This window comes from Aliirhizobium cellulosilyticum, assembly GCF_014198105.1.
In the GTDB taxonomy this organism is placed as follows: Bacteria; Pseudomonadota; Alphaproteobacteria; order Rhizobiales; family Rhizobiaceae; genus Neorhizobium; species Neorhizobium cellulosilyticum.
The window spans coordinates 1,084,445-1,142,115 of record NZ_JACIGW010000001.1 but is presented as its reverse complement, the minus strand read 5'-3'; the positions used below and the strand labels follow the sequence as shown (position 1 = coordinate 1,142,115).

Annotated in this window: 52 protein-coding genes and 1 other RNA gene (2 of these 53 running past the window's edge); 18 read left to right on the top strand and 35 right to left on the bottom strand. The window is 58.3% G+C overall.

Going from position 1 to position 57,671, the window contains the following annotated elements:
- Positions 1 to 315: the 3' portion of an ATP-dependent helicase gene (locus GGE33_RS05340; protein WP_183685877.1), read on the top strand. The gene continues 2,196 nt to the left of window position 1, outside the view; the window shows 315 of its 2,511 coding nt (coding positions 2,197-2,511); its start codon lies off the left edge, out of view; its stop codon occupies positions 313 to 315.
- Positions 316 to 377: 62 nt separating this feature from the next.
- Here GGE33_RS05340 and GGE33_RS05335 read toward each other — a convergent pair whose 3' ends face one another.
- Positions 378 to 1,124, bottom strand: a complete 747-nt coding sequence (locus GGE33_RS05335) for an alpha/beta hydrolase fold domain-containing protein (RefSeq protein WP_183821497.1) — start codon at positions 1,122 to 1,124, stop codon at positions 378 to 380.
- A gap of 291 nt (positions 1,125 to 1,415) precedes the next feature.
- On the opposite strand from GGE33_RS05335, the gene GGE33_RS05330 reads away from it, so the two are divergent.
- Entirely contained in the window at positions 1,416 to 2,561 is a 1,146-nt protein-coding gene (locus GGE33_RS05330) for an amidohydrolase (RefSeq protein WP_183821496.1), read from the top strand.
- Between the two features lie 31 nt (positions 2,562 to 2,592).
- On the opposite strand, the gene GGE33_RS05325 is transcribed toward GGE33_RS05330, so the two are convergent.
- From GGE33_RS05325 to GGE33_RS05315, 3 genes are all read right to left on the bottom strand, one after another.
- A complete protein-coding gene (locus GGE33_RS05325) occupies positions 2,593 to 3,999 on the bottom strand; it encodes a DUF2778 domain-containing protein (RefSeq protein ID WP_246435741.1) in 1,407 nt (468 codons plus the stop codon).
- Positions 4,000 to 4,423: 424 nt separating this feature from the next.
- Complete coding sequence (locus GGE33_RS05320; RefSeq protein ID WP_183821495.1) at positions 4,424 to 5,647, bottom strand: YeeE/YedE family protein; 1,224 nt, start codon at positions 5,645 to 5,647, stop codon at positions 4,424 to 4,426.
- A 224-nt stretch (positions 5,648 to 5,871) separates the two neighbouring features.
- On the bottom strand, positions 5,872 to 7,359 hold the full coding sequence (locus tag GGE33_RS05315; RefSeq protein ID WP_183821494.1) for a hypothetical protein: 1,488 nt from the start codon (positions 7,357 to 7,359) through the stop codon (positions 5,872 to 5,874).
- A gap of 171 nt (positions 7,360 to 7,530) precedes the next feature.
- Between GGE33_RS05315 and pncA the strand changes: the two genes are divergently transcribed.
- From pncA to GGE33_RS05300, 3 genes are all read left to right on the top strand, one after another.
- Positions 7,531 to 8,157 (top strand): bifunctional nicotinamidase/pyrazinamidase, encoded by a 627-nt coding sequence (pncA, locus tag GGE33_RS05310; RefSeq protein ID WP_183821493.1) that lies wholly within the window; start codon positions 7,531 to 7,533, stop codon positions 8,155 to 8,157.
- Positions 8,158 to 8,355: 198 nt separating this feature from the next.
- Complete coding sequence (locus GGE33_RS05305) at positions 8,356 to 9,084, top strand: AzlC family ABC transporter permease (protein ID WP_148147632.1); 729 nt, start codon at positions 8,356 to 8,358, stop codon at positions 9,082 to 9,084.
- A 13-nt stretch (positions 9,085 to 9,097) separates the two neighbouring features.
- On the top strand, positions 9,098 to 9,421 hold the full coding sequence (locus GGE33_RS05300; RefSeq protein WP_183821492.1) for an AzlD family protein: 324 nt from the start codon (positions 9,098 to 9,100) through the stop codon (positions 9,419 to 9,421).
- Here GGE33_RS05300 and GGE33_RS05295 read toward each other — a convergent pair whose 3' ends face one another.
- Positions 9,422 to 11,257, bottom strand: coding sequence for an aminopeptidase P family protein (locus GGE33_RS05295; RefSeq protein WP_183821491.1), 1,836 nt, complete (start codon positions 11,255 to 11,257; stop codon positions 9,422 to 9,424).
- Between the two features lie 291 nt (positions 11,258 to 11,548).
- Between GGE33_RS05295 and GGE33_RS05290 the strand changes: the two genes are divergently transcribed.
- Positions 11,549 to 11,722, top strand: a complete 174-nt coding sequence (locus tag GGE33_RS05290; protein WP_183821490.1) for a hypothetical protein — start codon at positions 11,549 to 11,551, stop codon at positions 11,720 to 11,722.
- A 184-nt stretch (positions 11,723 to 11,906) separates the two neighbouring features.
- Here GGE33_RS05290 and GGE33_RS05285 read toward each other — a convergent pair whose 3' ends face one another.
- The 3 genes from GGE33_RS05285 to GGE33_RS05275 all read right to left on the bottom strand — a co-directional run bounded on the left by GGE33_RS05285 (position 11,907) and on the right by GGE33_RS05275 (position 13,731).
- Complete coding sequence (locus GGE33_RS05285; protein WP_183821489.1) at positions 11,907 to 12,785, bottom strand: 50S ribosomal protein L11 methyltransferase; 879 nt, start codon at positions 12,783 to 12,785, stop codon at positions 11,907 to 11,909.
- A gap of 87 nt (positions 12,786 to 12,872) precedes the next feature.
- Positions 12,873 to 13,472, bottom strand: a complete 600-nt coding sequence (locus GGE33_RS05280) for an SCO family protein (RefSeq protein ID WP_148147628.1) — start codon at positions 13,470 to 13,472, stop codon at positions 12,873 to 12,875.
- Positions 13,473 to 13,572: 100 nt separating this feature from the next.
- The gene (locus tag GGE33_RS05275; RefSeq protein ID WP_183685872.1) at positions 13,573 to 13,731 is read right to left on the bottom strand and encodes a hypothetical protein; all 159 of its coding nucleotides are present in this window, start codon (positions 13,729 to 13,731) and stop codon (positions 13,573 to 13,575) included.
- A 187-nt stretch (positions 13,732 to 13,918) separates the two neighbouring features.
- Between GGE33_RS05275 and GGE33_RS05270 the strand changes: the two genes are divergently transcribed.
- A complete protein-coding gene (locus GGE33_RS05270; protein ID WP_112503741.1) occupies positions 13,919 to 14,386 on the top strand; it encodes a chemotaxis protein CheW in 468 nt (155 codons plus the stop codon).
- 251 nt (positions 14,387 to 14,637) lie between these two features.
- A complete protein-coding gene (locus GGE33_RS05265; RefSeq protein WP_183821488.1) occupies positions 14,638 to 14,967 on the top strand; it encodes a hypothetical protein in 330 nt (109 codons plus the stop codon).
- A 74-nt stretch (positions 14,968 to 15,041) separates the two neighbouring features.
- Here the strand turns inward: GGE33_RS05265 and GGE33_RS05260 are convergent, their stop codons facing one another.
- Both GGE33_RS05260 and GGE33_RS05255 read right to left on the bottom strand, forming a co-directional pair.
- On the bottom strand, positions 15,042 to 15,551 hold the full coding sequence (locus GGE33_RS05260; protein WP_183821487.1) for a CreA family protein: 510 nt from the start codon (positions 15,549 to 15,551) through the stop codon (positions 15,042 to 15,044).
- A gap of 76 nt (positions 15,552 to 15,627) precedes the next feature.
- Complete coding sequence (locus GGE33_RS05255; RefSeq protein WP_246435740.1) at positions 15,628 to 16,239, bottom strand: 3'-5' exonuclease; 612 nt, start codon at positions 16,237 to 16,239, stop codon at positions 15,628 to 15,630.
- Between the two features lie 273 nt (positions 16,240 to 16,512).
- Between GGE33_RS05255 and GGE33_RS05250 the strand changes: the two genes are divergently transcribed.
- Entirely contained in the window at positions 16,513 to 17,052 is a 540-nt protein-coding gene (locus GGE33_RS05250; protein WP_183821485.1) for a GNAT family N-acetyltransferase, read from the top strand.
- A 3-nt stretch (positions 17,053 to 17,055) separates the two neighbouring features.
- Here GGE33_RS05250 and ligA read toward each other — a convergent pair whose 3' ends face one another.
- The 8 genes from ligA to GGE33_RS05210 all read right to left on the bottom strand — a co-directional run bounded on the left by ligA (position 17,056) and on the right by GGE33_RS05210 (position 28,388).
- The gene (gene ligA, locus GGE33_RS05245) at positions 17,056 to 19,221 is read right to left on the bottom strand and encodes an NAD-dependent DNA ligase LigA (RefSeq protein WP_183821484.1); all 2,166 of its coding nucleotides are present in this window, start codon (positions 19,219 to 19,221) and stop codon (positions 17,056 to 17,058) included.
- A 121-nt stretch (positions 19,222 to 19,342) separates the two neighbouring features.
- Entirely contained in the window at positions 19,343 to 21,016 is a 1,674-nt protein-coding gene (gene recN / locus GGE33_RS05240; protein WP_183821483.1) for a DNA repair protein RecN, read from the bottom strand.
- 27 nt (positions 21,017 to 21,043) lie between these two features.
- The gene (locus tag GGE33_RS05235) at positions 21,044 to 21,886 is read right to left on the bottom strand and encodes an outer membrane protein assembly factor BamD (RefSeq protein WP_148147621.1); all 843 of its coding nucleotides are present in this window, start codon (positions 21,884 to 21,886) and stop codon (positions 21,044 to 21,046) included.
- A 216-nt stretch (positions 21,887 to 22,102) separates the two neighbouring features.
- Positions 22,103 to 23,062, bottom strand: a complete 960-nt coding sequence (lpxC, locus tag GGE33_RS05230; RefSeq protein ID WP_183821482.1) for a UDP-3-O-acyl-N-acetylglucosamine deacetylase — start codon at positions 23,060 to 23,062, stop codon at positions 22,103 to 22,105.
- A 307-nt stretch (positions 23,063 to 23,369) separates the two neighbouring features.
- The gene (gene ftsZ, locus GGE33_RS05225; protein ID WP_183821481.1) at positions 23,370 to 25,124 is read right to left on the bottom strand and encodes a cell division protein FtsZ; all 1,755 of its coding nucleotides are present in this window, start codon (positions 25,122 to 25,124) and stop codon (positions 23,370 to 23,372) included.
- A gap of 89 nt (positions 25,125 to 25,213) precedes the next feature.
- Positions 25,214 to 26,545: a cell division protein FtsA gene (ftsA, locus tag GGE33_RS05220; RefSeq protein WP_148147618.1), complete on the bottom strand. Its 1,332-nt coding sequence runs from the start codon at positions 26,543 to 26,545 to the stop codon at positions 25,214 to 25,216.
- The gene (locus GGE33_RS05215) at positions 26,542 to 27,453 is read right to left on the bottom strand and encodes a cell division protein FtsQ/DivIB (protein ID WP_148147680.1); all 912 of its coding nucleotides are present in this window, start codon (positions 27,451 to 27,453) and stop codon (positions 26,542 to 26,544) included. Before GGE33_RS05215 ends, ftsA begins: the two co-directional genes overlap by 4 nt.
- Before the next feature lie 8 nt (positions 27,454 to 27,461).
- Positions 27,462 to 28,388, bottom strand: a complete 927-nt coding sequence (locus GGE33_RS05210; RefSeq protein ID WP_183821480.1) for a D-alanine--D-alanine ligase — start codon at positions 28,386 to 28,388, stop codon at positions 27,462 to 27,464.
- A gap of 385 nt (positions 28,389 to 28,773) precedes the next feature.
- On the opposite strand from GGE33_RS05210, the gene GGE33_RS05205 reads away from it, so the two are divergent.
- Positions 28,774 to 30,078, top strand: a complete 1,305-nt coding sequence (locus GGE33_RS05205) for an MFS transporter (RefSeq protein WP_183821479.1) — start codon at positions 28,774 to 28,776, stop codon at positions 30,076 to 30,078.
- Between the two features lie 364 nt (positions 30,079 to 30,442).
- On the opposite strand, the gene murB is transcribed toward GGE33_RS05205, so the two are convergent.
- The 15 genes from murB to GGE33_RS05130 all read right to left on the bottom strand — a co-directional run bounded on the left by murB (position 30,443) and on the right by GGE33_RS05130 (position 47,168).
- Positions 30,443 to 31,417 (bottom strand): UDP-N-acetylmuramate dehydrogenase, encoded by a 975-nt coding sequence (murB, locus tag GGE33_RS05200; RefSeq protein WP_148147615.1) that lies wholly within the window; start codon positions 31,415 to 31,417, stop codon positions 30,443 to 30,445.
- Between the two features lie 2 nt (positions 31,418 to 31,419).
- Entirely contained in the window at positions 31,420 to 32,829 is a 1,410-nt protein-coding gene (gene murC / locus GGE33_RS05195) for a UDP-N-acetylmuramate--L-alanine ligase (protein ID WP_148147614.1), read from the bottom strand.
- On the bottom strand, positions 32,826 to 33,965 hold the full coding sequence (gene murG, locus GGE33_RS05190; protein ID WP_183821478.1) for an undecaprenyldiphospho-muramoylpentapeptide beta-N-acetylglucosaminyltransferase: 1,140 nt from the start codon (positions 33,963 to 33,965) through the stop codon (positions 32,826 to 32,828). Before murG ends, murC begins: the two co-directional genes overlap by 4 nt.
- A 4-nt stretch (positions 33,966 to 33,969) precedes the next feature.
- Entirely contained in the window at positions 33,970 to 35,124 is a 1,155-nt protein-coding gene (gene ftsW, locus GGE33_RS05185) for a putative lipid II flippase FtsW (RefSeq protein WP_148147612.1), read from the bottom strand.
- Positions 35,125 to 35,128: 4 nt separating this feature from the next.
- Entirely contained in the window at positions 35,129 to 36,535 is a 1,407-nt protein-coding gene (murD, locus tag GGE33_RS05180; RefSeq protein ID WP_183821477.1) for a UDP-N-acetylmuramoyl-L-alanine--D-glutamate ligase, read from the bottom strand.
- 16 nt (positions 36,536 to 36,551) lie between these two features.
- Entirely contained in the window at positions 36,552 to 37,652 is a 1,101-nt protein-coding gene (gene mraY, locus GGE33_RS05175) for a phospho-N-acetylmuramoyl-pentapeptide-transferase (protein ID WP_148147610.1), read from the bottom strand.
- Between the two features lie 28 nt (positions 37,653 to 37,680).
- The gene (locus tag GGE33_RS05170; protein ID WP_183821476.1) at positions 37,681 to 39,114 is read right to left on the bottom strand and encodes a UDP-N-acetylmuramoylalanyl-D-glutamyl-2,6-diaminopimelate--D-alanyl-D-alanine ligase; all 1,434 of its coding nucleotides are present in this window, start codon (positions 39,112 to 39,114) and stop codon (positions 37,681 to 37,683) included.
- Positions 39,111 to 40,571, bottom strand: coding sequence for a UDP-N-acetylmuramoyl-L-alanyl-D-glutamate--2,6-diaminopimelate ligase (locus tag GGE33_RS05165; protein ID WP_183821475.1), 1,461 nt, complete (start codon positions 40,569 to 40,571; stop codon positions 39,111 to 39,113). The genes GGE33_RS05170 and GGE33_RS05165 overlap by 4 nt, the downstream gene beginning before the upstream one ends.
- 56 nt (positions 40,572 to 40,627) lie before the next feature.
- Complete coding sequence (locus GGE33_RS05160; RefSeq protein WP_183821474.1) at positions 40,628 to 42,373, bottom strand: peptidoglycan D,D-transpeptidase FtsI family protein; 1,746 nt, start codon at positions 42,371 to 42,373, stop codon at positions 40,628 to 40,630.
- Complete coding sequence (gene ftsL, locus GGE33_RS05155) at positions 42,373 to 42,837, bottom strand: cell division protein FtsL (protein ID WP_148147606.1); 465 nt, start codon at positions 42,835 to 42,837, stop codon at positions 42,373 to 42,375. Before ftsL ends, GGE33_RS05160 begins: the two co-directional genes overlap by 1 nt.
- 2 nt (positions 42,838 to 42,839) lie before the next feature.
- A complete protein-coding gene (rsmH, locus tag GGE33_RS05150) occupies positions 42,840 to 43,865 on the bottom strand; it encodes a 16S rRNA (cytosine(1402)-N(4))-methyltransferase RsmH (protein WP_183821473.1) in 1,026 nt (341 codons plus the stop codon).
- A 403-nt stretch (positions 43,866 to 44,268) separates the two neighbouring features.
- Positions 44,269 to 44,671, bottom strand: an RNA gene (gene rnpB, locus GGE33_RS05145) — RNase P RNA component class A.
- A gap of 100 nt (positions 44,672 to 44,771) precedes the next feature.
- Positions 44,772 to 45,407, bottom strand: a complete 636-nt coding sequence (locus tag GGE33_RS05140) for a lytic transglycosylase domain-containing protein (protein WP_183821472.1) — start codon at positions 45,405 to 45,407, stop codon at positions 44,772 to 44,774.
- Between the two features lie 247 nt (positions 45,408 to 45,654).
- Positions 45,655 to 46,428: an N-acetylmuramoyl-L-alanine amidase gene (locus GGE33_RS05135; protein WP_183685868.1), complete on the bottom strand. Its 774-nt coding sequence runs from the start codon at positions 46,426 to 46,428 to the stop codon at positions 45,655 to 45,657.
- The gene (locus GGE33_RS05130; protein ID WP_183821471.1) at positions 46,425 to 47,168 is read right to left on the bottom strand and encodes a J domain-containing protein; all 744 of its coding nucleotides are present in this window, start codon (positions 47,166 to 47,168) and stop codon (positions 46,425 to 46,427) included. Before GGE33_RS05130 ends, GGE33_RS05135 begins: the two co-directional genes overlap by 4 nt.
- Positions 47,169 to 47,522: 354 nt before the next feature.
- Here GGE33_RS05130 and GGE33_RS05125 point away from each other — a divergent pair, with 354 nt between their 5' ends.
- The 3 genes from GGE33_RS05125 (at position 47,523) to GGE33_RS05115 (ending at position 50,521) form a co-directional block, all read left to right on the top strand.
- The gene (locus GGE33_RS05125) at positions 47,523 to 48,734 is read left to right on the top strand and encodes a pyrophosphate--fructose-6-phosphate 1-phosphotransferase (protein WP_183821470.1); all 1,212 of its coding nucleotides are present in this window, start codon (positions 47,523 to 47,525) and stop codon (positions 48,732 to 48,734) included.
- A 40-nt stretch (positions 48,735 to 48,774) separates the two neighbouring features.
- A complete protein-coding gene (locus GGE33_RS05120) occupies positions 48,775 to 49,410 on the top strand; it encodes a hypothetical protein (RefSeq protein WP_183821469.1) in 636 nt (211 codons plus the stop codon).
- Positions 49,411 to 49,570: 160 nt separating this feature from the next.
- Entirely contained in the window at positions 49,571 to 50,521 is a 951-nt protein-coding gene (locus tag GGE33_RS05115) for a lytic transglycosylase domain-containing protein (RefSeq protein ID WP_246435739.1), read from the top strand.
- Between the two features lie 3 nt (positions 50,522 to 50,524).
- On the opposite strand, the gene GGE33_RS05110 is transcribed toward GGE33_RS05115, so the two are convergent.
- Entirely contained in the window at positions 50,525 to 51,865 is a 1,341-nt protein-coding gene (locus GGE33_RS05110; protein ID WP_343062217.1) for a serine hydrolase domain-containing protein, read from the bottom strand.
- Positions 51,866 to 52,030: 165 nt separating this feature from the next.
- Here GGE33_RS05110 and GGE33_RS05105 point away from each other — a divergent pair, with 165 nt between their 5' ends.
- From GGE33_RS05105 to GGE33_RS05085, 5 genes are all read left to right on the top strand, one after another.
- A complete protein-coding gene (locus GGE33_RS05105) occupies positions 52,031 to 53,281 on the top strand; it encodes a BtaA family protein (RefSeq protein ID WP_183821468.1) in 1,251 nt (416 codons plus the stop codon).
- A gap of 35 nt (positions 53,282 to 53,316) precedes the next feature.
- Positions 53,317 to 53,934 (top strand): class I SAM-dependent methyltransferase, encoded by a 618-nt coding sequence (locus tag GGE33_RS05100; RefSeq protein ID WP_246435824.1) that lies wholly within the window; start codon positions 53,317 to 53,319, stop codon positions 53,932 to 53,934.
- Between the two features lie 131 nt (positions 53,935 to 54,065).
- Positions 54,066 to 54,848: a glycoside hydrolase family 25 protein gene (locus tag GGE33_RS05095; protein ID WP_148147676.1), complete on the top strand. Its 783-nt coding sequence runs from the start codon at positions 54,066 to 54,068 to the stop codon at positions 54,846 to 54,848.
- 163 nt (positions 54,849 to 55,011) lie between these two features.
- Positions 55,012 to 56,226, top strand: coding sequence for a lytic murein transglycosylase (locus GGE33_RS05090; protein WP_183821467.1), 1,215 nt, complete (start codon positions 55,012 to 55,014; stop codon positions 56,224 to 56,226).
- Positions 56,227 to 56,321: 95 nt separating this feature from the next.
- Positions 56,322 to 57,236, top strand: a complete 915-nt coding sequence (locus GGE33_RS05085; RefSeq protein ID WP_183821466.1) for a DMT family transporter — start codon at positions 56,322 to 56,324, stop codon at positions 57,234 to 57,236.
- Between the two features lie 424 nt (positions 57,237 to 57,660).
- On the opposite strand, the gene metF is transcribed toward GGE33_RS05085, so the two are convergent.
- On the bottom strand, positions 57,661 to 57,671 hold the 3' portion of the coding sequence (gene metF, locus GGE33_RS05080) for a methylenetetrahydrofolate reductase [NAD(P)H] (protein WP_183821465.1). Its footprint extends 880 nt past the window's final position; the window shows 11 of its 891 coding nt (coding positions 881-891); its start codon lies off the right edge, out of view; it ends in the stop codon at positions 57,661 to 57,663.

Here is a 57,671-nt window from a genome sequence, read left to right as displayed (position 1 = left end):
TACTCGACGCCAGGCTGGAAACGCGCCCAGGCCAACAAGACGGACGCCACTCGCGACAATTGGGGCAACCGCTCCGGCCATGCGGTGGAACGCATCGGTTACGGAGAAAGCGGCCCGCGCGGCCGCACGATCGACGGCGAGCTTGTGGCCAAGTCGGTGGCCGACACGCCATCGAAATTCACTATCGGCGATCGGGTTTTCCACATCAAGTTCGGCAATGGCAATGTCATGGCGATCGAAGGCAACAAGCTGACGATCGAATTTGACCGAGCTGGTCAAAAGCGCGTTCTGGATGGTTTTGTGGAAAAAGCGTGACGGCAGTCGCCACGCCTCTTACCGCTTGTACTCTTGCTGCCAGCGTGAAGCAGTGGCGAGGCTTATCTCGCGACGATTGAATTTATGAACGCATCGACTTGGCGCGTGTAATCACTTTCAAGCCCGAGCGTACGGTTGATCGCCATGTGGCGCAGGGAAACCGGAAGAACCCTCGCCTGTCCGCCGGATTTTCTGGCAAAAGCATTTGCCTGAGGACAAGAATCGCTCCGAAGACTGGAGCATACCAGCAACATGCGCGGCATGTTTGAGCCAGCATAAAACGTCGGAGAAGCTATTTTCCAGAAACGGGGATCGCTTCCGAATGCCTGATCATAAAATCGGGGATGGTTCGGCCGCTCCATGATGGACGAAACGTCGTAGGCTGCACTATCGATCGCTATGGTTCCTGCCCATGGCTTCACGCTCGCCTTCTGGGCGATAGAACGATCGACAGAGACGAGTGCGACAAGATGAGCACCGGCCGAATGTCCCATCAGAACCATCTTCGAAGGATCGCCACCCCATGACGCAGCGCGGCGCTGGACCATCGCCATTGCAGCCGCGACGTCAGTCGCCTGCTCAACCGGATCAGCGGCAGGGGCCAACCTTGTCTCCACAGAAACGAAGATAAATCCCTTCGGCAACCAGTGTGCGACTTTATTGTCGACTACGCCCGGAGCGGATTTCGAGCCGAACGCCCAGGCACCGCCATGCACCATCACTATGATCGGTGATCTCTGCGCGTTCTGTGGCAAATAGACATCCATGCGTTGCTCGGCCATGGAGCCATAGGCAACATCGCGCTCCACACCTCCTCCGTTCGCTAGCATCCCGACCTGCCGCCCAAATTGCTGTGCGTGAGCGGAAGCCGCCATTGCAGCCGTAAACAAGGCCACCCCCGACAGCACACGGGCGGTGGACAGATACCTTGAAAAACCGAAGCCAGTCACATGTCATTCCTTCAGAAACAGATAGAGCAGATACGAGTTGAGGCTCCAATCATTGCTGTAAGATTTCAGGCGCGAAGTTTTCTCGCCGCATTGCTCCTTTCAAAACTGTTCGCTAGGTCTCTTTCCCAGCCGAGAATACGGAGCACGTTCATGTCTCTCACCAATCACGACATAATCGAAACCACGGCCTGGCGCCGCCATCTTCACACCATGCCGGAAGTCTCCGGAGAAGAGGTGGAGACTGCGAGAGAAGTCGTCCGCTTCATGCGCCAGACCGAGCCAGACGCGATTGTGGAAGGACTTGGCGGAACCGGCGTGGCGGTAATCTATGACAGCGGCAAACCTGGAAAGACCATGATGATCCGCGCCGAACTCGACGCCCTGCCGATCGAGGAACTCGGCGATCCGGATTACAGATCGAGAATTCCCGGCAAGAGCCACATGTGCGGCCATGACGGCCATATGGCGACGCTTGCCGCCATTGGCCGCGTGCTCGGCCGTGAACGCCCCAAAAGCGGCCGCGCCATCCTGCTGTTTCAGCCGGCAGAAGAAAACGGCGCCGGTGCTGCAGCCGTCATCGCCGACGAGAAATTCGCCGCATTGACGCCTGATTTCAGCCTCTCCCAGCATAATATGCCTGGTGTTCCTTTCGGCCATGTCTGGCTGAAGGACGGCCCGGCCAATTGCGCTTCGCGCGGCATGAAAATCATTCTGTCTGGCAAGACCGCCCATGCCGCCTATCCCGAAACAGGCACTTCGCCTGTCACTGCCGTTGCAACCCTGATGCCGGCACTCAATGCCCTATCGACGGGCACGGTATCGGAAGGCAATCTCGTCCGCGCCACCGTCACCCATGCGGCGATCGGAGAGCCGACAGTCGGCGTCGCTCCGGGCTATGGCGAGATCTGGGTAACGTTGCGCACATCGACGGACGACCAGATGGCGGCGCTTGTCGGAAAAGCTGAAACCATGGCGCGTGAGGCTTCCGAGACGGCAGGACTGAAGCTTGAAATCGAATACCAGGAAGTGTTCGGCCATTGTGTCAACGATGCCAATGCTGCCGATATACTGCGTGCGGCAATGGATGCCGAAGGCGTCACCCATGAGCCCGGCGAAGGTTTTCGTGCTTCGGAAGATTTTGGCCGTTTCGGCGGCGTATCCAAGTCGGCCATGCTGTTTCTCGGCGCTGGTGAAGATCACCCCGCGCCGCATAATCCGAACTATGATTTTCCGGATGACCTTATCCCGATCGGCGCGAAAATCTTCCTCCGTGCCGTGCGCGATACACTTGGCTAAATACGAAAACGGAGCCAAAAGGCTCCGTTTTTTATGCGTCGTTGTTGCCGAACAGCTTGGCCATGAAGCCGCCGCCAGAACCCGAGCCGGGGCGCTTGCCATCCCATTTGGGCACGATGATCATGTGAGTGATCTCACCGCGCTGGAATGCCTTGAGGAAGCGATCGTAGTCGGCAAATGCGACGCAGCCGTGCGAATCGCCCCGAACACGAAGCAGGAAGCTATGTGCCAAAAGCCCGGTGCGGCCCTGTGGCGGCTTTCCGTCCGTCGGCGTAAGGCGAATTGCGGCGACGCCATGGAAGAGAGATTCGCGCATCGAAAGCTTGTAGGTACCCGGAGGGGTTGGGCCGCGCATCTTCACATGGGTGAATTTCGGGTTGTCGCGCATGCTACCGATGCCGGAATGCGCCTCAAGCTTGGTTCCGTTCGGCATGTGCACGACACCATTGGTGATGTCGTAGATCGCAACCTTGGTGCCGAGACCTGGCCATTTGGGCGAAGGCGCGGCTGGGCTTTCCGGCTCCTCGCGCATCGGGTTGTCGGGCTTGGCGAATGCAAGCACCGTCGGCTTGTCATCCCCCGCAGGCTTGCTGGGTTTTTGAGGTGCAACGGATGCGATGGCAGCCAGAGCATTAGCCCGAACGGCAGGCTTGGCGTCATCGCCGCGCATGCCAGCCGCAGGCCGGATTACCGGCAACGGACCTGCCTTGGGAAGTGCGTAAATGTCGGCTGCAGGTGGAACAGCGAGCGCCACGACGTCCTGTGTGATTTCGACCGATGGCGAACTGACGGTGGCGTCATCGCTGTCCGAAGTATCGAGCGAAGCCATTTCGACGGGCTTCATGTCTTTCAGCGCGGCAACATTGGTAACGTTTTCCGCATCCTGAATCATGTCGGGCATCGCGCTATCGCCGCGCGGTGCGACCAGTACAGTATCTTCCATTGCCTGGGCGAGCGCGGACCTGATCGCGGTGGCAGCCGGACGCCTGGTCGTCAGAGCCGCAAATTGCTGCTCGTTCTCAACCTTGCGGGCCGCTTTCGCCATGGCATGATGGAGCGCCTGGCTGACGGTCGAACCTTCAGGACGCAGCGCTTCCAAGGCAGCAGCCTCTGCCCCGGCCAGACGGCTCCCCTTGGCTTCAGCCAGTGACTGGCCGGGCAATCTGGAGAATTTCGCAACGTCAAGCGTTCTGTCGGCACGATCACGCGTCAAATGCTCACCCGCGACAGCAGGCGAAAGAAGAGCGGTTTGAAAATGCATATCCCGGGCAGGCTTTACCGCAGTTGCCACGGTAATCGCCGAAGCACCGATCAACGCCGAAGCGGTGAGCCCGATGCCAATAGCCATATTCATAAAGATCGAACGGCCGTGCTTGCGCTTCGCCGGACGCTTCGAGACCTTGTTCCGCTTCGTGGAGGCTTCGACCCTACGCACCATCACTCGTTACCCGAACCGTTACTCATCACTGCAAAGGCCGCAAAAAGCGCCTCGCCTGCCAGACTGGAGTGGCCTTCCGAAGAGGAATGATTCCGCGCAAAGCCACTCTGCGAATGGGTGAGAGAATGAACGATTATGGTAACCAATGTCTTTACGCCGCCCCGATCAGTTTCGATGGCGCTCATAAAAGCGCATGCCGTCGGAAGTTTAGCCAAAATGCGGCAAGGCTGTGTTTCTGGCCTCGGCGATTAAGGCGGTCAAGCTGACGACTGTTGCTGTTTAGCGACAAAAACCCGGTTATACAAGGCAACGGGAATAAATCGCTGGGGATGCGACGCTGTGCAGCGGCACAATAAAAAAGACCCGTGATGAAAAACGGCCACGATATACGTGGCCGTCACTTGTCAGAAACAGCGATATTTTATCAGCCGTCGATCCGACGGATCGCTCGACCTTTGTTAAAGAACCAGGGCCTGAGCTTTACGCCGGCAACATTGCCCGCGAACGCAGCGACAGCCCAAAGGTAGCCATGCAGGCTCCCAGAGGCGATCCCGGAAAAATAGGCACCGATATTGCAGCCATAGGCAATCCGGGCACCGTAGCCCAGCAGCAGACCACCGATGACCGCCGCCAGCACCGAGCGCAACGGAATATCGAGATTGGGTGCAAACTTGCCTGCAAGAGCTGCAGCCAGCATGGCGCCTGCAATGATGCCGAAATCCATGACCGAGGTGACATCAGCAAAAACACTCGATGCCAGAGCCTTGGCATTACCCGGCTGCTGCCAATAGGGCCAGGAAGCCGGATCTATACCGATCAACTGTGCCCCCTTGGCACCCCACAGAGCGAAGGCCGAGGTAACACCCCAGGGCCGCCCTGCGATCGCAAGCGTCGCGAAATTGAGGGTGACCAGCGCGACCGCACCGAACACAAGCGGCCAGGGTCCGCGCAGATATCGTGCAAAGCCCTGCCGCGGTGATGGCGGCGCCTGTTCCAGCGCGCCGTTCCACTTCTTCTCCACCACCACGGTAATCGCGGCGATTGCGCCGAAAATGATGAGAGACACGGCGATACCGCCGGCGGCACCGAATGTCTGAAATAACGCTGTCGGCGGCAACGAAGGCAGCGCCGCCCACCATGCGGTATGCAGCGTCGCGATCAGCGAACCGACGATAAAGAAAAACAACGTGACCAGCATGCGCGCATTGCCGCCACCGGCGGTGAACAAAGTGCCGGAAGCGCAACCGCCGCCAAGCTGCATACCCACGCCGAACATAAAGGCGCCGACAATAACACCGATGCCGGCCGGGGAAATATTGCCGCGCACTTCATTGCCGAACAGTGTTCCGCTCGCCAGAAACGGAAAGAACAGAATGACGGCAAGTGCAAGCAGGATCATCTGGACGCGCAGGCCGCGCCCCCTGCCCTCGGCGATGAAGACCCGCCAGGCCGAGGTAAAACCGAAAGCGGCATGGTAAAGAGAAATTCCCAGAGCGCCACCGACGAGAAACAGCGCGCCCTGAGCCGGCCCATAAACTGCGCCGAGCGCCAGCGTACCCGCAACGAGCACGACGAGGGAAATGAGACCTGGCGCTCCAAGAGGCGACGCCGTCGGCGCTCCCGAGCCCATCGAAGAGGAAATCGTCATAAAATTAAGCTCCTGATTTTGCGCTGTAGGTAGCGGCATCGCCAGGATGTTACGAGGTAGACATTTTTACCGCGGCTTCGCACTGAAGAATATATTTCCACACCAGACGAAGTGTGCAGTCGAAATCAGACTACCAAGCATTCCACCCCGCGAGGGGATCGCGGGGTGGAACGAGCCGAATGGCGGGGGGAATACCAGTTCGGCAGGGGTTCTGAGAACTGCTGTCAAAACTCGCCGGAAAGACCGACGCGGACGCCGGGTGCTCCACCGCCGGGCGAATAACCAACCGAGGCATCAAAGATGACCGGGTAGTTGCTGTCGAACATATGGGCGACAGCAAAGCTGGTGGCCATCTCGCCGTGATATCCGGCAATATTCGTCGACCAGGATGTCTTACCCGGTGCGGAGGGCTTCGGTGCAGCCGTCATCGACATCGCAGCCGCGATGCCCTTGCGGGTTTCCCGGCGTAAGCTGGACACATCGCCGCGCAGATTGGAAATGTCAGAACTGATCCGGTTAACGTCGATATTGGCCGACGCGATATTGCCCGCTGCATCGGTCGTCAGAACCTGCGTCGGCCCACTTTGTGCCGCCCGGCTCGCGACCGAGGTCACGCCCGGCATCGTATAGGTATTTGTCGAGGTTCCGATCATAACCTGACCTGCGCGGGTGGTGGTCGCCCCACGTCCGATCGCAGTGCTGTTGGCATGAGCTGCGCTGGATCCGTAGCCTACGGCCGTTGCGTCGGCACCGGTTGCAACTGCATTCGGCAGACCACTCGTGTTGTTGGCAGCCAGAGCCCCGTTGGTGCCCGCGCCGCCGATAAAGGAGTTGATCGCCTGGAGCGCCGAATTGACATCGGTATAGGTGTTGCCGCGCAACGTATAGCTCGGCCCGGTAAAGACATTGGTGCTGCTGTTGTAGGTAGATCCGCCACCAAGAGCGATGGCAACATCCCCAAGGCCGGTGGTGACGGTATCGCTCACGGCGCGCAACTGCCGAACGTTGACAGCATCGGTGTCGGCCGTACCACCCGCGAGATTGGTGATCTGACGCTCTCCACCCGCTGTACCGACAGAAACGGCACCGGCGGTGGACGAGACTGCGGTCCCCGAGAAGAGTTCGGTGGCGCCTCCCATGCCTGCACGTGATGCCACCGAACCGGAACCAAGTGCGACACCACCGGCGGCGCTTACATTCGCATCCGCACCAAGTGCCATGCCGTTTGCGGCAGTCACCGTGCCCCGCAGGCCGAGTGCGATAGCATTCGCCGCAGCCGCACTAGTTGTTGCACCGTTACCGATGGCGACCGAATTCACCTCTCCCGCAACAGATGCCGCATTTCCAGCTCCACCAAGCCCACTGAGGCTGCCGCCGCCCATCGAGATGCCCCGCGCGTCATCGATATCGATCGAGTCGGCAGCCAGACCGCAGTCCGCGCTGCTGACAGCTTGGCCGTTGGTATCCAGAACACTGAGACCGATATTCTGGCCACTCAGTGCCCCGGCAATATTGAGATCGATCAGAGATGCCAACGGATTGAGCAACGGGTCCAGTATGCCCGTGGTCACTGGCTGAAGCACCGGAAGATCGACGCTGAGGCCCGAGCACACATTGACGAGGGGTGCCGACTGGGAATGCGCCGCAGTACTGTAGAGGCTTGAGACAAGCGTTATAGGCAAGGCAATTGCGGGAAAGACAAGGCGTTTCATGGCGACCCCTCCAGTTCGGATAACCAATCATTTCGCAACATGCTTAATAAGCTATTTCTAATTTAGCTTCCTTATAGACACTTATTCGATCACCATGAATTTCTTGAACAATTTTCTTGATCATGGAATTGTGGCTTGGCATTCTGCTATCGGAAAACGCGGGAGAGCGTCATGAAAGCACTGCTGTTGATAGACATGCAGAACGGGTTTTGCCCGGGCGGAAACCTGGCCGTACCAGACGGCGATTCGGTGATCCCCATTGCCAATCGCCTGATTCGCGATGGCGGATATGACGTAGTCGTGGCCTCCCAGGATTGGCATCCCGCCAATCATGGCAGCTTTGCCTCACAGCACCTCGGTAAAAAACCTTTCGAGATGGGTGAACTCTCCGGCCAGCCTCAAGTGATGTGGCCGGATCATTGCGTGCAGGGCACCCCAGATGCGGAGTTCCATCCTGATCTTGAAGTAAGCGAGATCGACTACATACAGCAGAAGGGTGAAAACCCGGCCGTTGATAGCTATTCTGCCTTTCGTGACAATGACCATGCCGCCTTGACCGGGCTCGCCGGTTATCTCAAAGCCCAGCAGATAACCGAATTAGACATCTGCGGCCTTGCGACCGACTACTGCGTCAAGTTCTCGGCTCTCGACGCCCGTGATATGCTGCCGAACGTCAACGTCCGGTTCATATCTGACGCAAGTCGCGGTATCGATCCGCAGGCAATAAAAGACGCAATCTCCGAAATGCGTGAGTGCGGCGTCGATATCGTCACCAGTAAAGTTATCCTCGCCGACTAAGGCGTAACTTTTTCGCCTCTAAGCATGGCGAATGGCCCTGCCCGGACATTATCAACAAAATCGATGAATTGAATAAACGCAATTCAATTGCGTGTAACTGCGGCTGCTTCTACACGCACATGATCTAGGGAGTAGACTGGAGAGTGCTCATTCTGCTCGGTCAGCTATGCGGGAGCCGTCATGCAGCCGGAACAGAGTATGGACAAACGAGAGCAACTGACTAACGGGCTGAAGAAAGGCGCCGTCGTGGCGATTTCATCAGCCCCTTTCGGCATCCTTTTTGGCGCCATTGCGGTCGACAACGGTTTTAGCATTGCAGAAGCGGCCCTTATGAGCGGTCTTGTCTATGGTGGTGCCAGCCAGTTGGTCGGCATCGAGTTGTTTGGCCATCACGTCGCCGCATGGGTCATCGTATTGTCCATTCTGGCAGTAAACTTTCGCCATATCCTCTATTCCGCGGCACTCGCTTCTGTCATCGGCCGTTATCCGCACATCCAGCGCTGGCTTGCTTTTTTCCTGCTCGTCGATCCGCAATTCGCAGAGACGGTAAAACGCGAAGATGCTGGAAAACCGGCGACGTTTCGCTGGTATTTCGCAATGGGCGCGGTCGTATGGGTGTCCTGGATACTGACAACGATAATCGGCGCATTTTTCGGCCGCATGATCGGTGATCCGAAAGCACTTGGCATCGATGTTCTCCTGCCGATCTATTTCCTCGGACTGACCATGGGGTTCCGCGGCCGTCACAACTTCTTTCCCGTCATGTTGGCCGGCGCTCTCGGTTCGGTCGTCGCCTTCCACGTCGTCGGTTCGCCCTGGCATATCAGCGTCGGCGCAGCACTCGGCATCCTGATTGCCGCCATCCTGCCACCACCAAAAGTGCACGAGGAGCCGGACGTCTCGGAAATAGAAAGGGAGGCGATGTGACATGGAAAGCGAAATGAACGCCTTTTCCATAAATTCGGGCACGGCCATGCTGATCGTGGTCGCGGCAATCGCCACCTATTTAACGCGTGTCGGCGGTTATGTGCTGATGAGTAGCATGAAGCGCATCCCGCCACGGGTGGAATCGGCACTCAACGCCGTGCCGGCCGCGGTACTGACGACGCTGGTCGCGCCGCCATTCGTTTATGGCGGCTGGGACATCAAGATTGCCATGGCTGTTGCCCTGGTCGTAGGGCTGCGTTTCCCCGGCCTCACAATCCTGGTCATTGGCTGGGCGGCCGTGATGGCCGCCCGTTACGGGTTCGATCTCGGTATCTGATCAGGCACCAACCGGTGCGGTAGCGGCTTCAAGCCATGCCCGCACCGCCGCATCGGTGATCAGCGGCAGCAGCTTTTCGCGCACAGTGACGTGATACGCGTTCAGCCATTCCAGCTCCTCCTCCGTCAGCAACGAAGCGACAACCAGGCGACGATCGATCGGGCACCAGGTCAGCGTCTCGAAAGAGCGCATCGGCATGTCGCCGCCAACGATCTCCTCTGCTTCACGAACGAAGATCAGGTTCTCGATACGAATGCCGTAATGACCGGGACGGTAATAACCCGGCTCGTTCGATAGGATCATACCGGGCAACAACTCCTGCGTGGCAAGCCGCGAAATACGCTGCGGCCCCTCATGCACGGAGAGATAGGATCCAACTCCATGGCCCGTGCCATGGGCGAAATCGCCACCCGCCTTCCACAACGCGATGCGCGCCAAAGGATCAAGGTCACAACCACGCGTGCCCTTGGGAAAACGTGCCGTGCTGATACCGATCATGCCTTTCAGCACCAGCGTGAAGAAACGCTTGCGGTCCTCGGGCACATTGCCGATCGCCACCGTGCGCGTGATATCGGTGGTGCCGTTGATATACTGCGCACCTGAATCAATCAGGAAAAGTTCGCCTTCTTCAATCTCGCGGTCGCTCTGGCGGGTGACGCGATAGTGCATGATCGCCGCATGTTCACCGGCTCCTGCAATGCTGTCGAAAGAGACGTCACGCAGAGGGTTCTGCAGGTTCTGGCCAACGCGCGCACGCGCCGCTTCAAGAGCCTCGACCGCCTGGATTTCGGTGAGTGATCCGGGTTTGGCCTGATCCAGCCAATAAAGAAACTCCACCATGGCAACGCCATCCTGCACATGCGCGTCGGCCGAGCCTTTCAGCTCCACCGCATTCTTGATGGCGCGCGGCAGGCGTGCGGGGTCAGTCCCCTCGACCACGACGCCACCCGCGCTCTCTATGGCGGTGATCAAAGCGAGTGCCGTCAGCTCAGGATCGACAAGGATACGACCGCCATCGGCGGCGTAAGCGCCAATCCGTTCGATCAGCGCTGCAGGCTGCTTGATGCTTGTGAGCGGCTGCAGGTGGGTGCGGGCCTCATCGCCAAGCTTGCGTTCATCGATGAAGAGTTCTGCCTTGCCATCCGCGGCAATTAGCGCGCGCGACAGCGGATGCGGCGTATGCGCAACATCGCCACCGCGAATATTGAAGATCCAGGCGACCGAAGACGGATCGGCGATCAGGGCGGCAGCGATATTCTTCGCCTTCAGACCGGCTGCAATCTCCGCGATCTTCTCCGCCGCCGATTTTCCAGCATGAGCCTCCTGCTGAACGGCAACTGCGCCAAGCGGCTCGGCCGGACGATCGACCCAGGCGGTATCCAGTGGGTTTTCGGGAAGAAGCACCAGCGATCCGCCAATCTCCTCCAGCGCCTTCTCAAGCCTCTTCACCTCCTGGCCGCCATGCAGCCAGGGATCGATACCGAGACGAAAACCTTGCTGAGCATGCGAGCGGAGCCAGAGATGCGGCGGCTCATTGACGAGATCACCGGGGGTGAACACGCTGCCATCGACCTGCTCGGCAACCTGCGTCACATAACGGCCGTCGACAAAAACAACTGCTTCTTTCTGCGTGACAAGCGCCATGCCCGCCGAACCGGTAAATCCGGTAAGCCAGGACAGCCGCTCGGCGGATTCAGGAACATACTCGCTCTGGTATTCGTCAGCGCGCGGCACGAGAAAACCATCAATACCGAGATCCGCGAAGCGAGCGCGAAGCGCCGCGACGCGCTCGCGACCATATTGGGGAGAGGACTTATTGTCGAAAGACTGAAACATGGCTGCCATTCCAATGCTGCGATTCCGTTGAACATCCACGTTAAAGCATGTCGAACGAAAGTGTGCAGCGGTTTTGCGCGAGACACATGCGGCAAAACAAGAGGTCGAAGATTGAAACCTCCTGGCGGCACGCGGATCGCCTTAAACGAAATGCCAAATATTGAAGCATCAAACCGCGCAACCATGCATTGAGCGCATATCACCAATGATCGAAGCCTACTCACTGTGCAACTCGATGAAGCATATATTCCAGCCATACCAAATGAGACAACACAGCGAAGGACGAAATCAATGGCAAACTCCATGTTCCGCAATGCGATGAACCGTATGGCCCAGGCCCGCGAAAAGCAGGTTTCCCGCTACGTTAACGGCGCTCTCATGAGCCTTGATGACGAAACCTTGAAGAACCTCGGCACAAGCCGCGAAGAGCTTCGCCGCAAGGGCGCAACCCCCTGCTTCTTTTGATCTGAGGATCGCGAGGAGCTAAACGGCTCTGACGAAAATAAAGCCCGCTTGAGCAGCAATTCCTCCCTTGCGCTCGTGGGCATCCAGGCCGAAAAGCCTGAAACGGCGGCGCGCAAGCGTCGCCTTTTGTTTTGCAGCATATCGGATTGACGCCATGCGCTCAGCGCAATGCAGAGACGCAATATCACCGATTGGTGAAATGCATCGTCACCCAGCCGTTTTTCCAGATCGTGGAGAGATGGCGCATGCCTGCACCATTATAGGCGGCGATCACCTTCCAGCGCTGTGCGGCCAGAATTCCCGAAAGGATTACCGATCCGCCCGGCGCCAGATGATGGCCAAGCTCCGGCGCCATTTTCATTAGCGGACGAGCAAGAATATTGGCAATGATCAGATCGAACGGCCCATCCTCACGAAAAGCCGGAGAGTGGAAGCCCGGTGCAGTCTCGACCCGAATACCCGACGCAATACCGTTGCGCTTCACGTTTTCCCGCGCCACGCGAACCGCGACCGGATCGATATCAGTTGCAAGAACCGGGATCTTCCTGACCTTGCGCACAGCGATCGCCAGCACACCGCTGCCGGTTCCCAGATCGAGCGCATTCCTGACCTGCCTTGCGCGCAGAACCTTATCGATCACTTCCAGGCAGCCAGCGGTCGTGCCGTGATGACCTGTGCCGAAAGCCTGCCCCGCATCGATCTCGATTGCGACATCGTTTTCGCGAACCTTGTCGCGATCATGCGAGCCATGAACGATGAAACGGCCGGCACGAACCGGCTTCAACCCCTCGAGCGATTTGGCGATCCAGTCGACATCGGGAATAATTTCACGGGCAATGGACAAATCGGGAAATGGCTCGGCAAGCGCATCCGCAATCCGTTCGCGAACTGCGTCTTCCTCGTCGGCCATCATATAGACCGAGGCTTCCCAGATATCGCGCTTCTCATCCACCTCCGTGGTGGCGATCGCGAAGTCTTCTTCACCGAAGACATCCGAAAGGAGGTCGAGAACTTCGCCTGCCGTTACTTCATTGACTGTCACGTAGAGGCGGATCTCGCTCACGGTCTTCTCTCTCAGCTGATTGTTGCGCAGACCATTGCCACAGAAGCCCTGCGCCATTCAACCGGCAACGCACCCAAACGCCGCCAATCAACCCTTGATCAGATTTGCCAGCTTCTTTTCTGCCGTTTCGGCATTTTCACCATAGGCGATCGTGCCCGCAAACCGGCCCCCCTGATCCAGCAGGAAAACCGACGCCGTGTGATCCATCGTGTAGTCACCATTGGGATCGGCTGCGTCGACCGGCACTTTCTTGGCATAGACCTTGTAGCCCTTGATCATAGCAAGAACGTCGGCGGGCGGTCCTGAAATACCCTTGATGCGATCGGTAACATTGGAGACATAGAGGCCGAGCACCTCCGGCGTATCGCGCTCGGGGTCGACGCTGACGAAATAGCCGTTCAGCTTGGTTCCGTCGGGATCGACCTTGTGCATCCAGCCGTTCAGCTCGAACAAGGTTGTGGGGCAGACTTCCGGGCAATGTGTAAAGCCGAAAAACAAAGCGGTGGGCTTTTCACGAAAAGCCTGCTCGGTAATCGGCTGGCCATTCTGCGCAACCAGACGGAACGGGACACCAAACGGCCCTTCGGCCAGATCCTGCTTTTGCCGTGTTACCTCCAGCGTCAACCACACCAGAACACCCGCAAGAGCAAAGACCGCAATCCAGAGGGCAATCCGAAGGCTTTTCATGGGTTAGTCTCTTAATTCAAAGGAAGAATGCCTCAGGCATAGACACAACCGCTCACCGGCGCAATTCAACATCCCGTAGTCCAGCAAGGGAGCCACAAGATCAAAGGCACCAGGAAAGGGCTGTCTCCCCCGCCGCAAGGAGGATGGAAGAACCGTAGTTGATCCAGCCCCAAAAGCCGGCAAGCGACAGTCCAAGCACGGCAATCCCGATAAGGAGGGTCGCGGGCAGAGCAAAGTGATGGCTGGCGCTTGTTTGCATGCTGCCGTTTTATACGAACGGGAACGGACTGAACAGATAGCCTGCTGCCCTATGTCGCAGATCGAAATTAACCCGGTTACACCAGAAGATTCACCGGTTTTTCACTTCTGGGCGGCAATGATCATTTCAACATGATTCCAGAAGCCCCGCATGTCCGGGCTTTTCAGCCAAACGGAAGAGTTCTGATATGAGCAATGCGATAAAGCAGTCCGGCGCCTATCTCGAGATCGTCTCGTTTCATCTCGGAGACCAGGAATTCTGCATCGACATCATGGCGATCCGCGAAATTCGCGGCTGGGCGCCGGTGACCCCGATGCCGCATACCCCGCCTTATGTCCTCGGCCTCATCAACCTGCGCGGCGCGGTTATACCGGTTATCGACATGGCCTGCCGCCTCGGCATGAAGATGACGGAACCATCCGAGCGTTCCGCGATCATCGTCACCGACATCGGCGGCAAGCTTGTCGGCCTGCTGGTCGAGCAGGTTTCCGACATGATGACCATCAAGAGCGAAGACCTACAGCCGGCGCCGGAAATCATTCCTGAAGCCCAGCGCGACTTCTGCCGCGGTATCGTTGCCCTGGAAAAGACCATGGTCTGCTTCCTGAACCTCGACACTGTCATCGCCGACGAACTATCGCGCGAAGCCGCCTGAGTTCCTTAACCGGTCTACAGTTTGCAAGAACGCCTGGCGTGAACAATCACGCCGGGCGTTTTCTGTTTCGGATCACTTCAGAAGTTCGTGTCTCACTCGCATGTGATGGAACAGCAAGTTATTGCAAAATATAATTATTTTTATGAAACCTTCCGGGAAGCTAGGCGGTTTGGTGCTTGTCAACTCAGACACGATGCAACGAAGAAATGTTCTTCGTCGCGTGAAAGAAAACGACAACAAGGAGAATTGCCATGAAAAAGGCTATTGCACTTGCCGCACTTATTTCCGCTTCCGCCTTCGCAGCCGGTGCGTCTGCCCAGACGATGGATATGCAGAATCCTGCCACATCGACTGCCGGTGTCACAGTGGTAGATGTGACCAATGATCCGAGTTCTGGCAATGGCAGCCGCCTGCCTCAGTCTGTAAGCAATCCGAGCCCGGACGTGATCCAGAATGCTCAGGCGGAGTTGCAATCCGACCCGGGTTTGGCTGATGCGCTAACAATGCAGAATGTCGAACTGGCCAACGTCATCGCGATCCAGACAGCCGCAGATGGCGGCAAGGTCGTGTACATCCGCTAACGAAAATTCGGTCAAACAAAAAGCTGGACGTGCATGTCACGCCCGGCTTTTCTCATGTGATTTGGGGCACGGTTTCAAGGAGCTGGTTTGCCCTTCGTCCAGTTTATCTGCTGGCCGTAAAGCGGCACCGTGGAAATCGCCATCTTGGCAGAACCTTCCACCACCTGACGCGAATGCGCCAGATAGATCAGCGTGTCATTGGTCTTGTCATAAATGCGCTTGACCAGCAGGTCCTTCCAGATCAGCGACCGTCCCTGACGAAACACTTCCTCGCCACCCTTATCGAGCTCGATGTCGCCGATCTCGATCGGCCCGGTCTGACGGCAAGCGATGGAATTGTTCGACGGATCTTCGAACCAGTTCCCGTTCTTCAACCGGTCGATCACACTGCGATCGAAATAGGTGACGTGGCAGGTGACACCTTTCACCTGCGGATCAGGCACAGCTTCGACGATGATATCATTGCCGATCCAGTCAACGCCGACCTTGCCAACCACTTCTGCGACAGCCGGCGCAGCCGCAAGCCCGGTCAGAATAGCAATGGCAGAAACGAATGAGACAATGCGGCGGTTCAGGCGGGGCATGAGGCAAATCTCCGGTCAACGATCCGCGATCAGAGATAAGGTGCTGCAGACAGCTTGCAAGACGGCTGCGGATTATTCACCTGCCGATCAAAACAGCAGACCGTTTGGGCAGAGTACACGCTTCGTAACCGCTGGAGAACAGCCGGCCGGCTTTCATCCCGATCGCAGCGGGAACATCGCGGATTTCGGACAGGTTCAACGTCGATGCGATCGCGATCGTGGCCTCGGCACAGATGGCGGCATCCTCTGCCGCGTTATGGTGAAGGAAATTCAGCCCGAGATGCTGCGCCAGGATATTCAGCTTGTGCGAGATCAGATGAGGCCACACCTTCTGAGCCATCTTGACGCTGCAGAGATAGGAAAGCTCCGGATAAGACTGGCGGTATTGATCGAGACAGGCGCGCCAGACACTGAAGTCGAATGCCGCATTATGAGCGATCATCGTCGCACCGGCAAAATCGTCGGCAAATTCGTCCATCACTTCCGGAAATTCACCGGCATCCTCGACCTGCTCTGGGCGAATGCCGTGGATGCCGATGTTGAAAGACGAAAACCGCATGTCCTTCGGCCGGATCAAACGTTCTTCGACGCGAACCACCCTGCCATTTTCGATCCACGCAAGCCCTACCGAACAGGCGCTTCCACGCTGCTCGTTGGCGGTTTCGAAATCGATCGCGATGGTCTTCAAGCTGAAATTCCGGTTGGACGACTGCGTCGCTTTTAGGCCGGACAACGCGATTCGGCAAAGAGCCGCATATGTGGCAGCTTGACCTGTTTCCACATTCATGGCCAAATCCGGATCATGATCAGCTATATCGCCCTTACCCATATGACCGTGACCATTCGCCCTGCAGGGCGAGTGGCGGGTTTGGCGCGTTAGCCGGCATCCGTCCACCACCCTGCCTCATGATGGCAGGGTCGGCATCGTTCCGCTCTGCTTGGGCAAACCAAAGAGAGCGACATGAGCGAACTTGAAAATCCTCCACCATTGGCGAAAGATGCAGCCTGGCCCCAAAACCTCGTCATACGGGCAAGACGGCCGTCAGATGCCGAAGGAATAGTGACGCTGCACAATCTCCCGGGCTATCGGTACGGCACGCTGCGCACCCCGCACCACACGCCGGATGAAATCCGCAAGGGTATTGAAAGTCAGCCGGCAAACGCCACGAGCCTGATCGCTCTCCTCGACGGCAAGATTGTCGGGGATGCCGGATTGACGCGGCTCTCCAATCGTCGTGTCCACGTCGGAAGTATCGGCATGGGTGTTCACGATGCCTATGTCGGCAAGGGGATCGGCCGAGCGCTAATAGGAGAAGTCCTCGCCCTTGCCGACAACTGGTTCAACCTGCGTCGCGTCGAACTGACGGTCTATACGGACAACGAACCAGCCATCCGTCTCTATGAGAAGAACGGGTTCGTCACCGAAGGCCTCATGAAGGAATTCGCTTTTCGAGACGGCAGCTATGTCGATGCCTATTGCATGGCACGGATCAAAACCTGACGATCAGCCACCGATAAAGGTGAGCCACTCATCCTCCGTCATCACTTCGACGCCGAGTTCCCGAGCCTTGTCGAGCTTGGAACCGGCGCCGGGGCCAGCGACGACATAGTCGGTCTTCTTCGATACGGAACCGGCCACCTTCGCCCCAAGGCCTTCAGCACGAGCCTTGGCTTCGTCGCGTGTAAACCGCTCTAGCGAACCGGTGAATACGACCGTCTTGCCCGCCACCGGGCTGTCGGACGCTGCAACCTGCTCCGCAGCCTGCGGCGTCACCTCTTCGAGCAATCGATTGATGACATCGAGATTGCGAGGCTCCTTGAAGAATTCGACGATGGCGCGGGCGACGATCTCACCAATGCCCTCGATATTGTTCAGGTCCTGCCACGCGTCACCGGTCAGTGATGACGCATCCTTCATCGCCCGATCGAATGCTTCATAAGTGCCGTAATGGCGGGCAAGCAGTTTTGCTGTCGTCTCGCCGACATGGCGGATACCGAGTGCATAGATGAAGCGATTGAGCGCTATCGAACGGCGTTCATCGATCGCATCGAACAGTTTTCTGACGCTGACCCTGCCAAAACCCTCGATGTTTTCGAGCTTTATCAACGGCGAAGATTCCTGCCGCTTCTTCAGCGTGAATATGTCGGGCGCAGTGCGAACCTGCAGTGCAGGATCTTCGCTCTTGAAGAAGAAGTCCACCTGCTTCGTGCCCAGCCCCTCGATATCGAAGGCATTGCGCGAGACGAAATGTTTCAGGTGTTCGGTTGCCTGCGCACGGCAGACGAAACCGCCGGTGCAGCGTGTGACCGAATCGAGCTTGCCGGTCTTTTCATTTTTCTCGCGTACCGCATGACTGCCGCAAACCGGGCATTTGGTAGGAAACTCGTATTTCTTCGCATCAGCCGGGCGCTTCTCCATCACCACGTCAAGCACCTGCGGGATGACATCCCCTGCCCGCTGGACAATGACTGTATCGCCGATGCGGATATCGTGCTCTTCCTCACGGATGCGCTCGCCGGAATTGCCGATACCTTCGATGTAATCGGCATTGTGCAGCGTCGCATTGGTGACAACCACACCGCCGACAGTAATCGGCGTCAGTCGCGCAACCGGCGTCAACGCACCGGTTCGGCCAACCTGGATATCGATATTCTCGACGGTAGTGAACGCCTGCTCCGCCGGGAACTTATGTGCGGTTGCCCAGCGCGGCGAACGCGAGCGAAAACCGAGGCGGGCCTGCAGATCAAGCCGATCGACCTTGTAGACGACGCCGTCGATATCGTAATCGAGTTCAGGGCGGGCAAGGCCGATCTCGTGATAATGCGCCAGAACGTCATCGACCGAATTCAGCCGCTTCATCAGCGGGTTCACCGGAAAGCCCCAACCCTTGAAGGTCTGCACCATCTCGTACTGGCTCTTCGGCAAGTCGTTTGGCTCGGAAATCTCCCCCCAGGCATAGGCGAAGAATTTCAGTTTACGACTTTCGGTCACCTTGGCATCTAGTTGTCGCAAGGAGCCTGCCGCGGTGTTGCGCGGATTGACGTAAAGCTGCTTGCCCTGCGCCTCCATCTCTGCGTTGAGCGCCAGAAAGTCGCTCTTGGCCATATAGACCTCACCACGCACCTCGACGACTGCTGGTACGCCCTTGGGCAGGCGCTGAGGGATTTCCTTGATCGTCTTCACATTGGCGGTGACGTTTTCACCTGTCGTCCCGTCGCCGCGCGTGGCAGCATTGACGAGAACACCTTCTTCGTAGCGGATCGACATGGATAAGCCGTCGATCTTCGGTTCGGCTGTAAAGGCGATCGAGTTATCTGGCAGCTGCCCGAGGAAACGATAGACCGAATTGACGAAATCGCGCACATCCTCGTCGGAAAACGTGTTGTCGAGAGACAGCATCGGCCGGGCATGGGTGATCGGAGCAAAGGTGGCGAGTGGTGCGGCACCGACAGTGATCGAAGGACTATCCGAGCGGATAAGCTGCGGAAAGCGCTCTTCGATGGCAAGGTTTCGACGCTTCAGTGCATCGTACTCGGCGTCGGAAATCTCCGGCGCATCCTTGGCGTGGTACAGTTCGTCGTGATGGGCCAGCTCTTTCGCCAGCCGCTCCAGTTCGGCAGCAGCCGTCTGTTCGGTCAGCGTTTCGATTGGGGTCTGATCGGCGGCCATGCGGGAATCTCCATCTTCACCGCTTTTCTAGTGCAATCACCATGGATTGGAAGAACCACGTCATCTCGGAGAGTGGAAAACACGCCACGATCTTGAGGCCGTCAAATATCGAAAGCCGGTGTTAGCCGCTGCCGGATAAAAGCGCCGCGGCAGCAGCCCTAGCCTCGTCAGTCACAGAAGCACCGGAGAGCATCCTGGCAATCTCCTCGGCGCGATGTTCAGGAGCCATGGTCGCAACGCGCGTAGCGATCTTTTCGGAACCGTCGGCCGCCGGTCCCTTCGAGATCAGGAGATGCGTCGCAGCGCGTGCCGCCACCTGCGGCGCATGCGTAACGGAAAGAACCTGGACCGTCGATGACAACCGTTTCAGACGCTGACCGATGGCGTCGGCCACCGCGCCGCCGACACCCGTATCGATCTCGTCAAATACCAAAGTCGGTGCCGAACCGCGGTCGGCAAGAGCCACCTTCAGCGCCAGCAGGAAACGGGAAAGCTCGCCACCCGAAGCCACCTTCATGATCGGGCCGGGGCGCGTGCCCGGGTTGGTCTGCACGTGGAATTCGACCGTATCAATCCCCTCGGCAGCAGCCGTCTCGGGATCGGCGGTAACCTCGACCATGAAGCGTGCACGCTCAAGCTTCAATGCCGGCAGTTCGGCCATGACGGCGGCAGCAAGCGATTCGGCACCAGCCTTGCGCTTATCTGAAAGCACAGCGGCTGCGCGATCGAACTCTTCCTTGGCAGCGGCAGCGATCTTCTCCAACTGCCCGAGCTTCTCTTCACCGGCATCGAGATCGGCGAGATCAGCCACCATCTTTTCGGCCAGCGCCGGCAGATCGACCACGGCGACAGAATATTTGCGGCCAGCGGCGCGCAGAGCGAAAAGCCGCTCCTCGACGCGCTCCAGTTCACGCGGATCGAACTCAGTGCGCCGAAGCGCCGCCTCGACCTCCATCTGCGCATTCGAGAGATGATTGAGCGCCTGATCCAGAAGCTCCACAGTCTCTTCCAGAAGACCTGGCGCCTCATGGCTCTTGCGTTCCAGACGGCGCACCATGGACGCAATCATCGGGACTGGTGAGGCATTGCCGTTGAGGAATTCTGAAGCCTCGGAAATGTCACCGGCAATTCGCTCGGACTTTTGCATCTTCGAGCGATGTTCGGCGAGCTCTTCCTCTTCGCCGTCGCGCGGCGAAAGCGCTTCCAGCTCTTCGACCGAGGCACGGATATAATCGGCCTCGCGGGCCGCAGCTTCCACCTTGGCGCGGTGCGCCTTGAAAGCACGCTCGGCATCACGCCATGTGCGATAGAGACCGCTGACTTGCTGCACCTCGTCGGACAAGCCCGCAAAGGCATCGAGCAGCATGCGGTGTGCATTCGTGTCGATCAGGGCGCGGTCGTCATGCTGGCCGTGGATTTCCACGAGCACCTGGCCGACCTGCCGCATCAACTGCACGCTGACCGGCTGGTCGTTGATCGACGCGCGCGTGCGCCCGTCCGCCGACTGGATCCTGCGGAAGATCAGATCGCCATCGTCATCGATGCCGTTTTCCTTGAGGAGTTTTCGTGCAGCGTGCTGGCCCGGCACATCGAAGACGGCCGTTACCTGCCCTTTGTCTTCGCCATGGCGCACGAGACCACCGTCACCACGACCACCAAGTGCCAGCGAAAGACTATCGAGCAGGATGGACTTCCCGGCGCCGGTTTCACCCGTCAGCACCGAGAGCCCGGCCTCGAAACCGAGATCGAGCCGCTCGATCAGAACGATATCGCGGATCGACAACTGGATCAGCATGTAGCCTCGTTATTGACCTCTGGTCTCTCAGGCGCCGATGAGCTTGGCACCGGCGCGCGAAATCCAGGACCCCCTGTTTTCGCGCGGCTCGACACCACCCGAATGCAGCAGCTTGTAGCTATCGGCATACCACTGGCTGTCCGGATAGTTCCGTCCAAGCACCGCTGCAGCCGTCTGCGCCTCTTCTACGATGCCCATACGATAATAGGTCTCGGTCAGACGCGCCAAAGCCTCTTCCACCTGATTGGTGTTGGGATAGGTTTCGACAACATTGCGAAAACGCTGGATGGCGGCAAGGTATTCTTTACGCTCGAGATAATAACGGCCGATCTGCATTTCCTTGCCGGCCATCTGGTCGCGCGCGAATCGAATCTTCGCCTGCGCGTCCTCGACATATTCCGAGTTCGGATAATCGTTTACGACCTTGCTCATCGCAGCGATCGTATTTGCCGCGGCCTTCTGGTCCTGCGTCACGTCGGAAATCTGCTTGGAATACGAAAGGCCAACCAGATACTGGACATAGGCCGAGTCCTGCGACTTCGGATACTGGCTGAGATAACGGTTACCGACCGAGATCGCATCGTCGTTACGGCCCATGCGCTGCTTGACGAAAGTGCTCATCACAAGCGCCTTGCGGCCCCATTCGGTAAACGGGTTCTGCTTGTCGATAGCGTCGAACTTGCGCCCAGCTTCGGCCATGTTGCCGGCCTTCATGTTCGCAAGGCCCTGATTATACAATATCTCCGGGGACTCGGCTTCGAAGCCAAGCTTCGTTATATCGATGTCCTTGTCGGATTGGCATGAAGCCAAGCCAACCCCGGTCCCGATGAGTGCAATCGCCAGGAGGCCGATCCTCGTAAAGCTACGCATTTCTACAGACTTTCCATCAGCCATCCGACAGTCCCTGATCGTCCCCGCGTGAAACTACTCGTGCCCAGCGGCGTACTAGCCATAAAAGCATGGTCAGGGCAACGCAATGGGTCGGCATTAATGCATTTTTGTGGCGATCGCGGCCAGCAAGTGCCTTTTATGAAAAGAAAAAGGCCGCTCCTTGCGGAACGGCCAGTCTGACGGAGATTATAAAATTCAGGCAAACCAGGGAGCACATTCCGTCATGCTGACGGGAACGAACTCACCAGCACGAACACGTGTGGCAACAGAAGACGGGGCCTCGACCACTTCATAGGCGGTCGAGTCGCTCAGAAGAGCCTTCAGCGCATTTGCATTCATCTTGTGTCCGCCGCGATAGGAGCGGTAGCAACCAATAAACTGCGCTCCTGCAAGAGCCAGATCGCCAACGGCATCCAGCGTCTTGTGACGAACGAACTCATCCTTGGCGTAACGCAGGCCTTCGACGTTCACGACAGTTTCATCGTCGGAAATCACGACCGAGTTTTCCAGCGAAGACCCAAGTGCATAACCTGCAGCCCACAGACGCTCGACATCACGCATGAAGCCGAAGGTGCGGGCGCGCGAAAGCTCGGACTTGAAAGTTGCAGCACTCAGGTCACCCTTCCAGCTCTGACGACCAATCAACGAAGACGGGAAATCGATTTCCACTTCGAATCGGGTGCCGTCATAGGGGCGGAACTCGGACCAGGATGCGCCTGATTCGATTCGCACCGGCTTGATGACGCGAATGTAACGACGCTTGATCCCGAGATTGACCGTGCCGACCTGTTCGATCGCCTCGATGAAGGGATAGGAGCTGCCGTCCATGATCGGCATTTCGGCACCATCGACTTCGACGATGATGTTGTCGATGCCCATCGCATAGAGCGCAGCCATGACATGCTCGATGGTCGCAACCCACTTGACTGGCGACACGCCGAGCACGGTGCAGAGATCCGTCGGGCCGACCTGCGACGACACGGCACGATATTCGACCGAAGTGCCGTCTTCGAGATTACGGCTGAACACAATACCGGTTCCGGCTTCCGCCGGCTGGAACGTAATCATCACCGGCGCTCCGGAATGCACACCGATGCCGCTCAACGTAACCGGAGCAGCAATCGTTGCCTGAAATCCGAGCAATCCAATTGTCATTAACGTAAGCCTTCTTGATTCCGTCGCACCCGTGATCAGCAGGTCCGTATTCGCATTCCGTTGAAACGAACGAATTGTTCCAACTCTGTCAGCGACTAAATACGCATGCTCTACGCTGTTTCCAAATCACTGTTCGTTTCGGATTGTTACGGTTTTCTAACAACGTCACCATCCTTGGCCGCGACATACTTTTCATCGCGTAAACATCTGATTGGAAAGGTTATTTTTCCACAGTTAATATGCTCAACTTAAAAAGGCCCGGATGCTGATCACCCGGGCCTCTTCAACTTTGTTATACGCCGTTAACTCAGTTCGACTGGCGGCGCAGGAAGGCCGGAATTTCGAGCTGATCGTCCTCGTGGCTCGCCTGCGGAGCAACACGCCCACGGTCATCGAGATTGCCGCGACGCGGGGCATAGAGGCTGGCTTCTGCCGAAAGCGGACGACGCTGGGGAACAGGAGCCGAAGCCGTCATGTCCGACTGAACCTGCTCTTCCTCTTCCCGGCGACCGAGCGAATTGGTGATCCGCTTCAGGAGGCCCATCGGTCCACGCTCTTCCTGAACATGGGCCGTCGCCTGGGCGCGATGTTCCATCTCAGCCTTCACGACCGGCGGAAAATCTTCCACCTTCGGCATGCGAACCGGCTCCATGACAGGTTCGCGATAAACAGGCTCATGCTGAACCGGCTGTGCCATGCGAGGAGCCGGCTGGCTCATAACCGGTGCAGCGGCGGACGCCGGCTGATGGTAAGCCGGAGCCGGCTGAGGTGCCGGCTGAACCGGACGGGTCATGACCGGTGCGGGAGCCGGAGCTTCTGCAACCGGAGCTGCGAAGAGACGGCTCTGCGGACGGAACTCGTCCTGCTGCGGCTGTGGTGCCGGAGCAACGGGCGTCGGGATTGCAAGAACCTGTTCCATTTCAGCTTCCGCCTGGCGGATAGTCTCTGCGATCGGGTCGGCAGCCTTCGGTGCCTGGGGGGCCTGCATCATGACAGGCTGAGCTGCGGCCGGAGCCGGAGCAACGGCCGCGGAAGGACGGATAATCGGCTTCTGAGCGGCGCGCATTTCAGCGGCACGCAGGTCGACTTCGCCATGAGCGCGATCGATACCGGTTGCAACGACGGAGACGCGGATGAGGCCTTCAAGTGCTTCATCGAAGGTCGCACCGAGGATGATGTTGGCATCCGGATCGACTTCTTCGCGAATACGGGTAGCCGCTTCGTCGACTTCGAAGAGAGTAAGGTCGCGACCACCGGTGATCGAGATCAGCAGGCCCTGAGCGCCCTTCATCGAGGTCTCGTCGAGCAGCGGGTTGGCGATCGCGGCTTCGGCAGCCTGCAGAGCGCGGCCCGAACCGGAAGCTTCGCCCGTACCCATCATTGCACGGCCCATCTCGCGCATGACAGAGCGAACGTCAGCGAAGTCGAGGTTGATCAGGCCTTCCTTGACCATCAGGTCGGTGATGCAGGCAACGCCCGAATAGAGAACCTGGTCGGCCATCGCGAATGCGTCGGCAAAGGTCGTCTTGTCATTGGCGATACGGAACAGGTTCTGATTCGGAATGACGATCAGCGTGTCGACCGACTTCTGCAGTTCCTGAATACCCTGCTCGGCCAGACGCATGCGGCGACCGCCTTCGAAGTGGAACGGCTTGGTGACGACGCCGACGGTCAGGATGCCTTTGTTGCGGGCAGCCTGCGCAACGACCGGAGCAGCACCGGTACCGGTACCACCGCCCATGCCTGCGGTCACGAAGCACATGTGGGTGCCGTTGAGATGATCGATGATCTCGTCGAGGCATTCCTCGGCGGCAGCACGGCCGACTTCCGGCTGCGAACCGGCGCCGAGACCTTCGGTGACCTGCACACCCATCTGGATGATGCGTTCGGCCTTGGTCATGGTCAGCGCCTGGGCATCGGTATTGGCTACGACGAAATCGACGCCTTCGAGCCCGGCAGTGATCATGTTGTTGACGGCGTTACCGCCGCCGCCACCCACGCCGAAAACAGTGATCCGAGGCTTCAGCTCGGTGATGTCAGGCTTGTTCAGCTTGATCGTCATTGTACCTTTTCCTTCTGCTTTTGGTCGCGTCGCCGAGCTGACCAATTCTTTTCCAATTCACTTTGACAGGTCAGGGGCTGTCTTCCCTGTCAAAAACTCTCTTTCAGCCACTGTCCCATGCGGGCCAGACGACCGGTTCCGTTGCCGAACGAACCGATGAGGCCGCCCTGCGATGCATGCGTTTCCATATCCGCCACCTGCGGATAGATGATCAGTCCCACTGCGGTGGAGAACGCCGGTCCCTTGGCTGCCGCCGGAAGACCGGAGACACCCATCGGACGACCGATGCGAACATTGCGGGCGAGAATCCGCCGTGCCGTTTCCGGCAGGCCGGTCAGCTGGCTGGCGCCACCCGTCAAGACAACACGCTTTCCGACAATCGGGCTGAAACCCGACTTCTGGATGCGGTCACGAATAAGCTCCAGCGTCTCTTCGATGCGGGCGCCAACGATACGGGTAACCAGCGAGCGCGGCACCTGGGTCGGCTGATCGCGATCATCCTCGCCGATCGGCGGTACGGAGATCACGTCACGTTCATCGCCACCATTGGCGAGTGCCGAACCATGTACGACTTTCATGCGCTCGGCATCTTCTATCCGAGTCGATAGGCCTCGCGCCAGATCAGTTGTGACATGATGGCCACCAAGACCGATTGCATCCGTATGAACGAGCTTGCCTTCGCAGAAAACGGAGATCGTCGTCGTGCCGCCGCCCATGTCGATGGCTGCGCAGCCGAGTTCTACTTCGTCGTCGACCAGGGCAGCAAGACCGCTGGCATAAGGTGTAGCCACCATGCCCTCGACCGATAGATGCGCACGATTGACGCAAAGCTCGAGGTTTTTCAGCGTGATGCGTTCAGCGGTGACGAAATGCATGTCGACACCCAGTTCATCGCCATACATCGACAGCGGATCACGGATGCCGCGCTCGCCATCCAGCGAGAAGCCGGTGGGCAGCGAGTGAAGGATGGCGCGATCATGCCGCTGCGACTGGTTGCTTGCCGCCACCAGAACCTTGCGAAGATCGGAATTCTCGACTTCCTGGCCACCAAGATCGATGGTCGCAGTATAGACATCGCTTGCCAGACGGCCGGCGGAAACGTTTACGATCAGGCTGTCGACGGTGAGGCCAGCCATGCGCTCGGCAGCGTCGACGGCAAGCCGGATAACGCTTTCGGCTGCATCGAGGTCGGCGATCACACCTGACTTCACACCACGTGAACGCTGATGGCCGATGCCGATGATCTCGATGTGATGCGTGCGGCCCGGAAGGATTTGGCTTTCCTGGCGCGGAGTGAGGCGGGCAATCATGCACACGACCTTGGTCGATCCGATATCCAGAACCGACACGACGTGGCTGCGCTTCGATGACAGGGGCTTCATACGCGGCATACCGAATTGGGAGGAACCGAACATATTCACGATTTCGCTCCAGCTTTTTTCAGGGCCTTGGTACGAGCGTCGAGCGCTTGCTCACGACGCTCCACCGCAGCGGAAGTCAATTGAATGGTTGTGCGATCTTCAAGACGAAGGTCTACCGCAGCGACATCGCGCTCCAGCACACCCTGCTCTTTTTCCAGTTTGGACAAGAGAGCCAGAGCAGACGGGATACGCTCTTCCGGAAGTTTGAGAACGATGCCGTTATCGAGATGCAGATCCCAACGGCGGCTGGAAACCCGGACATAGGCCCGCACGCGGCTTGCAATCTCAGGCCACTTGTCCATTTCCTGCGCGAAGGATGCGGCAGCAATCTCTGCATCACGACCGACGAACAGGGGCAAGGAGGCAAACTTGTTGTCCTTGAGTGGCGCGATAACCGATCCGTTCTTTTCGATCAGCGACAGTTCGGATCCGTGCTGCCAGATGGCGAAAGCCTTGCGCTCCTTGAGCATGACCTCGATCGTGCGCGGATAAACCTTGCGCACTTCCGCATATTCGACCCAAGGCAGCTCGGACAGCTTGCGCCTTGCGGCATCGATATCCAGCGCAACCAGTGACGTCGTGCCATCGAGACCGAGAAGCTGAAGAATGTCGATTTCCGAAGTCTGATCGTTACCCGAGACCCGAACGTCTTCGATCGCGAATCCGACCGCAGCAGTTGTGGACTGGGCCACAACATGACCGTGACCACCGAGAGACATGCCATAGAGACCTACGGCCGCGAAAAACGCGAAGGTGGATAGCGTGCCGGCATGCGCCGGAATATCGATCCTGCCGGTGGCAAGACTGACCGCAAAGCGCACGACGCGACGCAGTGGCCGCGGCAAAACGCGACGATCGTCAGCGCCCACCACGCCGGAAGCAGCGCGACGATGCGATCCACCAGCCATTTTGCCGATCACCGTAGACAAGAAGCGTCCTCCACCATCCAGCGAACAAGCTCACCGAAGGAATAACCCGCATGAGCAGCCATTTCAGGCACGAGAGATGTCGGGGTCATTCCAGGCTGGGTATTGACCTCAAGCCAGATGACTTCACCTTCACCGGAGAACCGATCATCGAAGCGAAAGTCGGAGCGACTCACGCCACGGCAACCGATAGCCTCGTGCGCCTTGACCGCCCATGCTTGTATTTTTTGGTAAATATTCGGTGAAATCTGCGCCGGAATGACGTGTTTTGAACCACCGGCAACATACTTGGCGTCGTAATCGTAGAATCCCGGACCAGTCGGGACGACTTCCGTGACACCGAGAGCCTGACCATTTATGACCCCACAGGTCAGTTCACGACCATAGACATAACGCTCAACCATCACCTCGTCGCCGTAGCGCCATTCAGGCGACGTCACGATCTGCGGCGGATGGGACTGATCCTCACGAACGATCACAACACCGAAAGAAGACCCCTCACGAACCGGCTTGACCACATAGGGCGCAGGCATGGGATGAACATTGGTGAAATCCTTGCGATCCATAACAAGCGCATCGGCAACAGGCACGCCTGCAGCCTTGGCAACATGCTTTGCCTGGGCCTTATCCATGGCCAACGCAGAGGCCAGCACACCCGAATGCGTGTAAGGAATTTCCAGGTATTCGAGCACACCCTGGATAGTCCCGTCTTCACCGAAGGGACCATGAAGAGCGTTAAATGCAACATCGGGCCGAAGACCAGCCAGCACCGAACCGACATCACGCCCGACGTCGACACGCGTCACCCGATAACCTTCGCCCTCAAGCGCATCCGCACAAGCGTTGCCGGACGACAGGCTGACAGGCCGCTCGGAGGAAAACCCTCCCATCAGAACAGCCACGTGCTTGCCACTCATCCATCACCTCTTGAAAAAGAACAATTCCCGGATTTCGAACCTCTCCCGCCTCTTGCGGCCAGCGACTCTCACCGAACTCGTCCCTCATTGGTGCAGCAAAATGGTTAACAAATCGTTTACTTTGCTTAACGAGGCAACCCAATACACTGAAAACAAAGGATAAAATTACGAAGGAAATAGTTAACGCGACACTTGAGGAAATCACAGATCACGGCGCACTCCCTTTCCTACGGGACGTCTCAGCTCGTCGCATGATTCTTCGCAAGACCTGTTTTTTTTTGCATTTATTGCGACAGAAAGGGTTTCGGTCGCCATAAAATTACGATACTGCGCATGCGGCCCTCCCAAGAGCCATATAAAAAACCTTTTCTGAACTGGAATCAGTATGACTAACGCGACGCCCTCCGCTTCGCCGTCTGCTGAGCCGTTAGCGCCTGTTGCAACGAACTCTCCTGCACAAGTCCTGACGGCCAGCGTGGTCGGCACGACGATCGAGTTTTTCGATTTTTATGTTTATGCGACCGCCGCCGTCCTGGTGTTCCCGACGCTGTTCTTCCCCGGCAGCGACCCCACGAGCGCGCTTCTCGCATCTTTCGCAACCTTCTCCATCGCATTCTTTGCACGCCCGCTCGGCGCGATCGTGTTCGGCCATTACGGTGATCGTATCGGCCGCAAGACGACGCTGGTAGCCGCATTGTTGACCATGGGTGTTTCCACGGTCGTGATCGGCCTTCTGCCGACCTATGAACAGATTGGTGTCGTCGCACCGCTGCTTCTGGCGCTTTGCCGTTTCGGCCAGGGCTTCGGTCTCGGCGGCGAATGGGGTGGCGCGGTTCTACTGGCCACCGAAAACGCTCCTCCGGGCAAGCGCAGCTGGTACGGCATGTTCCCGCAGCTCGGCGCCCCGCTGGGCCTGTTCCTGTCATCCGGCGTATTCTGGATCCTCCTGCATTTCATGTCGCAGGAAGCGCTGCTCAGCTGGGGCTGGCGCGTTCCCTTCATCGCATCGATAATACTGGTCGCTGTCGGCCTTTGGGTTCGCCTTTCGATTACCGAGACCCCTGCCTTCCAGAAGGCAATCGACAGCCATGAACGCGTCGAAGTGCCGGTCGCGGAACTCTTCCGCAAGCACAAGCGCAGCCTCGTGCTCGGCACATTCGTAGCACTTGCCACTTTCGTGCTGTTCTACATCGGCACGGCCTATCTTCTGTCCTACAACGTCAAGGTCCTGAAGATGCCGTTCCTGGATGCGCTGGAAGTGCAGCTTCTCGGCTCCGTTGTCTTCGGTATCTTCATCGTCGTGATCGGCAAGCTCGCAGAGCGTTACGGCCGACGCGAGATGCTGATCCTCACCAGCGCGCTGATTGCAGCCTTCTCGTTCCTCCTGCCGGCCTTGATGACCAACGGCGAAGGCATGATCTTCCTGTTCGTGATTCTGGCCATGGTCCTCATGGGCATGACTTACGGCCTGATCGGTACGGCGCTGGCCGCACCATTTCCGACCACGGTGCGCTATACCGGCTCGTCGATCACCTTCAACATGGCTGGCATATTTGGCGCCTCCCTGGCCCCCTATATCGCCACCTACCTGCAGGCTAACTACGGCATGGCCTATGTCGGCTACTACCTGCTTGTTGCCGCTCTAATCACGCTTGCCTGCATCTTCCTGTCAGGCAAGGAAGAAGTCTGATCCTTAACCGGATCGGAATCAGATCATAAGAAAAGCCCGCGAAGCCATTGGCCTCGCGGGCTTTTTCTTGTCTGGATATTGCCGGATATTAGATTGTTTCCGGAATGGATGCACATCTTGGATGCGATTACCCCGTGCGTTCAGAATAACGGTAATCCAATCTGCATCAGCAATCAGGAACGGCAAAATAGAGAGAAAAATAAGGGGGCGCTTATCTGATCAACGCTCCAAAACAGCGAGGCGCCGAGGTCAGCAACCAGAAGTCGCCAAGCCATCGAAGGCCAATCCGGAGAATTAGCCAGAGGCTTGGTCCGTTCAGGTGGAAAGGCATTGTTTACGCCTCCTGAACGGACCGAGCGGCCGGTTACTCCGTGGTCGCGCCCTGGAAAGGCTTGACCTCACGCCCGGGCATGAAAATGCCCAGCCGCTTGATTTCCCATTCCAACTTGATGCCGGCATGTTCGAACACGCGCTGACGCACCATCTCCCCGAGATATTCGAGATCGTAACCGGTCGCATGGCCGATATTGATCATGAAGTTGCAATGAAGCGACGACATCTGCGCGCCGCCGTTCATCAGGCCACGGCAGCCGGCATCATCGATCAGCTTCCATGCGGAGTGATCTGGCGGGTTCTTGAACGTGGAACCGCCGGTCTTTTCCTTGATCGGCTGCACTGTTTCGCGATGCTGGCGGACGGCATCCATCTCGGCTCGGATCTTGGCCCGATCTTCCGGATACCCTTCGAATACGGCATGCGTGAAGATCAGATCCTTGGAGGCTGCCGTATGTCGATAGGTATAGCCCATGTCTTCCTTGGAGAGCACGTGCTTGTTGCCCTGCCGATCAACAGCATGGACCTCGATCACGCGCTGGGAAGTCTCCCCCCCGTTAGCGCCGGCATTCATCCGCAAGGCGCCGCCGATCGAGCCAGGAATACCGTAATAAAAGGCAAAGCCGCCGATACCGTTATCCATGGCCATCGCGGCAATATGCTTGTCCGGGCAGATCGCACCGGCGCGAATGCGGTTTTCGCCGACAAGTTCGACCTGGCCAAATCCCTTGGCGGAGAGGCGGATGACAACGCCCGGGATGCCCCCATCGCGAACAAGCAGATTGGACCCAACGCCGACAACCGTCAGCGGCACTTCGGCCGGCAACAGTTTCAGGAAGGTTATCAGATCGTCCACGTCATGCGGCTGGAACATCAGTTCCGCCAGACCGCCCGCCTGGAACCAGGTTACCCTTTCCATCGATGCGTCCGGTGTAAGACGCCCGCGCAACTGGTTCACGCCCTCCCCGAGCGAGGCCAGCAGCTTTTCCCCATCTACCTGCTTCATACTTACTGTCCTGATATGCTTTCCAGTTCCCTCGGCAATGACGCCGCCCACTGTGTAATATTACCCGCTCCCAGAAGAACCACGAAATCACCTGGTTTCGCAATGCCTGAAACAATATGTGCCAGTTCAGCCGGCGACGCCATATAGCGCGCGTCGCGGTGGCCGCCCGCACGGATGTGCGAGACCAGCGTCTCCGAATTGACACCTTCAATCGGATCTTCGCCCGCAGCATAGACCGGTGCAAGGATAATGCTGTCCGCGTCGTTGAAGCAGGTCGCGAAATCCTCGAAAAGGCTCGAAAGGCGTGAATAGCGATGCGGCTGGTGTACCGCGATGATCCGCCCCTTGCAGGCCTCGCGTGCAGCTCTCAGCACCGCCTTGATCTCGACCGGATGGTGCCCGTAGTCGTCGAATACCTGCACATCATTCCAGGTTCCCGTAAGCGTGAAGCGGCGTTTCACGCCACCGAACGCAGCAAGCCCCTTGCGGATATCCTCTTCCGAAATACCCAGCCGGTTGGCGACTGCAATCGCCGCCGTGGCATTGGAAATATTGTGCCGGCCCGGCATGGGCAGGGTCAGGTCCTTGAAATTGAATACCCGGCCGGTACGGCGACGGCGTATTTCGACATCGAAAGTCGCCTTCGTTCCATCCATGCGGATATTAGAAAAGCGTGCATCGGCCTGCGGGTTTTCGCCATAGGTGACGACCTTGCGGTCCTCGATCTTGCTGACCAGCGCCTGAACCTCGGGATGATCGATGCAAAGAACGCCGAAACCGTAGAACGGCACGTTCTCGACGAACTGGCGGAAGGCTGCACGAACGGCATCAAAATTACCGTAATGGTCCAGGTGTTCCGGGTCGATATTGGTGACGACCGCGACTTCCGCCGGCAGCTTCAGGAAGGTGCCGTCCGATTCGTCGGCCTCGACCACCATCCACTCGCCCTCGCCCATGCGGGCATTGGTGCCGTAGGCGTTGATGATCCCGCCATTGATCACTGTCGGATCGAGCCCGCCGGCTTCAAGCAGCGTGGCAACCATCGACGTGGTCGTGGTCTTGCCATGCGTGCCGCCGATGGCGATCGCGTTACGAAAGCGCATCAGCTCAGCCAGCATCTCGGCACGACGCACGATCGGCAGCGATTTTTCGCGCGCAGCGATCAGCTCCGGATTGGTCTTCTTGATCGCAGTCGAAACGACCACGACTTCGGCATCACCGAGATTGTTGGCTTCGTGGCCGACGAAAACCTCGATCCCCTTGTCGCGAAGGCGCTGGACGTTGGCACTGTCCGACTGGTCGGAACCTTGCACCTTGTGTCCGAGATTGTGCAGCACTTCGGCGATACCGCTCATGCCGATGCCGCCGATGCCGATGAAATGTACGAGGCCGATGGCCTTGGGCATCTTCATGCCTGAACTCCACTCTTTTTCTTATTCTTGTATTCGGCGATCGGGCACTTTTCTGCAATAGCAATGACGAGATCAGCCAGATCTTCGGTCGCGTTTGGCTTACCCGCCTTCTTCGCATCCGCCGCCATCGTCTCAAGACGATCAGGCTCGTTCATTGCGGAAGCCAACAGTGCCGACAGCTTTTCCGGCGAAAGATCAGACTGCGCCACGACCTGCGCACCGCCCTCGGCAACCAGAGCCGCGGCGTTCGCGGCCTGATCGTGATCGAGCGCGTAGGGATACGGCACGAGGATCGACGGGCGACCGATAACCGAAAGCTCACTGACCGTAGAGGCACCGGATCGGCAGATGACCAGATGCGCCTCGGCCAGCCGATCGGCCATATCGGTAAAGAACGGGGCAATATCTGCAGGGGCATTGAGCTTGGCAAAGCAGGAAGTGACGCGATCCTTGTCCTCCTTGCGCGCCTGCTGGGTCACGACGAGACGCTCCCTCAGCGCTGGCTCCAGAAGGCTGATCGCCGTCGGCACGGCCGAGGAGAAGAACTGGGCACCTTGGCTGCCGCCGAAAACGACAAGACGGAACGATACCTCGCCGCGCGATGCGAGATAGGGGATCTTGGCGGCATCCAGAACCGGCGGGCGCACGGGATTGCCCGTTACGACGATCTTGGCCGCATGCTCGCCTCTGCCTTCCGGAAGAAACCCGCCTGCGATTGCCTGAACGCGCTTTGCCAGCGCCTTGTTAGCGCGCCCCATGACCGCGTTCTGCTCATGGATCAACGTCGGAATTCCAAGGCCCGTGGATGCCAGAAGAGGCGGCACGGTCGGATAGCCACCGAAACCGACGACAGCCAGCGGACGAAGACGCGCCATCAGCTTTCGCGCCGTACGAAGTCCCCTCCAGAGCGTCCACGCGGTCCTGGCCATGGCAACCGGGTTCTTGGACGCGAAGGTGGCGGAGGGCACGATATGGATTTCGTCGGCGGGGAATTTTCCCGCAAAGCGTTCGGCGCGGCTGTCCGTCACGAGATGAACTGCATAACCACGATTGCGAAGCTCATGTCCGAGAGCTTCTGCAGGAAACAGATGACCGCCGGTTCCCCCGGCGGCAAGAACGATCGTGCCCTTATTCATTTACTCACTCCGCGGGAACGCCATGCGCAGCCCGAAACAGGCTCCGCTCCTGTGCCCGCTTTTCGGGCCGGTGACGAGTCAACGCCAGGATGAAACCGGCAGTGATGCAGATCGCGACCTGCGACGAACCGCCATAGGAAATCAGCGGGAGCGTCATGCCCTTGGCCGGCATCAGTTCGAGGTTCACACCGATATTGATCATCGACTGGATACCGATCAAAAGAACGAGACCTGCGACGGCAAAACGGTTGAAGTCGTTGCGTTCCTTGAAGGCATGGTTAAGTCCGCGCAGCACGATGAAGCCGAAGATCAGCACCAGCGCCATGCAGAACACGATGCCGAATTCTTCCGCGGCGACTGAGAAGACGAAGTCGGTATGGCTGTCCGGCAGGATACGCTTTACGATCCCCTCGCCCGGCCCCTGGCCGAACCAGCCGCCACGCACGATCGCCTCATGCGCCGTCTCGATCTGAAAGCGGTCGCCTTCGCCGGTCAAGAATTTGTCGAAACGCGCCGTCACGTGCGGCAGCATGTAATAGGCCGCCACGAGACCACCTGCGCCAACGCCGCCAAGCAGGAAAATCCAGATCCACGGCATGCCTGCCATAAAGAACATACCGCCCCAGACGACGCTGGTGAGGATCGTCTGGCCAAGGTCGGGCTGGGCGACCAGAAGTGCTGCCACGATGCCGAACAGGATGATCGCGAAGAGATTGCCGGGTATTTCCGGCTGCCGCGCATGTTCGGAAAACAACCAGGCGCAAACGATCACGAAGGCTGGCTTCATGAATTCGGAAGGCTGGATCGAGAAGATACCGACGCCGATCCAGCGACGCGCCCCCTTGACCTCGACGCCGAAAAACAGCGCCAGAACCATTAGCACCAGCGAGACGGCTAGAAGAATGATGGCCGTTCGTCGCACCTGTCGCGGGCTGAGAAAGGACAGGCCGAACATCACGATCAGGGACGGGATGATGAACATCGCGTGCCGCTCGACGAAATGGAAACTGTCGAGGCCAATACGCTCCGCAACCGCGGGCGAAGCGGCGAAGGACAGCATGAATCCCAGTCCCATCAACAGGATGAAGGCTGCAAGAAAATAGCGGTCGATCGTCCAGAACCAGTCTGCGAGCGGCCCTCGGTCTGCGCGGCTTACCATAGTCTCAGCTCCTGTTTCCGGTATCGACCAGCATTGTCACGTCCTGCAGGTCGGCCACGAGTTGCACGAAAGCATCTCCGCGGACCTCGAAATTCTTGAATTGATCGAAGCTTGCACATGCCGGCGAGAGCATCACCGCCGAATCGATTGCATCGCCATCGGCATCAGCGGATGCATGGCCGACGGCCTGATCCAGCGTGCCGGAGATTTCGTAGCGCACGCTTTCGCCCAATGTGGCCGCAAATGCCGGCGCAGCCTCTCCGATCAAATAAGCTTTTACTATATGAGAGAAAAGTGGTGCGAGGCTTGTGATGCCCCCTTCTTTCGGCAATCCACCGGCGATCCAGTAGATGCGGTCATAGCTCGACAGCGCAGGTGCCGCAGCCTCCGCATTAGTTGCCTTGGAATCGTTGACGAACACGACATGGCCGCGGCGGCCAACCGGCTGCATCCGGTGCTTGAGGCCGGGAAAGGACTTCAGCCCCTGAACAATCTCGGTCGGCGTAAGACCCACAGCCAGGCAGGCTGCCACTGCAGCAGCCGCATTCTGTGCGTTATGCGCGCCTTTCAGCGTCGGAATGCCATCGAGATCGACGAACAGTTCGCTCGCCCCACCATGCGCAAGCACGAGCTTTGTGCCCTCCGCGTAGATCCCGTCAGCGACAGGGCTACGCTTCGATATCCGCTTCACGGAAACACCCGCCCGCTCGACACGGTCGGCGATCAGAGTGCAGAAGCTGTCGTCGACGCCGATGATCGCTGTCTCGCTGCCGGCAACGAGGCGTTCCTTCACATCGGCATAATGCTGCATCGTGCCATGCCGATCGAGATGATCGGGCGTCAGGTTGAGTAGGATGCCTGCGGTCGGATTGAGGGTCGGCGCAAGATCGATCTGGTAGGAAGAGCACTCCACGACATAGAACCGCCCCACCTTTGGCTCGTCCAGCGTCAGGACCGCGGTGCCGATATTGCCGCCAAGTTGGGTATCGCGACCGCTCTCCTTCAGGATATGCGCGATAAGAGCCGTAGTCGTCGATTTGCCGTTGGTGCCGGTAATCGCGATGAACGGACTATCCGGCGCATGGGCGCGGCGCTCGCGCACGAAAAGCTCCACGTCTCCGATGATCTCGACACCGGCAGCCTTTGCAAGATCGACAGTCCAATGCGGCTTAGGATGGGTCAGCGGCACGCCCGGTGAAAGCACGAAAGCATCCTGCTTCGTCCAATCTATCCCCCTCAGATCCGCAACATTGATGCCGGCCTGCGACGCCCTTGTTACGCTTTCAGGGTTGTCGTCCCAGGCGGTAACATTCGCACCGCCAGCGACAAGCGCCTGCGCTGTCGCGAGACCCGATCCGCCGAGCCCGAACAGTGCTACATTTCTACCCTTGAAAGTCGTAACCGGGATCATCGCATTATAACCGAAATTACCGAAGCTTGAGTGTCGAAAGTCCGAGCATTGCAAGGCCAACGGCGATGATCCAGAAGCGGATCACGACCTGACTTTCCGTCCAGCCCAGCTTTTCGAAATGGTGGTGAATGGGCGCCATCAGGAACACCCGCTTGCCGGTCAACTTGAAGAAGCCGACCTGAATGATCACCGACAAGGTTTCCATGACAAAGAGGCCGCCGATGATCGCCATGACGATCTCGTGTTTGGTGGCGACCGCCACCGAGCCGATCAGGCCGCCAAGCGCCAGCGATCCGGTGTCACCCATGAAGATGGCGGCTGGCGGTGCGTTGAACCATAGGAAGCCCAATCCCGCCCCGATGACCGCACCGAGAATGACGGCAAGTTCGCCGGTACCAGGCACGAAATTGATCTGCAGGTAGTTGGCGAAGACTGCATTACCGGCGAGATAGGCGATGACGCCGAAGGATGCAGCCGCGATCATCACCGGCACGATTGCGAGACCATCGAGACCATCGGTCAGGTTCACCGCATTGCCGGCAGCCACGATGACGAAGCCGCCGAACAGGATGAAAAAGAAGCCGATATTGAGGACATATTCCTTGACGAAGGGGAAAGCGACAGATGTCGCAAGGCCCGGATTGGATGTCTGGGCGTGCATTGCCATGCGCATCATGAAGAAGACGGCGATGCCTGCGATCAGGAACTCGATGCCGAGACGGGCCTTGCCGGAAAAGCCCTTGTCCGACTGCTTGGTGACCTTCAGGTAATCGTCATAAAAGCCGATGGCGCCGAAACCGAGTGTTACCAGCAGCGTCGCCACGACATAGACGTTGGAAAGGTCGGCCCATAGCAGCGAGCCGCCGACGATGCCGGCGAGAATCATCAGACCACCCATGGTCGGCGTGCCGGCCTTCTTGAAGTGTGTCTGCGGACCGTCAGCACGGATAGGCTGGCCCTTGCCCTGGCGCACACGCAATGACGCGATCATCCGCGGGCCGAACAGGAAGACGATCAGGGCCGAGGTAAACAGGGCTGCGCCAGTCCGGAAGGTGATGTATCGGAACAAATTGAAAAACTGCAGTTTGTCCGACAGTTCGACAAGCCAGATCAGCATGAAGGCCCTTTCCCGAAGCCGCTAAAATTCAAAGTTGATGGTCCGTGTCGGAGAATGCCGGATAGTTGTCAAGCAGACCGGCAACGATCTTGCCGAAACCGATGCCGAGCGACGACTTAACCATGACCACATCGCCGGGCCTGACTGAGCGCACGACATAGTCGACGAGTTCCGACGTCTGTTCCCGATATTCCACCTGAACACTTTCCGGAAGCGCGTCGCGCAATACCGACATCTCCGCGCCGGCAAGCCAGACATGCTCGATCCCGGCGGCAAGCAGCGGCCCGGTCAGTTCCTCGTGCAACTGCGCGGAAAACTCGCCCATCTCTAGCATGTCGCCAAGGATCGCAATCCGCCGGCCGGAAAGGTCCGGCGTGGTCGAGGCAAGCAAGGCGATTGCCGCCCGCATCGAGGCGGGGTTTGCATTATAGCTTTCGTCGATCAGCGTCAGATAGCCCTCGCCGATCGCAAGGCGGTGACGTTCACCTCTGCCCTTGACGGACTTGAGGCTCGCAAGCACTTCGATCGCCTGATCGAGATCGGCGCCGACAAGATCGCAAGCGCCGAGTGCTGCGACTGCATTCTCGGCGATATGTCGTCCAGGTGCTCCGATCCTGACTTCACGAGTTTCGCCGTCAAGAACGGCCCAGATCGTCGATCCCTCGCCGTCCCCCTCGAAATCCGCCAGACGGAAATCCGCCTTGGCATGCTGGCCGAAACTGCAGATCCGCGCCACGCCGGCCTGATTTGCACGCTCCGCCAGAAACTCGAACTGCTTGATATCGCGGTTGAGCACTGCAACGCCGCCCTCGACAACACCGTCGAAGATCTCGGCCTTGGCTGCAGCAATCTCTTCCAGATCCTTGAAATGGCCGAGATGGGCTGCCGCAATCGTGGTGATGATCGCCACATGCGGCTTGACCATCTGCACCAGCGGCGTGATCTCGCCGGCATGGTTCATGCCGATCTCGAAGACGCCAAAATCGGTATCTGCCGGCATGCGCGCCAGCGTCAGCGGCACGCCCCAGTGATTGTTGAAGGATGCAACGGCCGCATGCACCTGGCCCGATGGAGCAAGCATCTGGCGCAGCATTTCCTTGGTTGTCGTCTTGCCCACCGATCCAGTCACTGCAATGATGCGTGCACGGCTGCGTGCGCGGGACGCCACGGCCAGCTTGCCGAGCGCCGCCAGCACATCCTCCACCACGATCATCGGCACGGTCAGCCTACCGAGCGCGGGAAGCTTTCCTTCGCTGACGACGATCAGCGGGGCGCCATTGGCAACGGCGATGCTCGCATAGTCATGACCGTCCACGCGGTCGCCCTTGATCGCGAAAAAGGCTTCCCCCGTACCGATGGAACGGCTGTCGATCGAAATGCCAGTGATGCCCTCCGGAAGCGTCCCGATAGGGCGACCTTCCATGATGGTCGCCATCTCTTGCGATGTCCAAAGAAAGCTCACGATACCCTCTCCTCCAATGCACGGCGTATTTCGACATGATCAGAGAACGGCAACACCGTCGTTCCAATCGTCTGCCCCTCCTCGTGCCCCTTGCCGGCTACGATCAGCGTATCGCCCGATTTGAGCAGGTTCACCGCATGACGGATGGCACTTGCCCGGTCGCCGATCTCGATCGCGCCCAGTGCTGCAGCCATGATCTCGGAGCGGATGACTTCCGGAACCTCGGAGCGCGGATTATCGTCGGTCACGACAACGACATCGGCAAGGCGCGTGGCAATCTCACCCATGATTGGTCTCTTGCCCTTGTCGCGATCACCGCCGCAACCGAACACGACGAGCACCTTGCCGCTGGTGAACGGCCGCACCGCGGTCAGCACCTTTTCCAGCGCATCCGGCTTGTGGGCATAATCGACATAGGCAAGCGCGCCATCCTTCGTATGACCGACGAGTTCCAGACGGCCAGCAGCGCCGGTCAGCGTCTCAAGCGCCTTGAAGGCGGTCTTTGCCTCTACACCTGTCGAAATAGCCAGACCTGCCGCTACCAGCGCATTGGCCAGCTGGAAATCACCGGCAAGCGGAATGTCGATCTCGAAAATCTGGCCGTTGTGATGCACTTCGGCCATCTGCTTGTGGCGGAAATGCTCGACGCGCTTAATGCAGAGATAATCGCCCTTGCGCCCAACCGTCCGCACATCGAGGCCGGACGCCTTGCCAACCCGGATTGCTTCCCCGGACCAGGAATCGTCGGCAAAAATGACGGCCGGAGAACCCTTCGGCATCAGCGTGTCGAACAGCCGCATCTTGGCGGCCATATAGTCCTCGACCGTCGGATGGTAATCCATATGGTCGCGACCAAGATTGGTGAAGGCAGCAGCGGAAAGCCTGACGCCATCCAGACGCGACTGGTCGAGCCCGTGGCTCGACGCTTCCATTGCTGCATGCGTAACACCTTCATCCGCCAGTTCGGCAAGAAGCTTCTGCAACTCCACCGGATCGGGCGTCGTCAGCGATCCGTAATCATTGCGGCTCGGCGAAATGACGCCGGTCGTACCGATCTGTGCCGCACTCAACCCGGCCTTCGCCCAGATCTGCCGAACGAATGACGCAACCGATGTCTTGCCCGCCGTACCGGTCACGGCCACCATCGTCTCGGGCTGCTTGCCAAAGAACCTGGCCGCAGCCAGCGCAACGAAACGGCGTGGATTGGAAACGACGATAACCGGAATATCGGCCTCGGCCGGATGAGCCGACACCGCGACCACGGCGCCACGCGCGGCAGCATTGCCGATAAAGCCCTGTCCGTCGGCCTTCACGCCCGCCAGAGCGGCAAACAGCATGCCCGGCATGATCTTGCGGCTGTCCAAGGAAATCCCGGTAATCTCGAGGTCTCCGAGAGGACCAGCGAGAAGGTCGTTAACTTCCGGAAAATCCGGACCGGCAAGATCGCGCAGTTTCATCAGTCTGTTCCATCTTTCGAGCGGCGCTCACGAATCGCCGCTCGAGTTGTTGTCGCTCAATAAGACACAAGCAGGGCAGAACCGTCATTGCCGAATTTCGGCTTTACACCGAGAATGGGAGCAGCCCGGCTGATGATCTCCTTGACCATTGGCGCGGCCGACGTGGCGGCAAGCGCTGCACCATTGCCCTTGTCTGTCTTCGGCTCGTCGCTGAAGCTCAGAACGACATATTGCGGATTACCCATCGGGAAGGCTGACAGGAAGGCATTGAAGTTTTTGTCGTGGGAATAACGCCCGTTGACCACCTTGTCTGCTGTACCCGTCTTGCCACCAACATCAAAGCCATCGACCCGTGCATTGCGACCAGAACCGTTGGCACCATTCCATTCGAACAGATAACGCATGTCGCGGCTGGTCGAAGGCTTCAGCACTTGGGTCGCCACCTGATCCGCCTCATCCTGCGTTCGCGGCAGGAAGGTCGGCGCGAGGAGTTTACCTCCGTTGACCAGGGCAGCCCCCGCCACAGCCGTCTGCAGTGGTGTCGTGGAAACACCGTGACCGAAGGAGATCGTGATCGAGTTGATCTTCTTCCACTGGCGTGGCTGGCTTGGCATGGCCACTTCGGGCAGCTCGGTCTTCATCCTTGAGAGAAGTCCCAGCCTGGTCAAGAAGTCCTTGTGTCCGTCGATACCGACCGCATCAGCGATCTTCGCAGTCCCGATATTCGACGAATACTGGAAAATTTCAGGAACGCTGAGCATGCGTCCCTTGCCGTGGAAATCCTTGATCGTGAAACCACCAATGCGGATCGGGAAGCGGGCATCGAATGTACTGTTGAGGTTCATCTTGCCGTCGTCGAGACCCATTGCCAGCGTGAACGATTTGAAGGTCGAGCCCATCTCAAACGTGCCGTTCGACATACGGTTGAACCATCCCTCCTCGCCGCCGGCGGCCGGATCGTTCGGATCGAAGTCCGGCGCTGAAGCCATGCCGAGAACTTCACCGGTATGAACATCGATGACCACCGCGCCGGCGCCGATTGCCTTATATTTGCCGATCGACGCAGAAACCACGTCCTGCACGATTGCCTGAACCCTGAGATCGATGGAAAGCTTGACCGGCTCCAACGGCTGGTTCGACGTCATGCCGACAGAGGCAAGGTCTGCAAGTCCCTGGCTATCGACGTAACGCTCCATGCCGGCAACGCCGCGGTTGTCGATATTCACGTAACCGACGATATGTGCGGCAGTACGTCCACCCGGATAGAAGCGGCGCTTCTCGGGCCTGAAACCGATACCAGGAATACCGAGCGCAAGAATTTGGCTCTGCTGCTTCGGGGTCAACTGGCGACGAAGCCACTGGAAACGGGAATTGGACTTGAGCCTGGAATAGGTCGACTTGACGTCGAGATCCGTCAACACGGTTGAAAGCTTCTCGACCACTTCATCGGCGTCGACAATCTTGTGCGGCTCGGCAAACAGAGAGACGGTGCGAATATCCGTCGCAAGGATCGCGCCGTTGCGATCGACGATATCCGGACGCGAAGCCAGCAGGCGGTCCGCAGGCAGGATGCTTGAGGTCGTCTCCGGCTGGGCCATACCATACTGCGTAAGACGGCCGCCGATCACGACGTAAACCACGGCGAAACCTGCGATCAGCAGACCAACGCGATTACGCGCCTGCGCCGATTTCTTCTTGCGCGTTCCTTCAAATGCAGCACCGCCGACGGCAGACCTGCCCTTGCGGTCAGACGAAAAATGCGCCCGGCGTTTGACCACCATAACTTTAGAAAGAAAAGACATCAGCGCCTCACCGAGCCAGTGGACATATTATCCGGCGCCCATCCTCGAGGCAGCGGCAATGGAACCTTGGGAGCCGGCGTTGCCTTCGCCTGCTCCACTCCCTTGAGAGCCGCAGCTACCTCACCGTTCTTGCCGGCGATAATATCCTCAATCGTCGTATCGGGCTGCGGGAGTTGCGATCTGTGCATGGGCAGCTCCTTTGGCATTGCGAGCTGTGTCGGCTGCGTGGGAACAAGACCAAGCTCCGAATCGTAATTCTTGATCAATGGCTGCAGGCGGTTCGGCTGCGTCACGAGAGCCCAATCGGCCTTCAGAAGATCGATCGTGTCGCGTTCAAGCCTGATCTCAGCCTCGAGCCGGCGAACTTCGCTCAGCTTTTCGTCCGCTCGATGCTTGATCGTGTAGGTAACGACCGCCATCGTGGTCATCACGCCGATCAGCACGAGATCGAAACTCCTCAGCATCCTCAGGCTCCCATGGTCGCAAGGCTGGCCAGATCAGGCAGCGAGAAAATAGACAAGTCGTCAGCACCAGGCCTGGCTTCGGTACGAACGCCCATACGTAGCTTGGCGGACCGTGCACGCGGATTGACCTCAGCCTCGGCCTCGCTAGCGGCAATCATCTGCTTGCCCGGAAATTCGAAAACAGCGGAACGAACCTCGACCGCCGGCATATGTCGCGAGCCGGAAGCCTTGCCGGAACGATCGGAGAAAAATTGCTTCACGATCCGATCTTCGAGAGAATGAAACGTTACGACAACCAGACGACCGCCCGGCTTAAGCGACCGCTCGGCGGCAAAAAGCGCACGAGCCAGTTCCCCAAGCTCGTCATTCACGAAAATCCGAAGCGCCTGAAAGACACGAGTTGCCGGATGAATCTTATCCTTGGCTTTGCGCGGATTGACGCTCTCGATCAGATTGGCGAGATCGCGCGTTGTTTCGAACAACTGCGTTGCACGCCGCTTTTCGATGGCGCGAGCAATACGCCCAGGATGCTTTTCTTCACCGAGAAATCCGAAAATCCGAATAAGGTCACCGACCTTGGCCCGATTGACGACATCAGCGGCGGAAACACCCGAAGACGACATACGCATATCGAGCGGCCCATTGCGCTGAAACGAAAAGCCGCGTTCAGCCTCATCGATCTGCATCGACGACACGCCGATATCAAAGACGACACCATCCAAACCGCCATCGGGAACATACTCCGCAAGACGGGAGAACTCGGAATGGATGAGGGACAGCCGTCCCTCGCTCTTCTGAACCAGCGCCTGACCTGCAGAGATCGCAGTCGGATCGCGATCGAGAGCAATTACCGAAGAACCGGCAGAAAGAAGCGCGGACGTATATCCGCCTGCACCAAAAGTGCCATCGAGAATGACCTTGCCCGCTTCAGGCTGAAGCGCAGCAACCACTTCCCCAAGCATAACCGGGATATGGCGCGCAGACCCAGTTTCGGTCTCGACCTCAGCACCATCAGACCCATTCGCCATACTGCACTCTCACTGCAATTAGAGCAGAAAAACAACAGCCCCTTCCGCCGGAAAGCCCACCTTCAATTCACGACCATCCGCAAGGAACCGAGACAACCGATTACCAAGGCAAACATCGCCCCTCGCAGCAGAGAAAAATGAAAGAACGATCGACCAAAGAGACGCCCACGGAACGAGCCTTAAAAACCCCTTCCTACATGCATTTATTTATGACCCGTTAAGTTTAACAAAACATTACCAAGGCGGGTTTTGCGATCGGAGAGAGGCACTCAAAAACGTCGGATAAACATCGATTAAGCCATTGAAATAATGGAAACTCTCCACTTTCTCGAAGAACGGGAGAGCAGCCGGACGCTGACAGCGAGAAGAAGACGTTACATCACCGCCGCATTATCAGGTCAGATTCGCCAGTTGGCCTGTAAGCCGGGTTCTGTATGGCTCCGATGCAAGCACCGGAACGTGGCAGCCATTCATCTGGGACGATGCTTGCACATCGCCTCACGCAACCCACCCGGATGACTGGCCCAGAAACAGGCTGTAGGCGCTTTTGGCGCCCCGCGTCATCCCTATTCGGTCTTGCTCCCGGTGGGGTTTACCTTGCCGCCGCTGTCACCAGATGCGCGGTGGGCTCTTACCCCACCCTTTCACCCTTACCCCGCATATAGCGAGGCGGTTTGCTTTCTGTGGCACTTTCCCTAGGGTCGCCCCCGCCGGACGTTATCCGGCACCGTGTTTCCGTGGAGCCCGGACTTTCCTCACCCTACCGTCTTTCGACATTGGTAAAGCGCGGCTGCCCGGCCAACTGGCACCGGCTCCATAAACGGTTTGATCCGCAAACGCCACAGCACAGAGCAAAGAATCCGTCCGAATGACTTACAATCGAAGCACTTCGCCCGCTTTCTGGAATCAGAACATCAACGGGTAAGTGCGGCCATAATCCAGCGCCACCGTCGCATATAATACGTCCTCTACCGGCTTTGCACGGTCCATCGAGGCGATCACCGTCTCGACCTTTTTGCAATAACGCTGCGACACCGGGTTCATGCGCTTTGCCCCATGGCCGGCATTGTATTTGAGGATGGTCCGGCAGAGCTTTCCATCACCGAGCTCATGCGCGCCGGCGAGATATTTCATACCATAGCGGATGTTGGTTTCAGGATCATAGAGACCGGAGGCACGCCCCCTGTACCCCATCAGCTTGGCCGTTGCAGGCTTGATCTGCATCAGGCCGATCTCTCCCGCGCTTCCCTTTGCCATCGGCTGGAAATTGCTTTCGATCCGCACGACAGCCATCGCCAGCTCGGTCGGAACGCCGTATTGATCGGCATATTGACGAATCAAACCCTCGTAACGCGACTGGCGAAGCGCACGCTGATCTTCCGGCGTCTTGGCCTGCATGGTGGTTTCGCGCGTTTCCCAGGGCTTGATGACCTGTTTTTCTGTAGAGTTCGTCGTCTCCCCACCGTCTTCGGCGCGCACGAAATCCGTACCCGCAGCAAGCGCAATCACGCCCGCTGCGGCTGCAATAGCCAGCATTCTCATGAAGTAAGTCAGTCTCCGGGTAAGGTCCTTCAACTCATGGACCTGAAAGGCTCGCGGCCGGCACATGCCGATCCTTCGGAAGCAATGCCGGAAAGACGATGCAACCGTTGACGAAACCCGTTCGTTTTTCTTTGCAATCCCCGCCTACAAGGCGATTGCGCGAGCCACTGCTTAAACCCGGTTATTAAGGAAAGTCTGTGGCAGCGCAGCAAAACGACGATTTTACTACCTTACAACTCTCAGGAGATCAGATTTCTACCTGGCTATATTTCGGCAACGAGGTCAGCAATCGGTGCAAGGTATCGATCGTGGAGAAATCGGCTATTCCATCGACCAGCGCCGGACGAAAATGCCGCTGAAACGCTTCCAGCACACCCTTGGTGCGGTCGCAGAAATTGCCTGTTATCTCAAGATCGTAGCCGTAGAAGGATAGCATCGATTGCAGCGCCTCGATGGGCTGCCCCGCCTCGCCCAACTGGAAGAACCGCCCGCCGGCAATCGGACTTGCGTCGACCCAATGACCAACACCCGCATCATACAGCCGCTTCCACGGAAAATTCTCGCCCGGATCAACCTTGCGGATTGGCGCGACATCGGAGTGACCGAGCACCCGTTCCGGCCTTATGGACCACCGCTCGCCGCAATCCAGACACAATTGAACCACCGCTTCGATCTGGTCGGCAGGAAACATCGGAAGCCCGCCCGGATGCCCGGGATTGGCGATCTCGATACCGATCGAACAGGAATTGATATCGACCTCTCCCGCCCAAGCACTTTTTCCTGCATGCCATGCACGCCGCGTCTCCGGCACGAGCTGGATCACACGCCCGTCCTCATGAACGAAGTAATGGCTGGAAACTTGGCTCTCCTCGTTACAGAGCCAGTTCAGTGCCTGATCGGCGTCCGGCATGCCGGTATAGTGAAGGATGATTGCATCAGGTTGACGGCCGGAAACTCGCTCCCCGTGATTGGGAGACGGCCGGACAGATGCTGCCGCATAGTCCGCAACGAAATCACTCATGCTGCGCGACGCTCTTTCTCGATCGCCTTATAAGCCGCGTTCAGCGCAGCCATCCGCTCGTTTGCGGCAGCGTGAAGCGTGGCAGGCACGCCCCGCGCAATCAAACGGTCCGGATGATGTTCGGAGACAAGAAGGCGGTATTGCTTGCGGATCGCAGCGAAATCATCCTCGGGGGAAACGCCGAGCACCAGATACGGATCCCGACCATCGAGATGCACGTGCCGCGCCATGATTCGGCGGAAATGTTCGTCATCTATCCGGAAGATTTCCGCAATACGGCCGAGGAACAGAAGCTCCTTCTCATGCACCAGGCCATCCGCCTTGGCGATATGGAAAAGCCCATCCACGACGCTCTCGAGCATCGGGCAGTTCTCGGCAGCTCCCGAACTGCAAAGGTTTGAGAGCTTGGACGCATAGGCCTCATAACCGGCCACGTCCTGACGCGCGAGATTGTATAAACGCGCGACGTTGCGGGCTTCTTCATCCGGAAAATCGAAGATTTGCTGGAACGCCTTCACTTCCGCTTCGGTGACGATTCCATCTGCTTTGGCCATCTTCGCGGACAGCGCGATGATGGCAACGGAGAAGGAAACCTGCCGGCGGGTCTCGGAATCCCCCTCGAAAAGCGTGCGGATAGCCTCCACCACGCGCCCCAGCGCGCTACCGGCGGCATCGCCGATCGCGCCGATAAGCCGCTCCCACAAGGAGGAAATCTGCAGACAGGAAAAATCGAATATCATCCGCCTAAATGACCAGATAACACCAAAAAATGCAACGGATCGGGCGTTCACCACCAGATTAAACTATGTTCATGTTATTCGAACAATGAGCTGGCTCCGAGGTCAGGCCGACCGCTTTCATGGCATCTGAAATCAGCCCCCCTTCAAAGCCATCCGCTGCGCACCAACCTCCGCCATATGTGATGCAGCGCAGCTTTATCGACGCATCCGTTTGAAAACACGGAATTATTACCCACCGAAAAACAAGGCGCGCGACGGAATAGGCGAAGAAATGCACTTTACACCGTCTGCCCTCTATCGCATCCATACCGCCGGAGAAATGCAGGGGAAGCGTTTACACGCGACGGAGGAACCATGGCCAGAGAGAAAGTAGCAATGTTGACGGCAGGCGGTCTTGCTCCCTGCCTATCATCGGCTGTGGGAGGCCTCATTCAACGTTACACCGATGTCGCTCCGGATGCTGAACTGATCGCCTATCGCTCCGGATACCAAGGGGTTCTTCTCTCGGACCGAATCGAAATCACAGCGGAGATGCGAGAGAATGCGCATCTGCTCCACCGTTATGGCGGCTCGCCGATCGGCAACAGCCGCGTCAAACTGACAAATGCCGCAGACTGCGTGAAGCGGGGCCTGATCAAAGAAGGCCAGAACCCTCTGGCAGTTGCAGCAGAGCAGCTTGCCGAAGATGGCATCACCGTGCTTCACACTATTGGCGGCGATGATACCAACACCGTAGCTGCCGATCTCGCAGCATATCTAGCCGCAAACGGTTACGACCTCACCGTAGTTGGCCTGCCGAAGACGGTCGACAATGATATCGTTCCCATTCGCCAGTCGCTGGGCGCCTGGACAGCAGCGGAAGTTGGCGCAGCATTTTTCGACAATGTTTCGAATGAACAGACGGCGGCGCCGCGTACCCTCATCATCCATGAGGTCATGGGTCGCCATTGCGGTTGGCTTACCGCAGCAACGGCACGCGCCTATATCCAGAAAAGCAGTTCCAACAACTATGTCGAAGGCTTCCTCATGAATGAGGAAATGAAGGGCATCGACGGCGTATATCTTCCCGAAATGGCCTTTGATGCGCAAAAGGAAGCGGCTCGTTTGAGGGAAGTCATGGACAAGCGCGGCTTTGCGACGGTCTTTGTTTCCGAGGGCGCCTGTTTGGACGCAATCGTTGCCGAACGCGAGGCTGCCGGCGAAAATGTTGCCCGTGATGCGTTCGGTCACGTCAAACTGGATACGATCAATGTCGGAGGCTGGTTCCAGAAGCAGTTTGCGGCGCGGATCGATGCGGAACGATCATTGGTGCAGAAGTCCGGCTATTTCGCCAGGTCTGCAGCTGCAAACGGCGATGATCTTCGACTGATCCAGGGAATGGTCGATCTCGCTGTTGAAAGTGCATTAAACCGGATCTCCGGCGTGACAGGACATGACGAAGACCAGAATGGGAAGCTTAGAACGATCGAATTTCCGCGCATCAAGGGTGGTAAACCTTTTGATATGACGGCAAGATGGTTCGGCGATGTAATGGAGTCCATTGGGCAGTCTTTCGAGCCCGCCTGATGGAAAAATGACGGATGCTGTGGCATCCGGGAGGGTGATGATGACCATAGAAACATGGCTCGCTTTTGCGGCAACGACGGTTGCTATCCTTCTTATGCCGCATCCCATTGCATCGCTCACTGCAGCGTTCTCCGCTTCATGGGGAAGAACAAGCGCATTCGTGACGATCCCGGCCTTCGTTCTATCCTTTGTTCTTGGAGGCGTTCTGGTCGTCGCCGGCGTTTTTCTGATCACTTTCCTTTGGCCAGCAGCAATCGGCGCTCTTTCATGGATAGGGCTGTCCTACCTGATGCTGCATGTCCTCTACGCCTACCAGGATCCTCGGCTCCGCTATGGGACTGCCGACAACGACAACCTTCCCGAAACGCGTCCCATGCGCATATTCGGTTATTTCGTTCTGACAACGTTCAGGAGCACGCGTTACTTTGCGCTCACGGCAGCAATTGCCGTCCAGTTTTTTGATCCCGCGCGCGCGCCACAGGAACAGTATATAAACATGATTTCTGCACTGGCCGCTTCGGCGATGATAGGGGCGCTTGCCCATGCCACACTTCCCGCCAGTTTCACTCGGAAACGCCGCGTTTCCAAGGCCCGCAGCAAGGCTCCCTACAAGCCCGGAACACGTTTCATAGCCCGTCGTGCGGTCACTGCCGGATATCGGCGCATCGCCGCATGATCATCTGCGACCGGCTGGTGGCTTGTCGATCTCTTTCGAATGAGTTAATTGAGGTCGAGTTTCACTGGTCTTGTTAACGTTCTGGGCAACGATTTTTAATGAAAGCGACCCGATGGCAATGATGCGATTTGTGGGCCGTAAGGCAGCCGTGGTTATTGCCATGTCTTCCGCATTGGCTGCATGTTCCAGCGTTGACCACAGCAACAACGTGGCGTCGAACGAGACGCAGGACCAATCCGTTCAGCAGACTGCCGATGCATCTTCGGCGATCGCAGAAGGAGGTCCTGACAGCACAGTTACGCTCGTCAAGACAAGCCGCCTCCCGGTTCCCGTACCGACTGTGTCGGACGCAGCCAACGTTCAGACCGCAGCCATGTCATCTCCGACCATGGCGCCATTCGTTGCCATGCAAACGAGCTCGACTGCCGCATCGATGCCTGTTGTCGTCGCCTCTGCTCAGCCAGTGGCGCATAGCACCGCCAAGGGTGCCCGCCTTGTTTCCCCTCCGCTCGCTCCGGCAGTCCAATCGGGACAGATCCAACCGGCAGCAGCTCAGGCCATCGCGCTTGACGAACCAGAACTGACGCCGGACATGGTCGCGCTGCAATCGGTCATTCCGATCCCGCGCCCGCAGGTGCCGACGACTACGCTTGCTTACGCAGCCCAGCCGAAAGCAGTCGCCGCAGTTTCGGCGATCGACAACCGGATGGAGTTCCCACCGGCTCCAGGCGAGCCGATGCCGGAAACCGCGACGGACGCCCCTTCGAACTTGAAAAAGCTTATCCACCGTTATGCCGGCCTGTATGGTGTACCGGAATCGCTGGTGCACCGCGTCGTGCACCGCGAAAGCAAATATGACCCCAAGGCCTATCACAAGAACGGTTATTGGGGTCTCATGCAGATCAAGTATTCGACGGCCAAATCGATGGGTTACGAGGGACCACCAGAAGGCCTTCTCGATGCCGAAACCAACTTGAAATACGCGATCAAATATCTCCGCGGCGCTTGGCTCGTCGCCGACAACCAGAACGACAACGCAATCCGGCTTTATGCGCGCGGTTATTATTACGATGCCAAGCGCAAGGACATGCTCCACGTCCTGCAGAAATAACGGCTAATCGGCGTTTACCCGTTTCACCACTTCCGATGCTAGCACACTCGCATCGTAGCCCTGCGATCTTGGCGTTAGGCCCAACCTCACGATTACCAGATCCACTGACGGAATGACAAAGACATTTTGCCCGTCATGCCCGCTGATGACGAATGCATCCGATGGCAGACCGGCCCCAGGCTTCGGCAGCCACGTCTGCATTTTCGAATAGCGGCCGCCCGAACTTCTGTTAGCCTCATGCATCTGCGCCACGAAGCCTTCCGGCAACAGGCGCGCCCCCTCCCACACACCGTCGCGCGCCAGAAACAGCCCGAACCGTGCCCAATCGCGGGCAGTCGCATACATATACGAACTGCCGACAAACGTGCCCGCCGCATCGCTCTCCATGATCGCCGACGTCATGCCCAACGGTTCGAAGATCGCCCGCGAGGGATAGGCGAGCACTTCATCACGATTGCCGATGCGATCCATCCAGATCCTGGAAAGCAGCACGGACGTCCCGGATGAATAGGTGAAGCGGGAGCCGATCTCGTCTTCGAGCGGCAGGCTTTCGACGAAACGCGCCATGTCCGGCTCAAGAAACAGCATGCGCGTGACATCGGCCACCGTGCCGTAATTCTCGTTGAAAGCCAGTCCGCTCTCCATACCCATGAGATCGGAAACACGGATCAGTGCGCGCCGATCATCCCTCCACTCCGGAAACAGGTTCTTCTCGTCGAGCGACAAGCGCCCTTCCTTCATCAGTCGCCCGATGATCGCGGCATTCACGGTCTTGGTCATCGACCAACCGAGAAGCGGCATATCTTTCGAAAAACCTTCGCCATAGGTTTCGGCAACGATTTTGCCATGACTGACGATCACCACCGCACGCATGCCCGGCCCGGTTAAAGCAGTGTCTGAAAGTATTGAGACAAGCGTTTCTTCCGAATCGGCTTTATCCCCTTCAGGCCACAGCGCCTCGGGATCACTCTCTGGAACTGGCCTAGTAGCATTGCCTGCCGACTGAACACTTCCAACCGGCCCGACGGTGCATCCCGTTCCCTCGCGGTAAACTGCCTCACTCGGCGCAATCGATCCCAGCAGGGCAGCATTGACGCGTTTACCGTCACGGTCGATCGCAATGCCCATCAACCGCAAGAGCGGATGGCCCGGCGCCTGAACATCCTGCTCCAGAATGACATCGGGATCACGCCCCGCAATGAAGACGTTGGAGCACACGATCTTGGCCGCATAACCGCTGCCGACGCGCAGCAGATTGGGCGGAATGAAATAGATCCACAGGCCGATGCCGATCGCCACGATGAGCAGGAACACCGCAAGCCGACGAAAAATTACCTTCAGCACCAGCGCCTCCATTCTGTCTGCGGCATGCAAGCAAAATCCGCGACCGAGGGGAAGGCTCATTGTTGCGGAACGCGTTCACGATGAGGCAAGTCACAATGCGCGTCACGAAGCTGTTGCACGAAGCGGCTAAACGCCTCGAAACTCATGATGAGGCAGGATTTGGTCATGGCAGATATCGTCGAAGAACGTGGCTTGCAGCGCAACCGCAAGCTCAAGGACGCCCTCCTCCAGCACAAGGCCCTGTCGCCGCACGGCCTTTCCGAACGCCTGTTCGGCCTCCTCTTCTCCGGCCTCGTATACCCTCAGATTTGGGAAGACCCGGCAGTCGACATGGACGCGATGAAACTGTCGGAAGGGCATTCGATCGTCACCATCGGCTCTGGCGGCTGCAACATGCTGGCCTACCTGTCCCGCTCGCCGAAGAGCATAGATGTTGTCGATCTCAATCGTCACCACATCGCTCTCAACCGCCTGAAGCTTGCAGCCTTCAAACATCTGCCGGCGCATGCCGACGTTGTCCGCTACCTCGGAATGGACGGCCTGAAGTCCAATAGTTCGGCGTTTGATACCCATATCGCCCGCAACCTGGACGAACAGACGCGAGCCTACTGGCAGAAGCGCTCACTGACCGGTCGTCGGCGCGTCGAGGTCTTCAACAGAAACATCTATCGCACTGGCCTGCTTGGCCGCTTCATCGCCATTGGCCACGTAATCGCCCGTCTCCATGGGGTCGATCTGAAGGAATTTGCCGAGGCACGCTCGCTGCGCGAACAGCGCCAGTTCTTCGACGCCAACATTGCACCGCTCTTCGACCGCCCGCTGATCCGCTTCATCACCAGCCGCAAAAGCTCGCTCTTCGGCCTCGGCATCCCGCCCCAGCAATATGACGAGCTCGCGAGCCTCGCACCGAATGGCTCGATTGCACCGGTCTTGCGCGAGCGGCTTGAAAAGCTCGCCTGCCACTTCCCGATGAATGACAATTATTTCGCCTGGCAGGCCTTCGCACGCCGTTATCCGCGCCCGGAAGAAGGCAGCCTGCCCGATTATCTGCGTGCGGAAAATTACAAGGCGATCCGGCAGAATACCGATCGCGTCACGGTCCACCATGAGAGCGTCACCGTCCTTCTGGCGCGCAAGCCGGCCGGCTCGGTCGATCGTTTCGTGCTGCTCGACGCCCAGGACTGGATGACCGACGATCAGCTGAATGCGCTCTGGAGCGAAATCAACCGCACCGCAGCTCCTGGCGCCCGGGTCATCTTCCGCACTGCCGCCGAAAAGAGCGTCATCGAAGGCCGCATTTCCGATACGCTTAGGCAGGAATGGACCTATCTTGGCGAACGCTCCGCCGAACTGAACCTGCAGGACCGCTCCGCCATCTATGGCGGCTTCCACATTTACGTGAAGGCCGGCCAGTGAGCGCCGGCGCAACGACGGAAGCTCACGCCGCCCACATGGACCGCATGTACCGCTACCAGCGGCACATCTACGACCTCACGCGGAAATATTACCTTTTCGGCCGGGACAGAACGATTGCAGGCCTGAACGCGACCGACGGGACAAGCATTCTGGAAGTCGGCTGCGGCACCGGCCGCAATCTGGTCCTGACCCGCCGCCATTACCCGACGGCGAAGCTCTATGGCCTCGACATATCCGCCGAGATGCTGCAGACCGCACGCGCCAATCTGGCCGGCGACGCACAGCAACCGACCCTGATCGTCGCCGACGCCACGACCTTCCGCCCGCAGGACTTCGGTGTCAGCGGCTTCGACCGCATCATGATTTCCTACGCCGTCTCGATGATCCCGGCCTGGGAGGAGGCAATCACCACGGCACTGGCTGCCCTCAATCCGAAAGGCTCGCTGCACATCGTCGATTTCGGCCAGCAGGAGCGCCTGCCCGGCTGGTTCCGCGGCATGCTTCAAACCTGGCTGCGCCGCTTTCACGTCACCCCGCGGGCCAATCTTCACGAAGTCCTTCAGGCCAGGCTCGACGCAGCCAATGCCGCCATGACTTTCGAGGATATCGGGCGCGGTTACGCCTGGCACGCAGTGATCCGCAAGCGAGGCTGACGCACTCGTTATCCGGCCGATCATTTCGCCTTACGCAATCCCGGCGGCACTATGGTAAACGGAACGCTCGAATGCCGCGCGGCCTGATTCCGGCCGATAGCGGCTTAGCTGCAGCACAGACCGGATTCCTTATGCCGCGCACGCTTCTCGCCCTTCTTCTGACCGCCGTGCTGGCCAGTTCCTGCACGTCCACCAGCGACCTCATGGACACGGCCTCGATCAGCGGCACGAAGTTCAAGGACAATGACCCGCAGAATTTCGGCCGCGATCACCCCGGTCGGCACGAAGTCCACGGCATCGACCTGTCGAAATGGAACGGCACGGACATCGACTGGCAGACAGTCAGGAAATCCGACGTCGCCTTCGTCTTCATCAAGGGAACCGAAGGCAAGGACCGCATCGATCCGGCGTTCAGAACCCATTGGCAAGGTGCTGCACGCGCCGGCATCCCGCATTCCGCCTATCATTTCTACTATTTCTGTTCGACACCGGAAGATCAGGCCGACTGGTTCATTGCCAATGTACCAAAGGAAGCCAACATGCTTCCGCCGGTTCTGGACATGGAATGGAACCCCGCCTCGCCGACCTGCAAGCTGAGGCCGGATGCAGCAACGGTGCGTGACGTGATGCGGCGCTTCATGGCCCGTATCGAAGCCCATTATGGCCGCAAACCGATCATCTACACATCGGTCGATTTCCACCGCGACAACCTCGTCGGCGCATTCAACGACTATCACTTCTGGGTCCGCTCGGTGGCAGCGCATCCAGGCGAAATCTATACCGGTCGCAAATGGGCCTTCTGGCAATATACCGCTACCGGCGTCGTACCGGGCATAAGGGGTGAAACGGACATCAACGTCTTTTCCGGCAGCGCAAGAAACTGGAACACCTGGGTCGCCGCTGCAAACGACTGACTGTCAGTCCCGGTGAGATCGTAGCGCTGTCTCCATACCTATCACTGGCAATGTGAATGCGACTGCGCTAAATAGCCGGCTGCCGCCGCGCTCACGGGTACGTGCGGCACATATTTCTACATTGATCATCCCCGTACACGCCACAGATCGCCAGGATCGCCCTATGTCATTTCTCGACAGCCGTAGCTTTGTTCTTGCAGCCCTTATTGCCGGAGGGCTGACCGCCCCCGCATTCGCCCAGACGCCTTCCACGTCACCCGCCCCTGCCTGCGGTGGCGACCTGACCGCGTTTCTCGCGGGCGTGAAGCAGGAAGCAATCTCCAAGGGCATTCCGGCCTCGGCGGTGGACGAAGCCCTCGCTGGCGCGCAGATCGACCAGAAGGTTCTGAGCCGTGACCGCGCCCAGGGCGTTTTCCGTCAGACTTTTCTTGAGTTTTCTCAGCGCACGGTCAGCCAGGCTCGCCTCGATATCGGCCGCCAGAAACTCAAGCAGCTCGCCGATGTTTTCTCACGTGCGGAAAACGAGTTCGGCGTGCCCGCAGGCGTGATCACCGCCTTCTGGGGGATGGAAACCGACTTCGGCGCCGTCCAGGGCGATTTCAACACTCGCAACGCGCTCGTCACGCTCTCCCATGACTGCCGCCGCCCGGAACTCTTCCGCCCGCAGCTGATCGCCCTGATCGAGATGGTGCAGCACGGCGACCTCAACCCGTCGACCAATACCGGTGCATGGGCTGGTGAGATTGGCCAGGTCCAGATGCTACCGGAAGACATCATCGCTCAAGGCGTCGATGGCGACAACAGCGGCCATATCGACGTCAAGGGCAACGCACCGGATGCGGTTCTGACGGCCGCGAAATTCATCCAGAGCATGGGATGGAAGAAGGGCGAGCCCTGGATCCAGGAAGTCACGTTGCCGGAAAATCTGCCCTTCGAGAAATCCGGCCTCGGCAACGAAATCCCGGCCAGCGAGTGGTTCTCCTACGGTGTCACCCCGCGTGATGGTGACACGAAATTCGGCAACCTGCCGGCAGCTCTCATACTGCCCCAGGGCCGCAAGGGACCGGCCTTCCTTACTTACCCGAATTTCGGCATCTACCTGCAGTGGAATCAGTCGTTCATCTACACGACCTCCGCCGCCTATTTCGCCACTCGTCTGACCGGCGCACCGCCCTACCAGAAGACAACTCCGGAACAGGGCCTCGACGTAGAGGCCATGAAGCAGCTGCAGACCAAGCTTGATGCTCACGGCCACGATGTCGGCAAGATCGATGGCATTCTCGGCTCCGGTACGCGTCAGGCGGTCCAGAAGGAACAGGCGCGCCTCGGCATGCCTGCCGATGGCTGGCCGACGCAGGCCCTGCTTCAGGCGCTTTAAGGTAAGAAATTGACCCCATGACACGAAACGGGTGGCGATCTGATCGCCGCCCGTTTTATCTTCTGCATCTCAATCAGCGCGAGAAGAGCATCCGGATGACATCAGCGACACCTCGATTGACCCCACTCGCCTGGGCCCTGCTCTTCCTTCTCGGTCTTCTCTGGGGTGGTTCCTTCTTCTTTGCCCGCATCGCGGTCCATGAAGTGCCGCCCTTCACGCTGGTTCTGCTGCGCCTCGGCATCGCTGCTCTCGCGCTGCACATCTATTTGCATGGACGCTTCGGCACTTATTCGATCCTGAAACAGCACTGGCGCTCGTTCCTTATCCTCGGCTTGATCAACAACGCCCTGCCCCATACGCTGATCTTCTTCGGCCAGACCGAGATCGGCGCGGGCCTCGCCTCCATCCTCAACGCCACCACGCCGATCTGGACGGTGATCATTGCCAATCAGTGGACCTCGGACGAAAAGCTTACCGGTGCCAAGCTTGCCGGCTGCGCCGCAGGCCTTGCCGGCACCTGCATCCTGATCGGCCCGAGTGCGATGACAGCCAGCGCCGCCCCGCTCTGGGCACTCATCCTTCCAGTCATGGCGGCGATCTCCTATGGCTTAGCCGGAACCTATGGCAAGCGTTTTCGCGGCATTCCAGCCCCGGTGACGGCCGCCGGCCAGCTGACTGCCTCCAGCCTCATCATGCTGCCGATCTCGCTGATTGCCGACCAGCCCTGGACGCTGGCGACACCCTCCACTCACACGATCGCGGCCATCATCGCGCTGGCTCTTCTTTCGACCGCACTTGGCTACCTGATCTTCTTCAGGATCCTCTCGATCGCGGGGGCAACCAATACTTCGCTTGTCACTCTGCTGGTGCCGCCGAGCGCTATTCTGCTGGGAGCCATCTTCCTCGGAGAACGCCTCGCGATGACCGACCTGGCTGGAATGGCAGTAATCGGTTTCGGCCTCGTTCTGCTCGACGGACGAATCCTTCGCATGCGCAAAAAGACTGTTTGAAGCGGTGCAAAAGAGCCTTTCCACTCACGGAAAATAACGTTCATTAACAGACAAATAGATGAATTTAACGCATAGGAAAGCTTCGTTAAATTCTATTATTTCATTTATTATCAAAAAGATAGATTGATAACAAAATCCTAACGCGGCTTGATCACTGCGTCGCAGCACAAAATTCCGCTTTCCATTTGACACGGAACCGACATAAAATCGGACCGTCAACGCAAGGAGGCAGACATGGGACGTACATACCCCCTCAATCTCCTGGTAGTCGGTGCTGCATTTGCATTCATAGCCTCGATGCTCTTCATCTAGGCCAAAAGACTACCGGTCGTATCTTGCATCCATGAACGTTTGATATGGACCTGAATTTCGAAAGGCGCATGTTCCCCGGAACATGCGCCTTTCATTTATTCCAGTCCAAGCTTCAAGCCGCAG

Bases quoted from the DNA above. Each gene is read 5' to 3' on its own strand.
- GGE33_RS05330 (WP_183821496.1), top strand. From the start codon at position 1,416: ATGTCTCTCACCAATCACGACATAATCGAAACCACGGCCTGGCGCCGC.
- GGE33_RS05325 (WP_246435741.1), bottom strand. From the start codon at position 3,999: ATGGTGCGTAGGGTCGAAGCCTCCACGAAGCGGAACAAGGTCTCGAAG.
- GGE33_RS05320 (WP_183821495.1), bottom strand. From the start codon at position 5,647: ATGACGATTTCCTCTTCGATGGGCTCGGGAGCGCCGACGGCGTCGCCT.
- GGE33_RS05315 (WP_183821494.1), bottom strand. From the start codon at position 7,359: ATGAAACGCCTTGTCTTTCCCGCAATTGCCTTGCCTATAACGCTTGTC.
- pncA (WP_183821493.1), top strand. From the start codon at position 7,531: ATGAAAGCACTGCTGTTGATAGACATGCAGAACGGGTTTTGCCCGGGC.
- GGE33_RS05305 (WP_148147632.1), top strand. From the start codon at position 8,356: ATGGACAAACGAGAGCAACTGACTAACGGGCTGAAGAAAGGCGCCGTC.
- GGE33_RS05300 (WP_183821492.1), top strand. From the start codon at position 9,098: ATGAACGCCTTTTCCATAAATTCGGGCACGGCCATGCTGATCGTGGTC.
- GGE33_RS05295 (WP_183821491.1), bottom strand. From the start codon at position 11,257: ATGTTTCAGTCTTTCGACAATAAGTCCTCTCCCCAATATGGTCGCGAG.
- GGE33_RS05290 (WP_183821490.1), top strand. From the start codon at position 11,549: ATGGCAAACTCCATGTTCCGCAATGCGATGAACCGTATGGCCCAGGCC.
- GGE33_RS05280 (WP_148147628.1), bottom strand. From the start codon at position 13,472: ATGAAAAGCCTTCGGATTGCCCTCTGGATTGCGGTCTTTGCTCTTGCG.
- GGE33_RS05275 (WP_183685872.1), bottom strand. From the start codon at position 13,731: ATGCAAACAAGCGCCAGCCATCACTTTGCTCTGCCCGCGACCCTCCTT.
- GGE33_RS05270 (WP_112503741.1), top strand. From the start codon at position 13,919: ATGAGCAATGCGATAAAGCAGTCCGGCGCCTATCTCGAGATCGTCTCG.
- GGE33_RS05265 (WP_183821488.1), top strand. From the start codon at position 14,638: ATGAAAAAGGCTATTGCACTTGCCGCACTTATTTCCGCTTCCGCCTTC.
- GGE33_RS05260 (WP_183821487.1), bottom strand. From the start codon at position 15,551: ATGCCCCGCCTGAACCGCCGCATTGTCTCATTCGTTTCTGCCATTGCT.
- GGE33_RS05250 (WP_183821485.1), top strand. From the start codon at position 16,513: ATGAGCGAACTTGAAAATCCTCCACCATTGGCGAAAGATGCAGCCTGG.
- ligA (WP_183821484.1), bottom strand. From the start codon at position 19,221: ATGGCCGCCGATCAGACCCCAATCGAAACGCTGACCGAACAGACGGCT.
- recN (WP_183821483.1), bottom strand. From the start codon at position 21,016: ATGCTGATCCAGTTGTCGATCCGCGATATCGTTCTGATCGAGCGGCTC.
- GGE33_RS05235 (WP_148147621.1), bottom strand. From the start codon at position 21,886: ATGCGTAGCTTTACGAGGATCGGCCTCCTGGCGATTGCACTCATCGGG.
- lpxC (WP_183821482.1), bottom strand. From the start codon at position 23,062: ATGACAATTGGATTGCTCGGATTTCAGGCAACGATTGCTGCTCCGGTT.
- ftsZ (WP_183821481.1), bottom strand. From the start codon at position 25,124: ATGACGATCAAGCTGAACAAGCCTGACATCACCGAGCTGAAGCCTCGG.
- GGE33_RS05215 (WP_148147680.1), bottom strand. From the start codon at position 27,453: ATGGCTGGTGGATCGCATCGTCGCGCTGCTTCCGGCGTGGTGGGCGCT.
- GGE33_RS05210 (WP_183821480.1), bottom strand. From the start codon at position 28,388: ATGAGTGGCAAGCACGTGGCTGTTCTGATGGGAGGGTTTTCCTCCGAG.
- GGE33_RS05205 (WP_183821479.1), top strand. From the start codon at position 28,774: ATGACTAACGCGACGCCCTCCGCTTCGCCGTCTGCTGAGCCGTTAGCG.
- murB (WP_148147615.1), bottom strand. From the start codon at position 31,417: ATGAAGCAGGTAGATGGGGAAAAGCTGCTGGCCTCGCTCGGGGAGGGC.
- murC (WP_148147614.1), bottom strand. From the start codon at position 32,829: ATGAAGATGCCCAAGGCCATCGGCCTCGTACATTTCATCGGCATCGGC.
- murG (WP_183821478.1), bottom strand. From the start codon at position 33,965: ATGAATAAGGGCACGATCGTTCTTGCCGCCGGGGGAACCGGCGGTCAT.
- ftsW (WP_148147612.1), bottom strand. From the start codon at position 35,124: ATGGTAAGCCGCGCAGACCGAGGGCCGCTCGCAGACTGGTTCTGGACG.
- murD (WP_183821477.1), bottom strand. From the start codon at position 36,535: ATGATCCCGGTTACGACTTTCAAGGGTAGAAATGTAGCACTGTTCGGG.
- mraY (WP_148147610.1), bottom strand. From the start codon at position 37,652: ATGCTGATCTGGCTTGTCGAACTGTCGGACAAACTGCAGTTTTTCAAT.
- GGE33_RS05165 (WP_183821475.1), bottom strand. From the start codon at position 40,571: ATGAAACTGCGCGATCTTGCCGGTCCGGATTTTCCGGAAGTTAACGAC.
- GGE33_RS05160 (WP_183821474.1), bottom strand. From the start codon at position 42,373: ATGTCTTTTCTTTCTAAAGTTATGGTGGTCAAACGCCGGGCGCATTTT.
- ftsL (WP_148147606.1), bottom strand. From the start codon at position 42,837: ATGCTGAGGAGTTTCGATCTCGTGCTGATCGGCGTGATGACCACGATG.
- rsmH (WP_183821473.1), bottom strand. From the start codon at position 43,865: ATGGCGAATGGGTCTGATGGTGCTGAGGTCGAGACCGAAACTGGGTCT.
- GGE33_RS05140 (WP_183821472.1), bottom strand. From the start codon at position 45,407: ATGAGAATGCTGGCTATTGCAGCCGCAGCGGGCGTGATTGCGCTTGCT.
- GGE33_RS05135 (WP_183685868.1), bottom strand. From the start codon at position 46,428: ATGAGTGATTTCGTTGCGGACTATGCGGCAGCATCTGTCCGGCCGTCT.
- GGE33_RS05130 (WP_183821471.1), bottom strand. From the start codon at position 47,168: ATGATATTCGATTTTTCCTGTCTGCAGATTTCCTCCTTGTGGGAGCGG.
- GGE33_RS05125 (WP_183821470.1), top strand. From the start codon at position 47,523: ATGGCCAGAGAGAAAGTAGCAATGTTGACGGCAGGCGGTCTTGCTCCC.
- GGE33_RS05120 (WP_183821469.1), top strand. From the start codon at position 48,775: ATGACCATAGAAACATGGCTCGCTTTTGCGGCAACGACGGTTGCTATC.
- GGE33_RS05115 (WP_246435739.1), top strand. From the start codon at position 49,571: ATGTCTTCCGCATTGGCTGCATGTTCCAGCGTTGACCACAGCAACAAC.
- GGE33_RS05105 (WP_183821468.1), top strand. From the start codon at position 52,031: ATGGCAGATATCGTCGAAGAACGTGGCTTGCAGCGCAACCGCAAGCTC.
- GGE33_RS05100 (WP_246435824.1), top strand. From the start codon at position 53,317: ATGGACCGCATGTACCGCTACCAGCGGCACATCTACGACCTCACGCGG.
- GGE33_RS05095 (WP_148147676.1), top strand. From the start codon at position 54,066: ATGCCGCGCACGCTTCTCGCCCTTCTTCTGACCGCCGTGCTGGCCAGT.
- GGE33_RS05090 (WP_183821467.1), top strand. From the start codon at position 55,012: ATGTCATTTCTCGACAGCCGTAGCTTTGTTCTTGCAGCCCTTATTGCC.
- GGE33_RS05085 (WP_183821466.1), top strand. From the start codon at position 56,322: ATGACATCAGCGACACCTCGATTGACCCCACTCGCCTGGGCCCTGCTC.